This is a genomic window from uncultured Serinicoccus sp., from assembly GCF_947487915.1.
Classification (GTDB): domain Bacteria; phylum Actinomycetota; class Actinomycetes; order Actinomycetales; family Dermatophilaceae; genus Ornithinicoccus.
In genome coordinates this window covers 280972-338642 of record NZ_CANKYH010000002.1, presented here as the reverse complement: position 1 = coordinate 338642, position 57671 = coordinate 280972, and the positions used below count along the sequence as shown (strand labels likewise).

Annotated in this window: 45 protein-coding genes and 1 tRNA gene (2 of these 46 only partly in view); 37 read left to right on the top strand and 9 right to left on the bottom strand. The window is 70.4% G+C overall.

What is annotated here, in order from left to right; genetic code table 11:
• The 15 genes from Q0795_RS03435 to Q0795_RS03365 all read left to right on the top strand — a co-directional run.
• A protein-coding gene (locus Q0795_RS03435; protein ID WP_298886483.1) for an ABC transporter permease crosses the window boundary here: on the top strand, window positions 1-695 show its 3' end. It extends 841 nt beyond the left edge of the window; only the last 695 of its 1536 coding nucleotides appear in the window; its start codon lies beyond the left edge, outside the window; the stop codon is at window positions 693-695.
• A gap of 64 nt (window positions 696-759) precedes the next feature.
• Complete coding sequence (locus tag Q0795_RS03430; protein ID WP_298886481.1) at window positions 760-1755, top strand: ABC transporter permease; 996 nt, start codon at window positions 760-762, stop codon at window positions 1753-1755.
• On the top strand, window positions 1755-3602 hold the full coding sequence (locus Q0795_RS03425) for an ABC transporter ATP-binding protein (protein ID WP_298886479.1): 1848 nt from the start codon (window positions 1755-1757) through the stop codon (window positions 3600-3602). The genes Q0795_RS03430 and Q0795_RS03425 overlap by 1 nt, the downstream gene beginning before the upstream one ends.
• 6 nt (window positions 3603-3608) lie before the next feature.
• Window positions 3609-4550, top strand: coding sequence for a methionyl-tRNA formyltransferase (gene fmt, locus Q0795_RS03420; protein WP_298886477.1), 942 nt, complete (start codon window positions 3609-3611; stop codon window positions 4548-4550).
• On the top strand, window positions 4543-6069 hold the full coding sequence (locus Q0795_RS03415) for a transcription antitermination factor NusB (RefSeq protein ID WP_298886474.1): 1527 nt from the start codon (window positions 4543-4545) through the stop codon (window positions 6067-6069). The genes fmt and Q0795_RS03415 overlap by 8 nt, the downstream gene beginning before the upstream one ends.
• A gap of 4 nt (window positions 6070-6073) precedes the next feature.
• The gene (gene rpe / locus Q0795_RS03410; protein WP_298886471.1) at window positions 6074-6763 is read left to right on the top strand and encodes a ribulose-phosphate 3-epimerase; all 690 of its coding nucleotides are present in this window, start codon (window positions 6074-6076) and stop codon (window positions 6761-6763) included.
• A gap of 15 nt (window positions 6764-6778) precedes the next feature.
• A complete protein-coding gene (gene pnuC, locus Q0795_RS03405; RefSeq protein ID WP_298886468.1) occupies window positions 6779-7540 on the top strand; it encodes a nicotinamide riboside transporter PnuC in 762 nt (253 codons plus the stop codon).
• On the top strand, window positions 7537-7992 hold the full coding sequence (locus tag Q0795_RS03400) for a PH domain-containing protein (protein ID WP_298886466.1): 456 nt from the start codon (window positions 7537-7539) through the stop codon (window positions 7990-7992). The genes pnuC and Q0795_RS03400 overlap by 4 nt, the downstream gene beginning before the upstream one ends.
• Window positions 7993-8126: 134 nt before the next feature.
• Window positions 8127-8336, top strand: a complete 210-nt coding sequence (locus Q0795_RS03395; protein WP_298886463.1) for a thiomuracin/GE37468 family thiazolyl RiPP peptide — start codon at window positions 8127-8129, stop codon at window positions 8334-8336.
• A 227-nt stretch (window positions 8337-8563) separates the two neighbouring features.
• Window positions 8564-10585 carry a hypothetical protein gene (locus Q0795_RS03390; RefSeq protein WP_298886460.1) on the top strand — a complete coding sequence of 674 codons (2022 nt, stop codon included), beginning with the start codon at window positions 8564-8566 and terminating at the stop codon, window positions 10583-10585.
• Window positions 10506-11465 (top strand): lantibiotic dehydratase C-terminal domain-containing protein, encoded by a 960-nt coding sequence (locus Q0795_RS03385; protein WP_298886457.1) that lies wholly within the window; start codon window positions 10506-10508, stop codon window positions 11463-11465. Before Q0795_RS03390 ends, Q0795_RS03385 begins: the two co-directional genes overlap by 80 nt.
• A 315-nt stretch (window positions 11466-11780) precedes the next feature.
• Window positions 11781-12452 (top strand): hypothetical protein, encoded by a 672-nt coding sequence (locus Q0795_RS03380; RefSeq protein WP_298886454.1) that lies wholly within the window; start codon window positions 11781-11783, stop codon window positions 12450-12452.
• A 10-nt stretch (window positions 12453-12462) separates the two neighbouring features.
• Window positions 12463-13770, top strand: a complete 1308-nt coding sequence (locus Q0795_RS03375) for a SagB family peptide dehydrogenase (protein WP_298886451.1) — start codon at window positions 12463-12465, stop codon at window positions 13768-13770.
• Window positions 13771-15152: 1382 nt separating this feature from the next.
• Window positions 15153-15407 carry a hypothetical protein gene (locus Q0795_RS03370; protein WP_298886448.1) on the top strand — a complete coding sequence of 85 codons (255 nt, stop codon included), beginning with the start codon at window positions 15153-15155 and terminating at the stop codon, window positions 15405-15407.
• Entirely contained in the window at window positions 15404-17278 is a 1875-nt protein-coding gene (locus tag Q0795_RS03365; RefSeq protein ID WP_298886446.1) for a TOMM precursor leader peptide-binding protein, read from the top strand. Before Q0795_RS03370 ends, Q0795_RS03365 begins: the two co-directional genes overlap by 4 nt.
• A gap of 171 nt (window positions 17279-17449) precedes the next feature.
• On the opposite strand, the gene Q0795_RS03360 is transcribed toward Q0795_RS03365, so the two are convergent.
• Window positions 17450-18607 carry an FUSC family protein gene (locus tag Q0795_RS03360; RefSeq protein WP_298886445.1) on the bottom strand — a complete coding sequence of 386 codons (1158 nt, stop codon included), beginning with the start codon at window positions 18605-18607 and terminating at the stop codon, window positions 17450-17452.
• A 54-nt stretch (window positions 18608-18661) separates the two neighbouring features.
• The gene (locus tag Q0795_RS03355; RefSeq protein ID WP_298886444.1) at window positions 18662-19309 is read right to left on the bottom strand and encodes a TIGR03085 family metal-binding protein; all 648 of its coding nucleotides are present in this window, start codon (window positions 19307-19309) and stop codon (window positions 18662-18664) included.
• A 94-nt stretch (window positions 19310-19403) separates the two neighbouring features.
• Here Q0795_RS03355 and Q0795_RS03350 point away from each other — a divergent pair, with 94 nt between their 5' ends.
• The 12 genes from Q0795_RS03350 (at window position 19404) to Q0795_RS03295 (ending at window position 30559) form a co-directional block, all read left to right on the top strand.
• Entirely contained in the window at window positions 19404-21239 is a 1836-nt protein-coding gene (locus Q0795_RS03350; protein ID WP_298886442.1) for an ABC transporter ATP-binding protein, read from the top strand.
• On the top strand, window positions 21236-23041 hold the full coding sequence (locus Q0795_RS03345) for an ABC transporter ATP-binding protein (RefSeq protein ID WP_298886440.1): 1806 nt from the start codon (window positions 21236-21238) through the stop codon (window positions 23039-23041). The genes Q0795_RS03350 and Q0795_RS03345 overlap by 4 nt, the downstream gene beginning before the upstream one ends.
• 11 nt (window positions 23042-23052) lie before the next feature.
• Window positions 23053-23694 carry a hypothetical protein gene (locus tag Q0795_RS03340; RefSeq protein ID WP_298886437.1) on the top strand — a complete coding sequence of 214 codons (642 nt, stop codon included), beginning with the start codon at window positions 23053-23055 and terminating at the stop codon, window positions 23692-23694.
• A gap of 18 nt (window positions 23695-23712) precedes the next feature.
• Window positions 23713-23925 carry an HGxxPAAW family protein gene (locus Q0795_RS03335; RefSeq protein ID WP_298749582.1) on the top strand — a complete coding sequence of 71 codons (213 nt, stop codon included), beginning with the start codon at window positions 23713-23715 and terminating at the stop codon, window positions 23923-23925.
• A gap of 82 nt (window positions 23926-24007) precedes the next feature.
• Entirely contained in the window at window positions 24008-24841 is an 834-nt protein-coding gene (gene trpC, locus Q0795_RS03330; protein ID WP_298886434.1) for an indole-3-glycerol phosphate synthase TrpC, read from the top strand.
• A complete protein-coding gene (gene trpB / locus Q0795_RS03325; protein ID WP_298886431.1) occupies window positions 24838-26094 on the top strand; it encodes a tryptophan synthase subunit beta in 1257 nt (418 codons plus the stop codon). Before trpC ends, trpB begins: the two co-directional genes overlap by 4 nt.
• Window positions 26091-26876, top strand: coding sequence for a tryptophan synthase subunit alpha (gene trpA / locus Q0795_RS03320; RefSeq protein ID WP_298886427.1), 786 nt, complete (start codon window positions 26091-26093; stop codon window positions 26874-26876). Before trpB ends, trpA begins: the two co-directional genes overlap by 4 nt.
• Window positions 26873-27379 carry a MauE/DoxX family redox-associated membrane protein gene (locus Q0795_RS03315; RefSeq protein WP_298886424.1) on the top strand — a complete coding sequence of 169 codons (507 nt, stop codon included), beginning with the start codon at window positions 26873-26875 and terminating at the stop codon, window positions 27377-27379. The genes trpA and Q0795_RS03315 overlap by 4 nt, the downstream gene beginning before the upstream one ends.
• Before the next feature lie 55 nt (window positions 27380-27434).
• Complete coding sequence (locus Q0795_RS03310; protein ID WP_298886421.1) at window positions 27435-28112, top strand: thioredoxin domain-containing protein; 678 nt, start codon at window positions 27435-27437, stop codon at window positions 28110-28112.
• Window positions 28113-28165: 53 nt separating this feature from the next.
• A complete protein-coding gene (gene pyk / locus Q0795_RS03305; protein WP_298886419.1) occupies window positions 28166-29626 on the top strand; it encodes a pyruvate kinase in 1461 nt (486 codons plus the stop codon).
• A 68-nt stretch (window positions 29627-29694) separates the two neighbouring features.
• Window positions 29695-29780: transfer RNA gene (locus Q0795_RS03300), tRNA-Leu, on the top strand.
• A gap of 203 nt (window positions 29781-29983) precedes the next feature.
• Window positions 29984-30559, top strand: coding sequence for a response regulator (locus tag Q0795_RS03295; RefSeq protein ID WP_298886627.1), 576 nt, complete (start codon window positions 29984-29986; stop codon window positions 30557-30559).
• Between the two features lie 9 nt (window positions 30560-30568).
• On the opposite strand, the gene Q0795_RS03290 is transcribed toward Q0795_RS03295, so the two are convergent.
• Window positions 30569-31003, bottom strand: coding sequence for a hotdog fold thioesterase (locus Q0795_RS03290; protein WP_298886416.1), 435 nt, complete (start codon window positions 31001-31003; stop codon window positions 30569-30571).
• A gap of 18 nt (window positions 31004-31021) precedes the next feature.
• On the opposite strand from Q0795_RS03290, the gene polA reads away from it, so the two are divergent.
• The 5 genes from polA to Q0795_RS03265 all read left to right on the top strand — a co-directional run bounded on the left by polA (window position 31022) and on the right by Q0795_RS03265 (window position 37899).
• Complete coding sequence (gene polA / locus Q0795_RS03285) at window positions 31022-33742, top strand: DNA polymerase I (protein WP_298886413.1); 2721 nt, start codon at window positions 31022-31024, stop codon at window positions 33740-33742.
• Window positions 33743-33853: 111 nt separating this feature from the next.
• A complete protein-coding gene (locus Q0795_RS03280) occupies window positions 33854-35173 on the top strand; it encodes a branched-chain amino acid ABC transporter permease (RefSeq protein ID WP_298886411.1) in 1320 nt (439 codons plus the stop codon).
• Window positions 35174-35184: 11 nt separating this feature from the next.
• Window positions 35185-36174, top strand: coding sequence for a branched-chain amino acid ABC transporter permease (locus Q0795_RS03275; RefSeq protein ID WP_298886408.1), 990 nt, complete (start codon window positions 35185-35187; stop codon window positions 36172-36174).
• The gene (locus Q0795_RS03270) at window positions 36164-37093 is read left to right on the top strand and encodes an ABC transporter ATP-binding protein (protein WP_298886406.1); all 930 of its coding nucleotides are present in this window, start codon (window positions 36164-36166) and stop codon (window positions 37091-37093) included. The genes Q0795_RS03275 and Q0795_RS03270 overlap by 11 nt, the downstream gene beginning before the upstream one ends.
• Window positions 37094-37155: 62 nt before the next feature.
• A complete protein-coding gene (locus tag Q0795_RS03265) occupies window positions 37156-37899 on the top strand; it encodes an ABC transporter ATP-binding protein (protein ID WP_298886624.1) in 744 nt (247 codons plus the stop codon).
• Window positions 37900-37954: 55 nt separating this feature from the next.
• Here the strand turns inward: Q0795_RS03265 and Q0795_RS03260 are convergent, their stop codons facing one another.
• The gene (locus Q0795_RS03260; RefSeq protein ID WP_298886403.1) at window positions 37955-39304 is read right to left on the bottom strand and encodes an ABC transporter substrate-binding protein; all 1350 of its coding nucleotides are present in this window, start codon (window positions 39302-39304) and stop codon (window positions 37955-37957) included.
• Window positions 39305-39410: 106 nt separating this feature from the next.
• On the bottom strand, window positions 39411-40280 hold the full coding sequence (locus tag Q0795_RS03255) for a class I SAM-dependent methyltransferase (protein ID WP_298886400.1): 870 nt from the start codon (window positions 40278-40280) through the stop codon (window positions 39411-39413).
• 174 nt (window positions 40281-40454) lie between these two features.
• Between Q0795_RS03255 and rpsA the strand changes: the two genes are divergently transcribed.
• The 4 genes from rpsA (at window position 40455) to Q0795_RS03235 (ending at window position 47207) form a co-directional block, all read left to right on the top strand.
• Window positions 40455-41918: a 30S ribosomal protein S1 gene (rpsA, locus tag Q0795_RS03250; protein ID WP_298886398.1), complete on the top strand. Its 1464-nt coding sequence runs from the start codon at window positions 40455-40457 to the stop codon at window positions 41916-41918.
• 213 nt (window positions 41919-42131) lie between these two features.
• Entirely contained in the window at window positions 42132-43862 is a 1731-nt protein-coding gene (locus Q0795_RS03245; protein ID WP_298886395.1) for a BCCT family transporter, read from the top strand.
• Window positions 43863-43963: 101 nt separating this feature from the next.
• Window positions 43964-46075, top strand: a complete 2112-nt coding sequence (gene uvrB / locus Q0795_RS03240) for an excinuclease ABC subunit UvrB (RefSeq protein ID WP_298886392.1) — start codon at window positions 43964-43966, stop codon at window positions 46073-46075.
• Between the two features lie 85 nt (window positions 46076-46160).
• A complete protein-coding gene (locus tag Q0795_RS03235; protein ID WP_298886389.1) occupies window positions 46161-47207 on the top strand; it encodes a TerC family protein in 1047 nt (348 codons plus the stop codon).
• Here Q0795_RS03235 and Q0795_RS03230 read toward each other — a convergent pair.
• Genes Q0795_RS03230 through gltB form a run of 4 tightly spaced genes read right to left on the bottom strand, consistent with a single transcriptional unit; the run spans window position 47171 to window position 54813 of the window.
• Window positions 47171-48070, bottom strand: a complete 900-nt coding sequence (locus Q0795_RS03230; protein WP_298886621.1) for an EamA family transporter — start codon at window positions 48068-48070, stop codon at window positions 47171-47173. The two genes, Q0795_RS03235 and Q0795_RS03230, sit on opposite strands and share 37 nt — an antisense overlap.
• Entirely contained in the window at window positions 48064-48750 is a 687-nt protein-coding gene (locus tag Q0795_RS03225) for an MBL fold metallo-hydrolase (RefSeq protein WP_298886386.1), read from the bottom strand. Before Q0795_RS03225 ends, Q0795_RS03230 begins: the two co-directional genes overlap by 7 nt.
• Before the next feature lie 23 nt (window positions 48751-48773).
• Window positions 48774-50234: a glutamate synthase subunit beta gene (locus tag Q0795_RS03220; RefSeq protein ID WP_298886383.1), complete on the bottom strand. Its 1461-nt coding sequence runs from the start codon at window positions 50232-50234 to the stop codon at window positions 48774-48776.
• Entirely contained in the window at window positions 50227-54813 is a 4587-nt protein-coding gene (gltB, locus tag Q0795_RS03215; protein WP_298886380.1) for a glutamate synthase large subunit, read from the bottom strand. Before gltB ends, Q0795_RS03220 begins: the two co-directional genes overlap by 8 nt.
• Window positions 54814-55020: 207 nt before the next feature.
• Between gltB and uvrA the strand changes: the two genes are divergently transcribed.
• On the top strand, window positions 55021-57671 hold the 5' portion of the coding sequence (uvrA, locus tag Q0795_RS03210) for an excinuclease ABC subunit UvrA (RefSeq protein ID WP_298886377.1). The gene runs 301 nt beyond the window's last position; only the first 2651 of its 2952 coding nucleotides appear in the window; its start codon is at window positions 55021-55023; the stop codon falls past the right edge of the window.

Sequence of the window (57671 nt, the reverse complement as noted above, 5' to 3'; positions counted from 1 at the left end):
ACCCGGCCAACTGGTGGGTCATCTTCGCGCTCGCCGGCGCCACGGTGCTGGTGGGGCTGGCCGTCGGGTGGGTCATGGGTGGCTACGAGCGACGCACCGCGATGGTCGTCAGCGTGGGCACCGCCCTCGGGATGGCCTTCCTCGTCTTCATGGACCGCCTGCTCCGCGGGTGGGCCGGGTTCCTGGATATGGCGCCGGGAGGGCGCCCCATCGGCACGATCGGGGAGAACCGCATCATCCCGGAGCGGTTCACCGGCGACTTCTGGGAGGGCATCTTCAACTGGGGGGTCCAGCTCGTGCTGCCCACCATCGTGCTGACCCTCATCTCGATCGCGGCCTACAGCCGCTACACCCGTGGCTCGATGCTGGAGACGATCAACCAGGACTACATCCGCACCGCGCGGTCCAAGGGGCTGTCGGACCGGGTCGTCTTCACCAAGCACGCGCTGCGCAACGCCCTCATCCCCATCACGACGATCGTGGCCTTCGACTTCGCCTCGCTGCTGGGCGGCGCGGTCATCACCGAGACGATCTTCGGATGGCGCGGCCTCGGCGCGATGTTCCGTCAAGGTCTGGAGTTCGTCGACCCCAACCCGGTCATGGCCTACTACCTGGTCGCCGGTGGCGCCGCGGTGCTCATGAACATGCTCGCCGACATCGCCTACGCCTCCCTCGACCCGCGGATCCGCCGGTGAGCCGCGTCAGGCGGCCTGCGGCCGCGGCCCTCCCGACCCGTCCCACCGACCTGAGGATCGTTCGATGACCGACAACCACCGCCCGGACGAGCCGGACCCCACCCCGGTCGCGAGCCCGGTCGAGGAGGCCTACTCGGTCGAGAAGCCGATCGACCTGAGCCAGAAGTCCTACTCCCAGGGCCAGCTGGTCCGTCGCCGCTTCTTCCGGCACAAGGGGGCCATGGTGTCCCTCTTCGTGCTCGTCTTCATCACGGGCATGGCCTTCACCTCCATCGGCTACGGCATCATCCCCTCGTGGTGGGACAAGACCTTCTACGACGCCGGCGCCACCGTCGACGGTGGGCGGCCCACCCTGCAGCTGTGGCCCTTCCAGATCGGGGAGCACCCGTTCGGCCAGGACACTATCGGCAAGGACTACTTCGCCCTCACCATGCGCGGCACCCAGCGCTCACTCATCGTGGCCTTCACGGTGGGGCTGCTGTCCACCGTCCTCGGGACCATCGTCGGCGCGGCCGCCGGCTTCTACCGCGGCTGGGTCGAGGCCATCCTCATGCGGGTCACCGACCTGTTCATCATCATCCCGCTGCTGGTGCTGGCCGCAGTGCTCGGCAAGATGGCCGGTGGTGGGATCTGGTCACTCGCGCTCGTGCTGAGCCTGGTCTCCTGGACCGGCCTGGCCCGCCTCGTGCGGGGTGAGGTGCTCTCGTTGCGTGAGCGCGAGTTCGTCACCGCTGCCGAGGCCATCGGCACCGGGTCTGGTCGGGTCATCTTCAAGCACATCCTGCCCAACACCATCGGCACCATCATCGTCAGCGCCACCCTCACCATCGCCACGACGATCCTGCTGGAGTCTGCCCTGTCCTTCCTCAACTTCGGGGTCCGTCCCCCTGACACCTCGCTCGGACTTCTCATCTCCACTTACCAGAACGCCTTCCTCACCCGACCATGGCTCTTCTGGTGGCCAGGCCTCATGATCCTGGGGATCGCCCTGTCGGTGAACTTCCTCGGTGACGGTCTGCGCGATGCCTTCGACCCCCGCCAGAACAGGACGGCCGACTGATGACGACGACCACTCAGAGTGACTCCGGGCAGCCGGTCTACACCGGCTCCGGCACGCCGACCGGTGACGAGGAGGTCGTGCTCGGCTTCAGCGACGTCGACGTGCGGTTCAAGACCGAGTTCGGCAGCGTGCACGCCGTCAAGGGCGTCGACCTCAAGGTGCGCCCGGGTGAGGTCGTGGCCTTGGTCGGCGAGTCCGGCTCAGGCAAGTCGGTCACCTCGATGACCGCGATGCGGCTGCTGCCGCGCAACGCCACCATCGGTGGCCAGGTGGACGTCGCGGGGAAGGAGGTGGGCCGGCTCAAGGAGGCCAGCATGCGTCGCCTGCGCGGCAACGACGTGGCCATGGTCTTCCAGGAGCCGATGACCGCCCTCAACCCGGTGCTCACCGTCGGTACCCAGGTGGTGGAGTCGATGGAGCTGCACGGGGTGGCCCGCGGCGCCTCGGCCTGGAAGCGGGCCATCGAGCTGTTGGGGATGGTCGGCATCCCCGAGCCCGAGCGGCAGATGAAGAAGTACCCGCACGAGCTCTCCGGGGGCCAGCGCCAGCGGGTGGTCATCGCCATCGCCATCAGCTGCGATCCCAAGGTCATCATCGCCGACGAGCCGACCACGGCCCTGGACGTCACCGTGCAGGCTGACATCCTCGACCTGCTCCGCTCGCTCAAGGACAAGCTCAACACCGGCATCCTGCTCATCACCCACAACATGGGCGTGGTCGCCGACATGGCCGACCGGGTGGCCGTGATGTTCAAGGGTGAGATCGTCGAGCGGGGCACGGTGGAGGAGGTGCTGCTGCACCCGAACCACGACTACACCAAGATGCTGCTCGGCTCGGTGCCCCGGATGGGCCACGGCCGGGGCCAGATGGGCATCAGCGTCAAGGAGGAGGTCGACGCCGACGCGCCCCTGGCGATCGAGCTGAAGAACCTGGTCATCGAGTACCAACGGCTGGGCAAGGCACCGTTCCGCGCGGTCGACGACGTCAGCTTCGACGTGCGGCAGGGGGAGATCGTCGGCCTGGTCGGGGAGTCCGGCTCCGGCAAGAGCACCATCGGGCGATGTGCCCTGGGTCTCATCCCGGCGGCGTCGGGCGAGTTCCAGCTGCTGGGCCAGAACATCACCGGGATGAAGCGGGGCGACCTCAAGCCGCTGCGCAAGCGGATCGGGGTCATCTTCCAGGACCCGGCGGCCTCGCTGAACCCGCGGCTGCCGATCGGGGAGTGCATCGCCGAACCGCTGGTCGTGCACAAGGTCGGCGACCGCAAGTCCCGGCAGGACAAGGTCTACGAGCTGCTCGACGCCGTGCAGCTACCGCGCGAGGTCTACAACCGCTACCCGCACGAGGTGTCCGGCGGGCAGCGGCAGCGCATCTCCGTGGCCCGGGCCCTCACCCTGGACCCCGAGCTGCTGGTGGCCGACGAGCCCACCTCGGCGCTCGACGTGTCCGTCCAGGCCCGGGTGCTCAAGATCTTCTCGGACCTGCAGGAGCAGTTCGGCTTCGCCTGCCTGTTCATCAGCCACGACCTCGCGGTCATCGACCTGCTCGCGCACAAGGTGGTGGTGCTCCAGAACGGCCGGGTCGTCGAGGCCGGACCGCGGCAGCAGATCATGGAGAACCCGCAGGAGGACTACACCCAGCGGCTCATCGCCGCCGCTCCGGTGCCCGACCCCCTCGAGCAGGGCCGGCGCCGCCGTGAGCGGCACGAGCTGCTGCGCGAGCAGGGCGAGGAGATCGTCGAGCTCAAGGTCGACGGCGAGCAGTTCCACCAGTCGTCCCAGGCGGAGGTCGTCGACGTCGAGGACGTCGAGGACGTCGACGGCACCGACGGCCCGACGAGCCGCTGACCCCTGGTGCGCGTCGTCTTCGCCGGGACACCGGCGGCCGCCGTCCCGAGCCTGCGCGCCGTCCTGGCTTCCCGCCACGAGGTCGTCGGCGTCCTCACCCGGACGGACGCCCCTGCTGGCCGTGGGCGGGGGCTGCGGCCCTCCCCGGTGCGGGAGGTGGCCGACGAGGCAGGCATACCCGTCCTGGCCCCCCGATCGCTGCTCGGGCCCGAGGTCGAGGAGCAGCTGCGGCACTGGGCCCCGCAGGCGTGCCCGGTCGTGGCCTACGGCCTGCTCGTGCCGTCCGCCCTGCTGACGCTGCCCCAGCACGGCTGGGTCAACCTGCACTTCTCGCTGCTGCCCGCATGGCGGGGTGCGGCACCGGTCCAGCACGCGCTGCGCGCCGGTGACGACGTCAGCGGCGCGGTGACCTTCCGGCTGGAGGAGGGCCTGGACACCGGGCCGGTGCTCGGCCGGTTGACCGAGACCGTCCGCCCGAGGGACACCGCGGGGGAGCTGCTCGACCGGCTCGCCGAGGCGGGCGCGCACCTGCTCGTGTCCAGCCTGGACGCCCTGGAGGAGGGGGCTGTGCAGCCGGTGCCACAACCCGCCGAGGGGGTCAGCCTCGCCCCCAAGGTCGAGGTGGACGACGCCCGGGTGCCCTGGACGCTGCCGGCGTTCGCGGTCGACCGCCTCGTGCGCTCCTGCACCCCCGAGCCCGGCGCCTGGACGGTCCTGGGCGAAGACCGGGTCAAGCTCGGCCCGGTGACCCCCGTCGACGACGCCGAGCCGGCCGTGCCGATGCTGGAGCCGGGACAGGTCGACGTGCGGCGTCGCGACGTGCTGGTCGGCACCGGCAGCTCCCCGGTGCGCCTGGGCGACGTGCAGGCACCGGGCAAGCGGGCCATGCCGGCCACCGACTGGGCCCGCGGCGCGCGGTTGCAGCCGGGAGCGACCTTCGATGCCTGAGCCGCGCCGACGTCCGGACGGGGAGCGGCCCGGCCGCGGGGGCGCCGCTGACCGTGGCCAGGGGCAGCGTCGCGGGCCCCGCCGCCGGTCCGCGCAGACCCCTGCGCAGCGCGCGCGACAGGCGGACCCGGCGCGCGCCGTCGCATTCCGCGTGCTGCGCCAGGTCGACACCGAGGAGGCCTTCGCGAACCTCGTCCTGCCCGGGGCGCTGCGATCGGCCGGGCTGCGCGGCCGGGACGCGGCCTTCGCCACCGAGCTGAGCTACGGCAGCCTGCGGCTGCTCGGGCTCTACGACGCCGTCGTCGCCGCGGCGGCCGGCCGTCCGGTCGAGGAGATCGACGGCCCCGTGCGGATCGTCCTGCGGCTCGGGGTGCACCAGCTGCTCGGGATGCGGGTGCCCGACCACGCCGCGGTCAGCGCCACCGTGGCCCTCGCGCGTCAGGAGGTCGGCCAGGGCGCCGCGGGGTTCGTCAACGCCGTGCTGCGCCGGGTGAGCGAGCAGGACCGGCAGGCCTGGGTCGCCCGGCTCGTCGAGCCGGTGACCGACCCGCTGGCGCGGCTGGCCCTCGAGCACTCGCACCCCGAGTGGGTGGTCCGCGCCCTGCGGGCAGGGCTCGTCTCCGCACGGGGACCGGAGGCGGCGGAGGAGGAGCTGGCCCGGCTCCTGGCCGCCCACAACACCCCCGGCCCGCTCATGCTGGCGGCCCGCCCCGGTCTCGGTGCCGAGCAGGAGCTCGAGGACGCCGGCGCCACGCCGTCCCCGGTGGCCCCGACGGCCTGGACGCTGCCGCAGGGCGACCCAGGGGCTCTGGGGTCCGTCCGGGAGGGCCGGGCGGCGGTGCAGGACGCCGGCTCCCAGCTGCTCACCCTCGCCCTCGCGCAGGCACCGCTGGACGGCTCGGACGAGCAGTGGCTGGACCTGTGCGCCGGGCCAGGGGGCAAGGCGGGCCTGCTGGCGGCCCTCGCGGCGCCGCGCGGGGCGCTGCTGCGGGCCAACGAGGTGAGCGAGCACCGGGCCGAGCTGGTACGGCATACCCTCGTCGGACCGGTCCACGGCGGGGCCCGGGTGGACGTCACCGTCGGCGACGGCCGGGAGGTCGGGACGGTGCAGCCGCAGACCTACGACCGCGTCCTCGTCGACGCCCCGTGCACCGGGCTCGGAGCGCTGCGTCGCCGCCCGGAGGCGCGGTGGCGCCGCAGCCCGCAGGACCTCACCACCCTGGGGCCGCTGCAGCGCGCGCTCCTCGACTCCGCGCTGCGGGCCACCCGCCCCGGTGGCCTGGTCGCCTACGCCACCTGCTCGCCGCACCTGGCCGAGACCGAGCTCGTCGTGCGGGACGTCCTCAAGCGGCACCCCGGGGTGGAACCCTTCGACGTGCGACCCCTGCTGCGCGACCGGTCCGGCACGCCGCTCACCGACCTGGGCCCGGGCCCGTGGGCCCAGCTGTGGCCCCACCTGCACGGCACCGACGGGATGTTCGTGGCCCTGCTGCGCGTGCCGGGGCGCTCGTTAGGCTGACCCTGTGTCCTCGCCCTCCTCCGCACCCCTCACGCCCCGGATCAGCCCCTCGATCCTCGCCGCCGACTTCGCCCACCTCGCGACCGAGCTGGAGCGGATCGAGAGCGCCGACTGGGCGCACGTCGACGTCATGGACAACCACTTCGTGCCCAACCTCACCCTGGGCCTGCCGGTGGTCGAGGCGCTCGCGAAGGTGAGTCCGGTCCCGCTCGACTGCCACCTCATGATCGAGGACCCCGACCGCTGGGCGGCGGACTACGCCGAGGCCGGCGCGGGGTCGGTCACCTTCCACGTGGAGGCGGCCCGGGACCCCGTGGCGACCGCGCGGTCCATCCGCGCCGCGGGCGCGCGGGCCGCCGTCGCGATCAAGCCCGACACCCCGTTCGCGCCCTACGAGGACCTGCTGGACGAGGTGGACATGGTGCTCGTCATGACCGTGGAGCCCGGCTTCGGCGGGCAGTCCTTCATGGACGACCAGCTCGCCAAGGTCAGCGCCGTGCGGGAGGCCGTCCGGGGCCGGGGGAGCGAGATCTGGGTGCAGGTCGACGGGGGCGTGTCCGCCGACACCATCGGGCGCTGCGCCGAGGCGGGCGCCGACGTCTTCGTGGCCGGCTCGGCCGTCTACGGCGCCGACGACGTGCCTGCGGCGATCGCCGACCTGCGGGACCGCGCCCGGAGCCACCTCTGTGGTTGACGGGGGCCGCTGACCGTGGACATCTGGAACGACCTCTTCTACGCCGAGCTCACGGTCTTCGGCCAGAGCGTCGCCTGGCGCGAGGTGGTCGGCAACGGCTTCGGCTTCGCCTCGGCCATCCTCGGGATGCGCCGCACCGTCTGGGCCTGGCCGGTCGGCATCATCGGCAACCTGCTGCTCTTCACCGTGTTCATGGGCGTCTGGTTCGCCAACCCCCAGGAGCACAGCCTCTTCGGCCAGGCCGCGCGCCAGGTCTTCTTCATCGCGACCAGCGTCTACGGGTGGTGGCGCTGGCAGCGCTCCCGCCGGGGCCGCGCCAAGGGTGCCCCGGCCATCACCCCGCGCTGGGCCACGCGGGGCGAGCGGACGGCATACCTCGTGGCGGCGGTGCTGCTCGTCGTCCTGGCCCAGGGGGTCTTCGCGCAGGTGGGTGCGGGCTGGCCGGCGCCCCGCTGGTACTACTGGACCGACGCCTGGATCTTCGTCGGCTCGATGCTGGCGACCTATGCCATGGCGCGCGGCTGGGTCGACTTCTGGCTGGTCTGGATCGCGGTCGACCTCGTCGGCGTGCCCCTGCTGTGGCACTCGGGCTACTACCCCTCCGCGGTCATGTACGCCGTCTACGGCGGCCTCGTCCTCTGGGGGTTCTTCGTCTGGCGGGCGGCGGCGGGGGACGAGGCGCCGCAGGAGGCCGTGACCGGTGGTGCGCCTCCGCAGGACGCGGACGACGCGGACGACCCGCGCGACTCCCGCGGTGCGCACGAGGTGCGCCCGTGAGCGGGCAGCGGGACCCCTACGCCCCCTTCCGTCCGGTCACCGGCGCGCGGGTCGCCCGGGTGGCCGCGCTCGCCTCCCTGCTCGTCTTCGGCGGGATCGCGCTCCTCGGGCCGTCGTACACCGACTCGGCCACGGCGATGTCGCTGCTCAACCGCGTCGCCATCGCCGGCTTCGGGCTGGCCATGGCCGCGTTCCTGTGGAGGTATGCCCGGATCCGGGCGGTGCCGAGCCGCACCGGCCTGCTCGTCGTCAACATCGTGCAGCGGCGCGAGCTGGACTGGGCACAGGTGGTCAATGTCGGGTTCTCCGGTGGCTCTCCGTGGGTCGTGCTCGAGCTGGACGACACCGAGGAGGTGGCCGTCATGGCGATCCAGCGCGCGGACGGCAGGCGGGCGCAGCGGGAGGCAGCCCGCCTGGCCGCCCTCGTCGAGCACCATCAACAAGCTTCCTAGCTACGAGGGGGACGGTCATCCGGCTGTTGACTTTCTGCAGGATGCCCCATACCACTCTCGAGTTGCGGGCACCTAAGGCTCCTACTACCTTCGAAGTTGTCCGATCTAGTCAAGCGCCGATCTAGGAGGCGACCATGACACGTAACGAGTCTGGCAGCGACCAAGTGACTGACGAGATCTTCGAGGTGATTTCCAGCGGGGCTTCGGTGGAATCATTGACGCCGGGCCATGGGATGGCTGAGAATGGCGCCTCCGTCACCTCCTCGCAGATTGCGAACTGCAGTTGCGGCTCCTGCTCCTCGTCGAACGAAGTGACAGGTGTGCCCGTTTCGGAGACTCTCTGAACACTCGCCCGACAGGCGCACCAGTACCAGTGGCTCACTCGCCGCAGGTGCTGGTGCGTTTTTCGCTCCGCAGCTCCAGTTGGGGTTGCCTCGGCACGGGCGAACAGTTGAGCGACCTGGCCAAGGAACTCAGGGCGGAGAACGGACGGTTGGCAAGCCGTTCAAGAAGGTTCGCCCAACGAATAGGCCACTACGTCCCTGACCTGAGCGACAGAAGTATACGCCGGGTGGCTCTCAAGGCGCGGCGAGATTTGTACAATTCGCGGCCAAAATCCGAAGATTCCTTGGTCGAGCTCTTGCCAGTGCTCGACGGTGCCGACGAGCGGGAGGCGCGATCACTGCTGACGGCGCGTCAGCAGCTTCAGCATGAGGAAGAGGCGTTTGCCAGCAGATACCACGAGATCTGGGACGCATCAGCGACCCGCTTGTACGAGCGGCTGCGCACGATATGCGAGGAGGATCTCCCGGGCACGATTCCTACCCCGGTTGCCTTGTCCCTGAGGGAGTTAGCTGACGGGGGCCGGTCAGGATCAGTTTCTCCACGTCTCTTGAGAACCGCCTACCACTACTTGGTCACCAGCGTTCTGAAAACGACGCCTGGCAAAGCCACAGTCACGCAGCGGGCGAAAATTCTCGTCGGTGATTACCCAAACCCGTGGCTCGTGTGCGAGGGAGCACCTCGTGAACCGGTCACGAGCGTGCAAACCGGTACATCAACCGTAGCGCCAGACGCACCTCGAACTAGTATGCGGCTGGGTGCCACCGTCTCGACGTGGGGCGGCAGACTGTATGCGCTGAGCCCGGAGAAGAGGGCCATCGTCCGTTGCCCAAAGAATGTGGAGGACAAGATCGGTCCCGCCGCCCTCGGTCGGCGTCGGGATCTTTCCTTCGAAGAAGGCACCATTTCTCCGCCCGAACTTGAAGCTTCGATGGTGCGGAACGGCTTCTTGGATAGGGTGCAAGCGAGGCATGAGAAACATCAGCTCGAAAGCAGCCCTGTCGGATCAGCGGGCGCGGCAACCGTGAAGGTAGACGTCGGTTGGTGGAGCAGAGTAGAACGTGACCTGCTCGAGCTGAAAACATTCATGTATGCCTTCAGTTCCGGACCCGAGCTCTCCGCCGCGCTCAACGATCTTCTCAGCGGTCACGCCAGCATCCGCATGCCCGTGCTGCAGCTCTATGCCATGATCCTCGACGCCATCGCCGCGGGCAGTCCGGTCGGGAACGCCATCAGGGCCATCCTGCTCCGTGGAACTCCCCAGCCCACAGATCCCAGTCAGCTCCCGCATCTGTGCGGCGTGCTGAGACAGCGGGCTCAAGCGCTCTCGGAGGTACGCACTCATGAGACCAGATCGGGGATCAGGCTTGACCTCGACGGTCTCGCACCGTCCCCTAGCAAATACCTTGCTGGCTCCCACGAGGCCCACGTGCAGCTGTCCGTGCCGGAGCGGTGCTTGGTGATCAACAACATCTACTCGGGTTTCGGCTCCATGAGTCGTCGGCTTGCTTATGAGTGGGGTGAGGAAATTCGTCACGGAGCTGAGGACGGTGGCGCCTGGTCTGACCTTGCGGGAGTGCCTGCGCCCGAGTCCATCGGCCAGTTCGGCAGGTCTGCCCCTCTCCGGCGGAGGCTGGCCTGGGAACGCGCGTCCTCCTCGCCGGTGGCCACCCATGTAGGGCAGATCGACTTCGTGAAGTCAGCGGGTGGTGTGCAGGTTCTTCACGGGCGCGACGGACAGAGTCTCGTGCCGGTGAACGAGAGTCGCACCGCCCCCGAGATCTTCCCCGAGCTCCCGAGACTCCTCATGCACCTGGGCGGTCAACTGCCCGGCCAACAGCCTTCGTGGATCTTCCGAAGCATCGGAGCAGAGCACCAGGCGGGCCGCACACTCTTGCCCAGGCTCTATGTGGGTCAGGTGATGGTCAGACGAAAGGGTGTTCTCGTCCCCACGGGGGACTTCGGGGATCGCCACGACTCCAAGCCCGCGCGGTATCGGCGAGCCGTCTCGCTCCATGCGGAACTCGGCCTCCCTCGGCTCATGATGTACAAGATCGCCCGACAGTTTGTCGATGGCGAGGGCCCACCCAAAGATCGCAAACCTCTGCTGTGGGATGTGTCATGCCCGGTGTCGACGGAGGTCCTTCTCGGGAATCTCGACGCGACGACGGGTGGCGAGGTCCTCCTGGAGGAGATGTTGCCGCGGCCTGAGAGCGACGCTGCTGTCATGGAGGCCATCCTTGACTTCTGAGTGCCCAACCCCGGGATGGGAAGAGCATCGGCTCTACTATTCCGGTTCTGGTACCGACGCCATCGCCTGGCTCGCCTCCCAGGTGGGCAGCCCGGCCAAGAGCTATGAACGCCCCGTCTCGTGGTGGTTCATCCGGCACTGGGACGGCGGGCCGCACATCCGTCTACGCACACGGCCGCAGGGAGCTCTGAACGTCGATGGAATGGAGACGTCCTTCCGGCAGTACTGCTCCCGACAGGAGAGTGACCCGGACCGTCCGAAGCTCGACGAGTACCTGGCGGCGGCAGGAGCGATGGCAGCGAGAGAGGGAACGTCGAGCTATCTCAGCGGTCTCGTGGAGCCCGGAAGCATCAGAGCAGTGACCTTCGTGCCCGACAGAGGCGCTTTCGGTGCCCACGCCGATTCCTGGCACCTCATGCAGTCGTTCGGTTTCTCGAGCGCGCTGGCCGTGGATGCTCGACAGAGTTCGAGCTCCGTTCAACGCGAAGTCCTGTACGCCGTGTCGTGTGCTGTGGGAATCACGTTCTGTGCCGGCAGTCCGGTGGCCATGACGGACCCCAGCCCGGCAGCAGGCCAGTATGCCCCTCTGCCAAGACTTGAAGAATCGTGGTGCACGCCGAGGGCGCTCGACCGCATCCGTGGGCTGGCCAGGAACATCGTCGACAGAGCTTCTGTCGAACTGCCAGGTGACGCTGGTAGCGATTGGATCGTCTGCTGGGCACGAGCATCGCTCATCGTTGCTCACATGATGTCTTCAGGCCAGCAGCCAGTGTTCTGGGGCCGCGCGGTACATCTCATGGCAAACCGGCTTGGGGTTCCTAGCTCCGCCCAGCACAGCCTGTACTGTTTGCTCGACAAGCACCTTGATGGCAGGAAGTGACTGATGGTCTCGCGGCACACAGAGGCGTCATCTGCAGAGCCCACTGAGGCAGAAGCCTCCGTCCAGACAATCTTCGCAGACTTTCCGGCTCTGACCGGCGCCGCGTACTTTGACCGAAGCGGTTCAGATGCCACTCGGTTGAGCCTGGTTGTTCCGGCGTGGCATCGACGTCGCGCCGAAACCTTGGTCACGGCCCGACGCGCCCTTCACGGCGGCTTGCCATGCGACAACGTGGATGTGTACGAGGGGGCGGGACAGTCACGCCTGGCTCGACACTCATCGCGAGAGCATGCAGAGTTGTTCGAGTCCTGTCTCATGGCGACCAACGGCGCAGTGCTGGACAGTGTTGGGCCGCGCTGTTCCTATGCACAGCGGGTGCGGTCCTCCCTTGTGTGGATGCTCGACTTCGCCAAGGCGCTGAGCGCACGGGGACTCGAGGATGTATTCCCAACGTTTGAGTCCCACGCCGAGGGCTTCTTGTCCCGTGCGTCGGTGCCGGCCGTCGGCGCGGAACCATTGCGCATGAGGAACGATTGGGGCGAGGATTACCAACGTCTTCGACCGGCGCTTCACGCTCTGCTCGAGCGATCGCGGAATGAAGGGTTCAGCCAGTATGGCAGCTTGCTCGACGGGCAATTGTCCTCTATTGTGAAAGTGATAGGAGCAGAAGGAGGGGACTACCCTCCAGGTCTTGGCGCCACGACCATCGAGCCAGGAAAGAACATGAGTCAATTTCATCGTGACCTGTTAGGGGACACCCGCTGGCGACACGTCGTTCCAGGTAGTTTGCACTTCGAAACGCTCCGCTTTGCGGTAAATGTGTTGTACTATGATATTACACGCTCAGGGGTGCGATTCTGGCATCGGTATTGGATGGCCTTCATGTTGGCCCGGCTGGGCGAGGAGATCACGGGACAGTCAGCGCTGGATCGCATTCGTTCTATCGATTCCTGGGCCTGGCCCGACGGTTTGGCCAGGTTGACGTAGAGGCTGCCTGGTGAAGCAGTTGCAGATTCGGTACCGCGCCAGGTCTGGCGTCCTCAAGGTCCATAGTCCAGACGGCGTCATTCTTTTCTCGGGTGCGCATGCTGTACGTGTCCCGGCGCTCGACGATAATGGCATGGACCGGCTCCGAGAGGGCCTTTCCAGAGCGGATCTGGTCCGTCAACTCGGGACGACGGGCGGGGAGCTGGCGGACCGTTGGTGGCTGGACAAGTGTGTAGAGCTCGAGGGTGGCGACCTCGGCTACGAGGTTCACCCGGCGACGGTCAGAACGGTTGGACCGGAGCCGCCTGGAAGTGCCCCGGACCCGTTTCGTCTGAACGTGTCGGCCTACCTCCGGCCTGGACCGGGGTTCTGGTGGACCGTGTCGTCGCCGGAGGCGTCGGGCAGCCTCGTTGTCTCTCCCGCATGCCTGGCGATCCTGGTGGGCCTGCCGCACCCGGCACGCGAGGACCCAGGGGATGACTTGATACACGAACTGTTGAGTGACGCGCGGACTCTTGGTCTTGCGAGTGGTGGCCAGGACGGTGTCGGTCCCCCGAGGTTTGAGGGATGGGCCTTCGAAGACGCACTAGTCCATGAACGCTGGCGGTACAGCTCTGGCGGGCGGCTGCCGGTCGGCTTCAACGGGGACCTGGGCCGCCTTGCCACCCGCCGACACCCGTCTGGCGAGGAACTGGGCTGGGAACGTGCACGAGACCCTATGCCAGATCTTCCGCCTGGCTGCGTCTCGGACATATCATCCGTCTTTCTCTCACGACGTTCGCGTACACCGGAAGGCGGACGAGGGCTGCGGAGTTCAGATTTCCTCAGCATGCTTCGGTTGTCATGCAGGAAGTCACTCACATGTGCAGGCGAGGAAGAGGTGAAGCCTCGCGGCTCGTACGCCAGTGGTGGCGCACTGTACGGAATCGAGATATTTATTGTGGTCCGAAACGTCGAAGGGCTAGCTCCTGGTGTGTATTTCTACGATGCCTTCCGGGACAACCTGTGGCAGGTCGGGCCCTTGAGCGCCTTGGCCAAGTCTGTTCTACGTATGGCGGAAGAAAGACTGGAGAGCGACCCTCCAGCTGCACTGCTCTCCATGTTTGCAGACTATCGAATGTATGGGTCCAAGTACGACGGGATAGCCTATTCTCTGCTGCTCCGAGAGGCAGGTGGTCTAGCGCAGTCCATCCATCTTGCCTGCACAGCATTCGGTCTGAGCGTCACCCCGATCGGGATGATGGACAATCGATTACTGAAGAGTTTGCTACCTGAGGCGTTGAACCATCTGGAGCCCATCCATGAGATGGTGTTCTGATGACGTCCTGCGGTCGCTACGTGATGTCCGAGGAGTGTCACCTTTCGCCAGGCCCCAACGGTGCTGTACTCCTCCACGCGGGGGGTGTCACGTATGTGCACGGGCGCGCGTTCAGCAGGGCGCTTGCGGAAATCCTCAGGTATGGGCGAGTGGACGAGGGGCAGGGTCATGGCTTCTCGTGGGACGATCTTGTCCAGCTCTTCGGGAGTGGTTCGGGGCGCGAGAACGGACTGGACCTTCTGCTCGGCCTGGGGCTGATCAAGCCGTGCCGAGCTCATGAAGGCGCAGCCCGCGCGAAACCGAAGGCCGGACCCGTCTTATTCGACCGACACTGGAGGGGGCGGCTGGAGCAGGAAGGAGCGCCGATGCCTGGCTCGTGCGACCTTCGCGACGTGCTCGCCATCGCCTCGAGTCAGCTGACGGACCGAGAATGGTCAGGTGACCGGCCGCGTGCCACCGTGCATGGGCGTGGTCCGGGTGCGGAGCTCGTGGGGCGGGGCGCGAACCGGCACTCGGGAAGCCGCGGGGAGCACGGGCGCGCCGTGACCCTGCAGTGCGTGGACGAGAGAGAGGGCTCGGCGTACTGGCAGGGAGATGTCGTCGTGCCCTGCACCGATCTGGATGTCACGTCCCGGGCACACCTTCGTGCGTTGGAGGTGGTTGCCGCTCTTGCGCCCAGGTATGTCGGGCTGGACGAACCGCATGCGCCCCACCCTTGGTTAAGCACAACGCTCGTGGGGGCCGACGGGGTGGAGAAGGCTCTGCGTCTGGACCCCCGCTGCGCCAGTCCGCAGGAGTGGGCATGGGTGCCTCGCTCGGACGCCCCTCGAGCACAGGAAGATCATGGAGATCCGGTCAAGGTGGACGGGCTCCTTGCAAGGATTGCTCGCGGACTTCAGGGTCTGGTCCAGCTCTCAGACGGTGACACGAGGATCCAGGCTCCGATTCGTGTCGCCCATGTGTCGGGTGAAAGGGGTACTGGCGCTGTGTGCGCCGGGTGGCTGTACGCGGAGACTCGAATGCGCGCCATGCTCATGGGGGCTGGAAAGGTGATGTTGGGTTCGGCGGGCCTAGGGATGCAGTCAGACTGTCCCTCCCGGCCGGTAGGTTACGGGTACCGCACGAGTGCACTTCTCGCTGAACGAGATGCAGTGGTCGCAGCGATCTCGTCCGCTGCGACGGCGGGTCTGCTGCTGGAGGCGGAGACAGTATCGAGGTCTGTCGACGACTGGGAGAGTCAGCTGTCGAGCCGAGCCAAGAAGGCCATGAGGTTATTCCGACTCGCGCGCGGCTCGACTGGGACGGTCTGTGACGTGGTGCCCGCTGGCCCAGGGTTTCTTGGCCGTTCGGCGCCGTCTGAGCCATGGTGTTACGGGAGGTCTGTGTCAGAGGTTGCGGAAAGGCTCGCGCTACCGGAGCTCGCGGCCAGGCAGTTGTCACTGACGGGGACGGCGGTGAGAAGCATCAGTATCTGCCCGTCCAGCGACATGACGGATCGTGCCGAACCGGAGGAGTTGCAGGACTGGGTCGAGGAGAGTGTGCAGCACTTCAATCTGGAGGTCAGCCTTCTGGGGCACCATGAGGATGTGGTAGCCATGCCTTATGTGGCGCAAGCCGTCTGGACATCGAAGAAATGAGCGAAATTCGGGTTCTTGGCGATTCTCCGCTTGCGACGGCCATCGAGGCGGAAGTCTCCAATGGTTCCTTTCTTTCCAGTGGCCCGACCAAAGTTTTCCTTCATGTCTCCACGACATGGTCATGGCTCGGTGATGTCGTTCCCAAGACGATTCGCGAGGGAGAGATGCACGTAGCGGTCGTGCCACGGCTTGATGGCGTGACCGTAGGCCCTCCGACGGAGAGTGGGTATTTCGGATGTGGCAGATGCGCCGACACGAGAGAGATCTGGAACGCCTATTCTCAACGCGGGTTCAAGCGCGCGCGCGAAGAGTTGATGGCGCAGAAGCGCATCAATGCTTTTCCGGACCTGGCGCTGGCCAGGGCGGTCTTGCGCGGATTGGACAAGGTCTTGACCGAACTTCCGTCCGCCCGCTCAGAGGGCACGTCGCGCGTGGCGACCATCGAGTCGGACAGTCTTACGGTGCGCCTCAAGACGCTGATTCCTGTTGCTGGGTGTGAAGGCTGTAGGTGCCATGTCGCTCGCGACTCCGTCACGGCCCTGCGGAAAGAAGGCGTTCTCTCGTACTCCACGTCCGCTCCGCGGGGTGAAGAGCTCGCCCCAAGAGTGGATCAGCTGCGCGGCGTCCTGGTAGACCCTGAGTACGGAGTGGTGCGTTCGCTGGAGCGGCGAGAAGTTCCCGACACGATCGCATGTGCTGCTGAACTTCAGATGAGGGGCCTTTCGTTAGCGGTGGGATACGGACGTTCTCAGCGGCCTGACCTCAGCCAGGGAATTGCCTTGCTGGAGGCTCTGGAGAGGCTGGGAGCGACTCCCGGGTCTGACACCGGCGCGGTTGGGGCCAGCTACGAGGAACTCCAAGGTCGGCGGCTCGATCCACGACGTCTGGGGATGCACGCTGCGGAGTCCTACGGTTCGCCGGACTTTCGATTTCCTCGGTTCGATCCGCAGAGGCGCCTGAACTGGGTTCGGGGTGTGTCGGTCGGCCCGAACCTTCCCATCTGGGTGCCAGAGGGCCTGGCCTACTATGGCGTCGGGCAACAGGGCGACCCGCGCGAGGCTGTTCTCTACGAAGTGTCCAATGGATGTGCGCTGGGTTGGTCTCTCGAGGAAGCGGCGCTGTTCGGCGTACTGGAGGTCATCGAGCGGGATGCCTTTCTGCGGCACTGGGTTCTCGGCGAGTCGCCGCGTGCCATAGATCCGGATTCCATCACGGACCCGGAAGCCCTTGCGTTGATCTCCGCTATCGAGGACGAGTTCGACATGACGGTGTCGCTCATGGACACCAGCCAAGGCTTCGGCGTTCCAAGTATCTGGTCGTTGGCTCTGGGGTCTCCGCCCCGCCCGGGAGTGGTGTGTGCGGGTGCGAGCGGGCTGAACGGCCAGCAGGCGATACGTAGCGCGTTGCTGGAGTTGGCCACCTGTGTCGTGGCTCTCGTGCAGCGGTGGGATGATCCGTCCGAGCGTGCGCGTGGGCAAGCGATGGCGAGCGATCCGCGTCTGGTCGTGGAGCTGGAAGACCACGCACTCGCCTTTGGGGATGAGTCCGCCCAGGGTCGTCTGGGATTTCTCGATCACACTCCTCGCGTGAGCGCGGACGAGCTACCTGCGGTGGGGTTCGACGGGGATATTGCGCAAGCGTTGGCCACGGTGGTGTCCGGTTTAGAGCACCAAGGATTCGATACCGTCGTGATCGATCAGTCAGATTATGAACACCGTGTTCTTGGGTTGTCGTGCGTCAAAGTTCTGGTCCCTGGTCTCGTCCCCATGACCTTTGGTCACAGCAACCGCCGCTTGAGTCACCTGACCCGCATCGGGACGGATTCTCGTCCCGAGTCCTCGGTGAATACGTGGCCGCATCCCTTTCTCTGAGCTTGATCCGGCATTCGCGATGGTGGGGGTCGGACTGGCGAGGGCGCCCCTCACGCGTGAATCAGGGCCGCGTCCTCGGCGATCGGTCGGCCGGTGATGAAGCTGGTTCGGCGGCACCAGTGGGAGGGTGCCGAGGATGAGGTCGGGTTCCTGCGGCGGTGAGCGCTGGCGTCAGCCGGCCGGGTCCATCTCGTCGCGGGTGGGCGGCACCCGGCGTCGCGCCTCCTGCAGCGTCATGCCGGACAGGACCAGCAGGTCCACGACGGTCGAGCGCACCTGCGCGCGGAGGACCTCCGCGGACAGCCCTGCCCGCGAGTGCCCCCAGGTGGACTGCCGGGCCAGGTGCACCAGGTCCTCCTGGGCCGCACCCAGGGGTTCGCGGCGGGTGAGCTGCTCCTGCAGCACGGCAGCGGCCTCGGCGAGCCCCTCGACCATGTCGGTGTAGGAGTCCGGGACGAACTCGTGGTTGCCGACGGCGGACTCCGCGCGCCGCGCGAGCACCCGCACGTTGCGGATGGCCAGGTCCAGCGGCTGCAGCAGCGCCTTGATCTCCAGCACCTCGGCGCGGTGCACCCCGGAGAGCAGCGGTGCCAGCCGGGCGGCCGCGGCCGCCTCCGCGGTCGTGTCCTGCAGGGCCACCAGCTCGGCGGACAGCCCGCGGGCGGTCGCCAGGGCCCGGGTGGCCCGGCCCTCGTCCCGATTGCGCAGGGCCTGGGTGGTGTCGGTGAGCACCTCGGCGAGGTGCCCCACGAGCGCGATGATCCGCTCCCGCGGTCGCTTGGTCGTCGAGCGCATAGGCGCCAGCATGGCGATGACGAGCGCCACCGACCCGCCCACCGCCGCGTCCAGCCACCGGCTGAACGCCTCGCCGTCGCTGGCCACCAGGGTGGTGATGATGACCCCCTGGATGCCGGCCTGCATCATGAGCAGCTGGCCCGCGCCGGCGAGGACCGCGAGGCCCATGGCCACCACGCAGACCGCGAAGATCTGCCACAGCCCGGTGCCGAAGGCGTGCACGAAGACGTCGCCGATGGCCACCCCGATGGCGACCCCCACGGTGAGCTCGGCGATCCGCCGCACCCGGTCGCCGTAGGTCAGGCCCAGGCAGATCATGGCGGTGATGGGGGCGAAGAAGGGCAGGGCGTGGCCCAGCAGGTCGTGCGCGATGAACCACGCCAGGACGGCGCCGGTCGCCGCCTGCAGGATGAGCCACGCGCGGGCGCGCAAGCGGCGCAGCCTGGTCCGGGTGGCGCTGGTGCTGATCTCCTCCCGCAGCGGGTCCCACACGACGTGGCCGGCCGCGCGGGCGTGCTCACGGGCGCTGGTCATGGGTCCAGTGTGACCGAACCCGCGCCCTCGTGCCGGGCCGGCACGACGGCGCGGTCAGGCGCTGCGTCGGTGCGCGGCCAGTGCCTCCACGTCGCGGTCCTCGCCCTCGGTCTGGACCCGGGCGACCCGCTCGCGGCCGAAGGCGTGCAGCAGCAGCTCCAGCGGTGCGCCGGTGAGCACGACGGTGCCGCTGCCCTCAGGGGGCCGGCGCAGGGCCACCCGCCCGTGCCCGGGCGAGACGGCGACCACGCCGCACGGTGCGGAGCGGTAGAGCATCCGACCGGTGGTGCGCAGGGCGCCCCACAGCTGCTCGGCCGCGCCCTCGGGCAGCTCGGTGGGCTCCCAACCGGGCTGGGCGCGGGCCATGTCCTCGAGGTGGATGCACAGCTCGGCCACGTTGACCGCGCGGTCCAGGACGGGCAGGCGGGTCGGCCACCACGGCGCCGGCCCGCCTCGCACGGTGTCCACGAGCTCCTCGAACGGTCGGCGCGCGGCCCGGTCCTGCACCTTCTCGGTATGCCGCTGCAGCGCCGGGACGGGCAGTCCGACGCCGGGGAGGGCGTCGACCCGGGACTCGCGGACCACGAGGTGGGCGAGCAGGTCCCGGACGGTCCACGGGTCGCACAGCGTGGGGGCGTCCGGTCCGAGCCGGAGGGCGGTGGTCGCGATGCGCTCGCGCAGCAGGTCAGGGGTGTGCGGCATACCGTCATCGAACCACGGGAAGGTCTGTCAGGCACGCGTGGTTGGATAGGTCACCGGCCCCACCCACCCACCTCTTCCAGGAGGCCCCTTCTCCATGTCCGCGACTGCCTCGAGCGCGCCGGTGCCGCGTCCCGTTGCCGACCGAGCCGTGCTGCGCCGGGGGTTGCGGGTCATCTGGGGCGGCATGCGCGCCCAGAAGCGGCCCGTCGTCGTCGCGGTGGTGGGCTCCGTGCTGTGGGCCGGGGCCACGGTGGCCACCGCCGGGGCGATCGGCTGGCTGACCTCCGAGGTGGTCGAGCCGGCCGTCGGCGCCCGGCAGATCGAGGCGGCCGGCCTGTGGACCATCTTCGGGGTGCTCGTGGCGGTGCTCGTGGTCAACGTCACCGGGGTCATCCTGCGCCGGGTCTACGCCACCGTCGCCGGGTTCAACCTGCAGGCCGACTACCGGCAGCGGGTGACCCGCCAGTACCTCCGGCTCCCGCTGTCGTGGCACCACGCCCACCCCTCCGGGCAGCTGCTGTCCAACGCGCACGCCGACGTGGAGGCCACCTGGCAGGTGTTCAACCCGCTGCCGATGGCCATCGGTGTCATCGTCATGCTCGTCATCGCGGGCACGATGATGGTGCTCGTCGACCCGTTGCTGGCGATCCTGGGACTGCTCGTCTTCCCGGGCCTGTTCGCCGCCAACCTCGTCTTCCAGCGGGTCATGTCGCCGCGGATCACCCGGGCCCAGCAGCTGCGCGCCGAGGTCGCCGAGGTGGCCCACGAGTCCTTCGAGGCCGGCCTGATCGTCAAGGCCATGGGCCGGGAGGACCAGGAGACCGAGCGCTTCCGGGCCAAGACCCACGAGCTGCGCGACGCCCTCATCCTCGTCGGCCGCACCCGCGGGGTGTTCGAGCCGGTCATCGAGGCGATCCCCACGCTGGGCACGCTCGCCGTGCTGGGGGTCGGCACCTGGCAGGTCTCCCGGGGCGAGCTGGACGCGGCGGAGGTCGTACAGATGGCCTACCTCTTCTCCATCCTCGCCTTCCCGGTGCGTGCCCTGGGCTGGGTCCTCGCGGAGATCCCGCGCTCGGTCGTGGGGCACGACCGGGTGCAGCACGTCCTGCAGGCGCAGGGGGGTATGGCGTACGGCAGCTCCGCGCTGCCCCGGCGCAGCCCCGCCTCCTCCCGCCTCGCCGGGGTCACCTACGCCCACGCGGGTGAGGAGCGCCCGACGATCCGCGGCGTCACCCTCGACATACCGTCGGGCGGCACGGTGGCCCTGGTCGGGCCGACCGGGTCGGGCAAGAGCACCCTCGCCAACCTCACCCTGCGGCTCGTCGACGCCGACTCCGGCTCGGTCCGCCTCGACGGCGTCGAGGCCCGGGACCTGGCCCGGGGGCAGCTGCCGGCCAGCGCCGCGCTGGTCGCCCAGCAGACCTTCATGTTCGACGACACGGTCCGCGGCAACATCACGCTGGGCGCGGACTCCGACGACGCCGAGGTGTGGGAGTCCCTGCGGATCGCCCAGGCCGACGACTTCGTGCGTGCCCTCCCCGCCGGTCTGGACACCGTCATCGGTGAGCGTGGGGGCAGCCTGTCCGGCGGGCAGCGGCAGCGCATCGCGCTCGCCCGGGCCATCTGGCGCCGGCCACGGCTGCTGGTGCTGGACGACGCCACGAGCGCCGTCGACCCGTCCGTGGAGCAGGCGATCCTGGCCGGGCTGCGCGAGGCCCGGGGAGGCATGACCGTCCTGGTCGTCGCCTACCGGCTGGCCACCATCCTGCTGGCCGACGAGGTGGTCTACGTCGAGCACGGCGCCGTCGTGGACCAGGGGTCGCACGAGCAGCTGCTGGGCCGGTGCCGGGGCTACGTCGACCTGGTCCAGGCGTACTCGCGGGAGGCGGCCGAGCGGGCCGCCGTGACACGGCAGGAGGAGCCGTCATGAGCACCGCGGCGGCGAGGGAGTCCAGCCGGATCGACGCGCAGTCCGAGCTCGGCGTCGGCGCGACGCTGCGCCGCGGCCTGCAGCTGTCGCCGGAGCTCAGGGTCGGCCTGTGGCTCACCGTCGGACTGGCCCTGGTCGCGACCGTGGGGCGGGTGGTCATCCCCTTCGTCGTGCAGCAGGCCACCGACAACGGCATCCAGGCCGAGGGCGGGCCGGACGTCGGCTTCGTCCTCACCGCGATCGCCATCGCCGCCGGCGTCGTGCTGGTCACCTCGCTGGCGCAGTACGCCGTCAACGTCCGGCTCTTCCGGTCGGCCGAGTCGGGGCTGGCCACGCTGCGGCTCAAGGCGTTCCGCCACATCCACGACCTGTCGGTGCTGACCCAGAGCACCGAGCGCCGGGGCGCGCTGGTCTCCCGCGTCACCAGCGACGTCGACACCATCTCGATGTTCGTGCAGTTCGGCGGGCTCATGCTGCTCGTCAGCTCGGCGCAGATCGTGCTGGCCACGATCCTCATGGTCGTCTACAGCCCGGTCCTGGCGGGGGTCGTCTACCTCTGCCTGGTCCCGCTCGTGCTGCTGGTCCGCCGGCTGCAACCGGTGCTGGGGCGTGCCTACGGCACCGTCCGGGAACGGGTCGGGGACCTGCTGGGCGCCATCAGCGAGGCGATCGTCGGCGCCACGACCATCCGGGCCTACGGGGTCGAGGACCGCACGGCGACCCGCATCGACGGGGCGATCGAGGCGCACCGCCGGTCGGCGATCAGTGCCCAGGTGCGCTCGGTCCTGGCCTTCGTCTCGGGGCAGACCTTCGCCGGCGTGACGACCGCGGTCGTGCTCGTCGTGGGGACCGTGCTGGCGGCCCGGGGCGACATGACGCTCGGCGAGCTGCTCGCCTTCCTCTTCCTCGTCAACCTCTTCACCCAGCCGGTGCTCATGGCCACCGAGATCTTCACCGAGATGCAGAACGCCGTGGCCGGCTGGCGGCGGGTCATCGGGGTCATCGACACCCCGGCCGACGTGTCCGACCCGGGCGCCGACGGGGTGGTCCTCGACCGGGGGCCGATCACCATCGACTTCGAGGGTGTCTGGTTCGCCTACCCCGGCGGCGAGCCCGTCCTGCGCGACGTCGACCTGCGCATCGAGCCGCACACCCGGGTGGCCGTGGTCGGTCAGACCGGGTCCGGCAAGACCACCCTGGCCAAGTTGCTGACCCGGCTCATGGACCCCAGCGAGGGCGCGGTCCGGCTCGACGGCACCGACCTGCGCGAGGTGAGCTTCGCGAGCCTGCGCCAGCGGGTCGTGCTCGTGCCCCAGGAGGGCTTCCTCTTCGACGCCGACCTCGCCGACAACATCCGGTTCGCGTCTCCTGAGGCCACCGACGAGGAGCTCGCCCTGGCCATCACCGAGCTCGGGCTCGACTCCTGGGTCGACGGTCTCCCGCACGGCCTGGCCACGCAGGTGGGTCAGCGCGGCGAGTCGCTGTCGGCGGGGGAGCGGCAGCTGGTGGCCATCGCCCGGGCCTACCTCGCCGACCCCGACCTGCTCGTGCTCGACGAGGCGACCAGCGCCGTCGACCCCGCCACCGAGGTGCGGGTGCAGCGAGCCCTGGAGGGGCTGACCACCGGCCGGACCTCGGTGGCCATCGCCCACCGCCTCTCGACCGCGGAGGCGGCCGACCTCGTCGTGGTCGTGGATGCCGGGCGGATCGTGGAGCTGGGCCCGCACCGCGAGCTGGTGGGCCAGGGCGGGGTGTATGCCGGCATGCACCGTTCCTGGGCGGCGCAGCAGAGCAGCGGGTGAGGGGGGCCGCCGTGGGCACGGAGGCACCGGGGCGCCCGGTCCGGGACGCGCGCTCCCGGGCGCGGGCGAGCGTGCTCGCGCTCCTCGCCGCGAGCACCGGCCTCGTGGCCACCGGCCAGCCGTGGGTCGTCCGGCAGGGGGTGGACGCGGCGGGGGTGAGCACCCAGGAGTCCTGGACGGGGCGGGAGCTGGCGGCCCCCGTGGTGGCGGTGCTCCTGGTGGTGGCCGCGGCCGCGCTCGCCGGGCTGGCGTGGCGTGGCCGCCCCGGTCTGGGCGCCCGGGTGCTGGCCCTGGTCGCGGCCGTGGCCGCGCTGGGCTTGGTCGCGGGTGCCCGGCCGCAGGACCCGGCCCCCTGGTGGTGGGTCGGCCTGGGCGCCGCGGCGGTGGCGGTCCTCGGGACCCTGCTGGCGGTCCGGCCGGTCCCGCGCGCGGGGCGCGCAGGGGGAGCAGCCCGGACCGCGGGCGCCCGGGTGGCGACCGGCCCGAGCGGCGAGGACCACGAGCGGGCCCGCCGGTCCGACGAGGCGTCCTGGGCGGCGCTCTCGAGAGGGGAGGACCCGACGCTCGCACCTGCTCGGTCCGAGGAGGGGGCGGCTGGCACAATGTCCGACGAGGGCACCGACGCGAGTCGGACCGACCCGTCCAGCCGTTGAGTCGAGGAGCACAGCCACATGCACGAGGACAGCCACGGTCACAGCGTCGCCGCCTGGGTGGGCGTCGGCATCATGCTCGTCGCCAGCGTCATCGGGAGCTGGGGTGTCGTGTTCTCCCCGGACTGGCTGCTCTACGTCGGTCTCGCCCTCGGTGTGGTCGGGGCACTCGCCTGGTACCTCCTGGACAAGGCCGGGATGGGCGACCCCCATCAGCAGGCCGCCGAGCACTGATCTCCCGGCCGGCTCGAGGCCCCGCCCCGGCCGGTCCGGCCCCGCGACCGCGGCCCCCGGGAGCGGCGACTACGCTGGGGGCGTGTCCACCGTGCTCGAGCAGATCGTCAGCGGGGTCCGTGAGGACCTCGACCAACGCCGGCTGTCGACCCCCCTGGACGAGATCCAGGAGCGCGCCCGGCGCGCCCCCTCCTGCCGCGACGCCTGGGCGGCGCTGAGCGCACCGGGAACCCACGTCATCGCGGAGGTCAAGCGCAGCAGTCCGTCCAAGGGCGCGCTGGCGGCCATCGCCGAGCCCGCCTCGCTCGCCGCCGACTACGAGGCCGGCGGGGCGACCGTGGTGAGCGTCCTCACCGAGGGCCGCCGCTTCGGGGGCTCGCTCGCCGACCTCGACGCCGTCCGCGCCGCCGTCGACATCCCCGTGCTGCGCAAGGACTTCGTCGTCGACCCCTACCAGGTCTGGGAGGCCCGTGCGCACGGCGCCGACCTGGTCCTGCTCATCGTCGCCGCGCTGCCGCAGGAGGTCCTCGTCGGCCTCCTCGAGCGGACCGAGGCGCTGGGCATGCAGGCGCTCGTCGAGGTGCACGACGAGACCGAGCTGGAGCGCGCTCTGGCGGCAGGCGCCCGGGTCATCGGCGTCAACAACCGCAACCTCAAGACCCTCGAGGTCGACCGCGGCACCTTCGCCCGGCTGGCGCCCGGCATACCCGCTGACCGGGTGGCGGTCGCCGAGTCGGGGGTCCGGGGACCCCTCGACCTCGTCGAGCTCGCCGAGGCCGGCGCCCAGGCCGTGCTCGTGGGAGAGGCGCTGGTGACCCACGGGATGCCCCGCGAGGCCGTCGCGCGCATGGTGGCCGCAGGGTCCCACCCGGCGGTCCACGCCGGCGCCGAGGCCCGGGCAGGGGGACGGCGATGACCACGACCCAGCAGGTCGGCGACCGCTTCGGCGAGTTCGGCGGTCGCTACGTGCCCGAGGCGCTGGTGGCCGCGCTCGACGAGCTCGACGCCGCCCGGACCGAGGCCATGGCCGACCCCGACTTCCTCGCCGAGCTGGACCGGCTGCACCGCGACTACACCGGACGCCCCAGCCCGCTGACGGAGGTGCCGCGCTTCGCCGCGCACGCCGGCGGACCGCGCATCTTCCTCAAGCGCGAGGACCTCAACCACACGGGCTCGCACAAGATCAACAACGTGCTCGGCCAGGCCCTGCTGGCGGTGCGGATGGGCAAGCGCCGGGTCATCGCCGAGACCGGCGCCGGCCAGCACGGCGTGGCGACGGCCACCGCGGCCGCGCTCATGGGCCTGGAGTGCACGGTCTACATGGGTCAGGTCGACACCGAGCGGCAGGCGCTCAACGTCGCCCGGATGCGGCTGCTGGGAGCGGAGGTGGTCGCCGTCCCGACGGGCAGCGCCACTCTCAAGGACGCCATCAACGAGGCCATGCGTGACTGGGTCACCCACGTCGGCCACACCCACTACCTGCTCGGCACGGTGACCGGGCCGCACCCCTTCCCGACCATGGTGCGCGACTTCCACGCGGTCATCGGCCAGGAGGCCCGCAAGCAGCTGGACGACGTGGTGGGCGGGCTGCCGGACGCCGTGTGCGCCTGCGTGGGCGGCGGCTCCAACGCCATCGGCATCTTCCACGCCTTCCGCGACGAGCCGTCGGTGGCCCTGTGGGGCTTCGAGGCGGGCGGGGACGGCATCGAGACCGGTCGGCACGCCGCTCGGTTCTCCGGTGGCGAGCCGGGGGTCCTGCACGGCGCCTCGACCTACGTCCTGCAGGACGCAGACGGGCAGACGCTGGAGACGCACTCCGTCTCGGCCGGCCTCGACTATCCCTCGATCGGTCCCGAGCACGCCTTCCTGCACGACAGCGGGCTCGCGCACTACGCGCCGGTGACGGACCGCGAGGCGATGGACGCCTTCTCCCTGCTGTGCCGCACCGAGGGCATCATCCCGGCCATCGAGAGCGCGCACGCGCTGGCCGGGGCGCTGCGGATCGGCCCCGAGCTGGGCGAGGGGTCGGTCGTGCTCATCAACCTGTCCGGCCGCGGCGACAAGGACGTCGACACCGCCGCCCGCTGGTTCGGGCTGGTCGACGACGAGGGCCAGGCCCACGTGGACGGCGAGACCGGACCGGGCGGCGACCAGGGCGGGGGCGCATGAGCGTCCTGGACGACCTCTTCACCGGCTGCCGCGAGGAGGGGCGATCGGCCCTGGTCGGCTACCTCCCGGCCGGCTACCCCGACCTGTCGACGTCGCTGGAGGCGATCCGTACCCTCGCGGACGCCGGCGCGGACGTCATCGAGGTGGGGGTGCCCTACACCGACCCGCTGATGGACGGCCCGGTCGTCGAGCGGGCGGCCAGCACCGCCCTGCGGTCCGGCTTCCGGCTCAAGGACGTCTTCACGGTGGTGGCGGCCGCCAAGGACGCCGGCGCGGTGCCGGTCGTCATGACCTACTGGAACCCCGTGCTGAGGTATGGCGTGGACCGGTTCGCGCAGGACCTCGCGGACGCGGGTGGCGCCGGGCTCATCACCCCCGACCTCATCCCGGACGAGGCGGGCGCCTGGCGGGCGGCCGCCGAGGAGCGGGGTCTGGCGCCGGTCTTCCTCGTCGCTCCGAGCTCCACCGACGTCCGCCTGCGGTCCACGACCCAGGCCTGCCGCGGTTTCGTCTACGTCGCCTCCACCATGGGGGTCACGGGGGTGCGCGAGGCGGTCGGCTCGGACGCCGAACACCTCGTCGAGCGCACCCGCGCCGTGACCGACCTCCCGTTGTGCGTCGGGCTGGGGGTGAGCACGGGCGACCAGGCCGCCCAGGTCGCCGGCTTCGCCGACGGCGTCATCGTCGGATCGGCCCTCGTCCGCGCGCTGGGCGGGCCCGACGGGCTGGGGGCGCTGCGCCACCTCACCGAGGAGCTGGCCGCCGGGGTCCGCCGGGCATGACGACGGTGCGGCGCCAGCCGCCGCCCGGGGGGCGGTCCGGGTCGCGCCTGCTGGACGCCGTCGGCCTCGTGCTCCGTCTCGGGCTCGCGGGGGTCCTCGGCTACGCCGGGTGGACCAAGGTCGTCGACCTCACCGGGTCGGTCCAGAACGTCCTGGCCTACGAGCTGTTCGGCTACGAGCTCGCCCGGGCCGTCGGGGTCCTGCTGCCCGTCCTGGAGCTGGCGCTGGCCGTGCTCCTCCTCCTGGGGCTGCTGACCCGTGGCGCCGCCGCGGCCACCGCCGTGCTCATGGTGGTCTTCGTCGCCGGGATCGCCTCCGCTTGGGCCCGAGGCCTGTCCATCGACTGCGGCTGCTTCGGCACCGGGGGGCGCGTCGCTCCCGAGGAGACGAGGTACCTCGCCGAGATGCTGCGCGACGTGGGCTTCCTCGCGATGGCGGGATGGCTGGTCCTCCGGCCGCGCACGCCGCTCTCCCTCGACCACCACCTGCTGAGAAGGACCTGACATGCCCCGTCCGCCCGCACCCGCCGTGAAGCCCGTCAGCGCCAGGGGGCCCTCGGTGCCCCTCGTCAGCGGGGTCGTCCTGCTGGTGGTCGCGCTCGTCGGAGGTCTGGTGCTGTGGGCCGTGTCCCGCGGGGGCGGGCTGGAGGCGGAGGGCAGCGCCAACGCGCTACCCGAGGGCGGTGGCGTCCGTCTCGGCGCGGCGCCGTCGCAGGACGTCCCGCAGGTGCACCTCTACGAGGACTTCCAGTGCCCGTTCTGCGGCGTCCTGGAGGAGTCGGTCGGGGCCGAGCTGGCCCAGCGCGCGGAGGCCGGCGAGATCGGGCTGACGGTCACCATGATGTCCTTCCTCGACGGTTCCCTGGGCAACGACTCCTCGCACCGGGCGGCCAACGCCGCGCTCTGCGCGGACGACGAGGGAGCGTTCCTGGACTACCACGCCGCGGTCTTCGCCGGGCAGCCCGAGCAGGAGGGCGCCGGCTGGACCGACGAGGAGCTGCTCGGGTTCGCCTCCGAGGCCGGGCTCACCGGGAGCGCGCTCGAGTCCTTCACGGCGTGCGCTCAGGGGGACGCCTACGGCGACTACGTCGAGGCCATGCAGGAGCGCGCCAACCGTGACGGGGTCACGGGCACGCCCCGCCTGCTCGTCGCCGGCGAGCCGGTCGGCGACGACCAGATGCGGGCCCTCATGGCCGGACCGGAGACGCTCGACGAGGTGCTCGGCTCGGCCCCCTGACGCCGGGGCAGGCGATGCGGGGATCGCCGGCCGGGAGGACTAGGGTGGAGGTCATGCGTCGCGCCAAGATCGTCTGCACCCTCGGCCCCGCCACCGACTCCTACGAGCAGATCGAAGCGCTCGTCACCGCCGGTATGGACGTGGCCCGGCTCAACCTCTCGCACGGCTCCTACGAGGAGCACCACGAGCGCTACCTGAGGGTTCGGGAGGCCAGTGACGCCACCGGTCACGCCGTGGCCGTGCTCGCCGACCTGCAGGGCCCCAAGATCCGCACCGGCACCTTCGCCGACGGCCCGGTGACCCTGGCGACCGGCGACACCTTCACCATCACCACGAGGAGCGTGACCGGGGACCGGGAGGTCGTCGGCACGACCTACCCGGGCCTGGCCGGTGACGTCCGGCCCGGCGACGACCTGCTCGTCGACGACGGCAAGGTGCTGCTGCAGGCCACCGAGGTGACCGACACCGACGTCGTCTGCGAGGTGCTCGTGGGTGGAGTCGTGTCCAACAACAAGGGGATCAACCTGCCCGGCACCGCGGTGAGCGTCCCCGCGATGTCGGACAAGGACGAGGAGGACCTGCGCTGGGCCCTGCGCAGCGGGGTGGACTTCATCGCGCTGTCCTTCGTCCGCTCCGGGCGCGACGTCGAGGGCGTGCACCGGATCATGGACGAGGAGGGCCGGCGGCTGCCGGTCATCGCCAAGATCGAGAAGCCGCAGGCGGTCGACAACCTGGCCGGCATCGTCGACGCCTTCGACGGCATCATGGTCGCCCGGGGCGACCTGGGCGTCGAGCTGCCCCTCGAGCAGGTGCCGCTGGTGCAGAAGGACGCCATCCAGCTGTGCCGGGAGAAGGCGAAGCCGGTCATCGTGGCGACCCAGGTCCTGGAGTCGATGATCGACACCCCGCGACCCACCCGCGCGGAGGCGAGCGACTGCGCCAACGCCGTGCTCGACGGGGCGGACGCCATCATGCTCTCCGGCGAGACCTCCGTGGGCGCCTGGCCGGTCCGCGCCGTGGAGACGATGGCCAGCATCATCTCCAGCACCGAGGAGCACGGTCTGCACCGCATCCCCCCGATCGTGCGCAAGCCCAAGACCCCGGGCGGTGCCGTCACGCGGGCGGCGATCTCCCTGGCGGACGCCCTGGGCGACCAGGTCAAGTTCCTCGTGACCTTCACCCAGAGCGGGGACACCACGACCCGGATGGCCCGGGTGCGGCCGGGGACCCCGATGCTCGCCTTCACGACCGAGCAGGCGACCCGGTCCCGGCTGGCGCTGACCTGGGGCGTCGAGACCTTCCTCGTGCCCTTCGTGTGGCACACCGACCAGATGGTCAAGCAGGTGGAGGAGACGCTGCTGCGCGAGCAGCGGTGCCAGGAGGGCGACGTGGTCGTCATCGTGGCGGGGTCGCCCCCCGGCGTGTCCGGCACCACCAACGCGCTGCGGATGCACCGGGTCGGTGACGCCATCCTGGGCCAGGCGCCGGCCTACACCCATGACCCCGAGGTCTGAGGTGACCGGGAGCCGGTAGACTCACTGCCGACGTCCCCGGTGCGGCCACACCCAGCACCGGCACGCCCGCCGGGGTGGTGGAACGGCAGACACGGAGCACTCAAAATGCTCTGCCCGCAAGGGCGTGCGGGTTCGAGTCCCGCTCCCGGCACCAGTCCCGCGCCGGTGAGGTGCCGATGCGGGTGGATGCGACGAGAGGCAGTGAGCGTGAGCGAGACGACACCGCAGGAGCCGGGGGCCGCCCCCTCCGCGACGACCGGGCCGGCGCCCGAGACCCCGGACGGTGGCGGTGCGACCTCGACCGCCGCGGGTCCGGAGGCGGAGGCGACGCCGGTCGACCCAGGTCCCGAGAGCGGTCTGCGCATCCTGCTGGCCGAGGACGAGGCCCTCATCCGGATGGACCTCGCCGAGATGCTGACCGAGGCCGGGCACACCATCGTCGGTCAGGCCGCCGACGGGGAGCAGGCGGTGGCGCAGGCCCAGGAGACCACCCCGGACCTGGTCGTCATGGACATCAAGATGCCCGGCATGGACGGCATCACCGCGGCCGAGCAGATCGGTCGTGAGGGCCTCGCCCCGGTGGTCATGCTCACCGCCTTCAGCGACAAGAACCTCGTGGAGCGGGCCCGCGACGCCGGGGTGATGTCCTACGTCGTCAAGCCGTTCAGCGCCGCCGACGTCCTGCCCGCCATCGACATCGCGCGGGCCCGCTGGGCCGAGCGCAAGGCGCTCGAGGCCGAGGTCGCCGACCTGGGGGAGCGCTTCGAGACCCGCAAGCAGGTCGACCGGGCCAAGGGGCTGCTCATGGCCCAGCTCAAGCTGAGCGAGGCGGACGCCTTCCGGTGGATCCAGAAGGCCGCGATGGACCGTCGGCTGTCGATGCGTGAGGTCGCCGAGGCGGTCATCTCCGGTATGCCCGCCAAGAAGGGCTGACCCTCCTCCTCACCGCGGGTCCGGCCGGTCGCGCAGCGCGCACGTCAGCCGGGCGGTGCAGACCCGGCGCCCGCGGTCGTCGGTGATCGTGATGTCGTAGCTCGCGACCGTGCGGCCGAGGGAGAGCGGGGTCGCGACGGCGGTCACCTCGCCCTCCCGAACGGGCCGGTGGTGCGTCGCGCTGAGATCGACGCCCACGGCGATGCGCCGCTCTCCTGCGTGCAACGCCGCCGCGACCGACCCGACGGTCTCGGCCAGCGCCGCCGACGCGCCCCCGTGCAGCAGGCCGTACGGCTGGGTGTTCCCCTCCACCGGCATCGTCGCGACGGTCCGCTCGGCGGAGAGCTCTTGCAGGTGGATCCCCATGCGGCTGGCCAGGGCGCCCCGCTCGCGGTCGTCGCTCGGGGTCGGGGTCGGGGGGCTCGGGGTGGTGTTGTCGGTCATGGGACATAGGCTGCCACCGTGAGTCGTTTGCTGCTGCTGGATGGACATTCCCTGGCCTACCGCGCCTTCTTCGCCCTGCCCGTGGAGAACTTCTCCACCACGACGGGGCAGAGCACCAACGCGGTCTACGGCTTCACCTCGATGCTCATCAACGTGCTGCGCGACGAGGCGCCGACCCATCTCGCCGTCGCCTTCGACGTGTCCCGGCAGACTTTCCGGACGCAGGAGTACGCCGAGTACAAGGCGGGACGCTCGGCGACCCCGAGCGAGTTCGTCGGGCAGGTCGACCTCATCAAGCAGGTGCTCGACGCCCTGCGCATCACCCACGTCGAGGTCGACGGCTACGAGGCCGACGACATCATCGCCACCCTCACCGGGCAGGCCCGCTCCCAGGGCATGGAGGTGCTCATCCTCTCGGGCGACCGCGACGCCTTCCAGCTCGTCGATGACCGGACGCTGCTGCTCTACCCGGTCCGAGGGGTCTCCGAGACCTGGCGGATGACCCCCGAGAAGGTCGAGGAGAAGTACGGCGTGCGCCCCGAGCGCTACAGCGACCTCGCCGCCATGGTGGGGGAGAGCTCGGACAACCTGCCCGGCGTCCCGGGGGTGGGGCCCAAGACCGCGGCGAAGTGGCTGGCCGCGCACGGCGACCTGTCCGGCGTCGTCAGCGCCGCCGACCAGCTGAAGGGCAAGGCCGGGCAGGCGCTGCGCGACCACCTGGACCAGGTGCTGCGCAACCGCCGGCTCAACCAGCTCGTGGGCGACGTGCCGCTCGAGGTCGGCGTCGAGGACCTCGAGGCCAGGGGGTGGGACCGCGAAGAGGTGCACCGCGTCTTCGACGGGCTCGAGTTCCGTGTCCTGAGGGACCGGCTCTTCAGCACCCTGGAGTCGGCCGAGACCGAGGCCGAGGATGGCATCGAGGTCGCCGGGACCCTCCTGGCGCCCGGTGCCGTCGCCGCCTGGCTCGAGGAGCACGCCACGCAGGGACGGGTGGCCCTGGTCGTCGACGCCGAGCCACGGACCGCCGCGGGCCCCGGGGAGGCCACCGGGCTGGCCCTCGCCGGCGCCGAGGACGCGGCATACCTCCGCCTCGTCGAGCTGGAGCCGGAGGACGAGGGCGCGCTGGTGGCGTGGCTGGCGGACGGGTCCCGACCCAAGGCGCTGCACGGGGCCAAGGAGCAGGTCGCCTCGCTGGAGGCCGTCGGCCTGCCCGTCGAGGGGATCGTGAGCGACACCGCCCTCGCGGCCTACCTCGCCCGCCCGGACCAGCGCTCCTACGACCTGGCCGACCTCGCCCTGCGCTACCTGCGTCGCGAGCTGCGGCTCGACGGTGGCGACGCCGCCGACGCGGTCTCGCAGGGCGAGCTGGACCTCGGGTTCGACGACGGGCAGCAGGACGCCCGCTCGGCCGCGGCGCGCTCGGCCATGGTGCACGCGCGCGCCGTGCACGACCTCGCCGATGCGCTCGACACCGAGCTCGCGGACGAGGAGGAGCAGCACCTGCTCCGCGAGGTGGAGCTCCCGCTCGTGGGGGTGCTGCGCCGGATGGAGCGTGCGGGTATCGCGGTCGACCTCGACGCCCTGAAGACCCTGGAGCGGGAGTTCGCCGACGGCGTCGCCCAGGCAGAGCAGGACGCCTGGACGGCGATCGAGGACGACACCGTGAACCTCGGGTCCCCCAAGCAGCTGCAGACCGTGCTCTTCGACCGGCTCGCGTTGCCCAAGACGCGTCGGACGAAGACCGGCTACACGACCGACGCCGACGCCCTCGCGGGGCTCTACGCCCAGACCGAGCACCCCTTCCTCGAGGCCCTGCTCCGACACCGGGACGTCACCCGGCTGCGGGTCACCACCGAGGGCCTCATCAAGGCGGTCGCCGACGACGGCCGGATCCACACGACCTTCCAGCAGACCATCGCCGCCACGGGACGTCTGAGCTCGACGGAGCCGAACCTCCAGAACATCCCCATCCGGACGGCTGCCGGCCGGCGGATCCGCGAGATGTTCGTGGTCGGCTCCGACCTCTCCTCCGGGACCCGCTACGCCACGCTCATGTCCGCCGACTACAGCCAGATCGAGATGCGCATCATGGCGCACCTGTCCGGCGACGACGGGCTCATCGAGGCCTTCCGGGCCGGCGAGGACCTCCACCGCTTCGTCGGCTCCCGGGTCTTCGGGGTCGACCAGGCCGACGTGACGCCCGAGATGCGCTCCAAGGTCAAGGCGATGAGCTACGGCCTCGCCTACGGGCTGTCCGCCTTCGGCCTGTCCAAGCAGCTGGGCATCTCCACCGCCGAGGCGAAGGAGCTCATGGAGGAGTACTTCGAGCGGTTCGGGGGCGTGCGCGACTACCTGCGCGACGTCGTCTCCGAGGCACGGCGGACCGGCTTCACCGAGACCATCCTGGGCCGCCGTCGCCACCTGCACGACCTCACCAGCGACAACCGGCAGCGGCGTGAGATGGCCGAGCGGATGGCCCTCAACGCCCCCATCCAGGGGTCGGCCGCCGACATCATCAAGGTCGCGATGCTGCGGACCGAGGCTGCGCTGCGGGAGGCCGGTCTGGCCACCCGGATGCTGCTGCAGGTCCACGACGAGCTGGTCCTCGAGGTCGCCGCCGGAGAGGAGACGCGGGTCGAGACGCTCGTGCGGGAGCAGATGGGCGCCGCCGCCGAGCTGTCGGTGCCCCTGGACGTCAGCGTGGGGCTCGGGCACAGCTGGCACGAGGCGGCCCACTGAGGTGACCTGCGGCGGGGGCCCGCGGCCACCTGCGCCGACCCGCACCAGGCCCTGCTAGGCAGGGGGCCTGACGTGTGCTTTACTCCCGGTGTCCGCATCGAAGGAGATCCCGTGACCGCCCGCCTGTGGGCAGCGATCGCTGCCGTTCTGCTGGGGATGCTGCTGCTGGTGGCCCCGGCCGGCGCCGCCACGCCCACCGTGTCGCCCCCGACGTCCGCGGGGGCCTCGGAGGAGGCCGCCGAGACGGTCCAGGGCACCCTGCGGGACCCTGACCGCGAGCCGCTCGAGGGCATCACCATCACGGTCACCCAGGACGGTCAGGAGATCGGCTCGGCCGTGACCGACGCCGAGGGCTCCTGGGCCGTCCCGCTGCCCGGACCCGGCACCTACACCGTGACCCTGGACGTGTCCGGGCTGCCCGAGGGCGTGGCCCCGCAGGCCGAGGGCGGCGAGGTCCTGGACGGCGTGACCGTCCGCCCCGGGGCCGCCCAGGGCGTCATCTTCCAGCTGGGGACCGGCGAGGTCGAGGAGGGCGGCGCGGCCATCCCGGTGGCCCGGGTGCTGCAGCTCGTCGTGGACGGCATCAAGTTCGGGGCGATCATCGCGATCACCGCGGTGGGGCTGTCCCTGGTCTTCGGCACCACCAAGCTCATCAACTTCGCGCACGGCGAGTTCGTCACCATCGGTGCCGTCACGGCATACTTCCTCAGCACCGCCCCGGGCAACCTGCCCATCGTGCTGGCGGCGGTGCTGGCCATGGCGGTCGGGGGAGCGGTCGCCGGCGGCGTCGAGGTGGGGCTCTGGCGCCCGCTGCGTCGCCGTGGAGCCGGGCTGATCCAGATGTTCATCGTGGCCATCGGGCTCTCGCTGCTGCTGCGCCACCTCATCCTCATCGTCTTCGGCTCCCGACGCCAGCAGTACGACGAGTTCTCGCTGCAGGCCTCGTGGACCCTCGGACCGGTGCGGATCACCCCTCGCGACCTCGTCATCACCGTGCTGGCGTTCGCCATCATGATCGGTGTGGCCGTCATGCTGCAGCGGACCAGGATCGGGACGGCGATGCGGGCCGTCAACGACAACAAGGACCTGGCCGAGGCGTCCGGCATCGACGTCCAGCGGGTCATCCTGGTGGTCTGGTTGCTCGGGGGTGCCCTGGCGGCCATCGGGGGCGTCTTCTTCGGCCTCACCCAGGCGATCTACAGCGAGATGGGCTTCGAGCTGCTGCTGCTGATGTTCGCCGGGGTCATCCTGGGCGGGCTGGGCAGCGCCTACGGAGCCATGTTGGGCTCGCTCATCATCGGCCTGGTCTCGCAGCTGTCCACCCTCTGGTTCCCGGCTTCGCTGGCCTACATGTGGGCGCTGCTCGTCATGATCATCGTCCTCCTCGTCCGGCCGCAGGGCATCCTGGGCCGTCGCGAGCGGGTCGGCTGAGGAGAGGAACGATGGACGTCCTGGCAGTGCTCTCCGTCGCGGTCCGCGGCGCACTCGGCCCCGAGGCCGCGATCTACGCCCTGGCCGCGATCGGGCTCAACATCCACTTCGGCTACACCGGCCTGCTCAACTTCGGCCAGGTCGGCTTCATGCTGGTCGGTGCCTACGGCACGGCCATCTCGGTGCTGTCCTTCGACGCGCCCCTGTGGGTCGGGGTCCTCGTCGGCATGGCCTGCGCCGTCGTCCTGGCGCTCATCCTCGGGATCCCCACGCTGCGGCTGCGGGGCGACTACCTGGCCATCGCCACCATCGCCGCGGCCGAGGTCCTGCGCTACCTCTACCGCTCCTCCTTCGCCGAGCCCGTCACCGGCGGCGTCTTCGGGCTCGTGCAGTTCGCCGGCGAGTTCTACGCCGTCAACCCCTACACGGCTCCGCTGGAGCTGGGGCCGTTGCGCTTCAGCGAGCGAGCCCTGTGGCTCATGACCGTGGCCTGGGGCATCACCTTCCTCGCGGCCGGGCTGGTCTGGCTGCTCGTCCACAGCCCGTGGGGCCGGGTGCTGCGCGCGGTCCGGGAGGACGAGGACGCCGCCCGAAGCCTGGGCAAGAACGTCTTCGCCTACAAGATGCAGGCCCTCGTCCTCGGCGGCGTGCTCGGGGCGCTGGCGGGGTCGTTGCTGGCGATCAACAGCCAGGCCATCACGCCCGACGCCTTCATCCCCATCATCACGTTCTACCTGTGGACCATCATGATCCTGGGCGGGGCGAGCCGGGTCCTCGGCCCGATCCTGGGCTCGATCGTCTTCTGGTTCCTGCTCACCTTCCTCGACGCCTTCCTCCGCGGCGCCATGTCGGCCGGCTGGATCCCGGGCGGCCTGCTCGCCCCCAGCGACATCGGTGCCGTCCGTTTCGCCGCGGTCGGCCTGGGGCTCATGCTCCTCATGGTGTTCCGGCCCGCCGGGCTCATCGGCAACCAGAAGGAGCTGCGTCTCGATGTCCGATGACCGCCACGAGGATCTCCTCGCCCAGCGCGAGTCAGTCCGCGAGCAGGAGCAGGAGCGCGAGGACACCCCCTCGGTGGGCGCCCGGCGCGCGGCCGCGGCGCTCGCGGGGGTCGCCAACGTCCCAGGCGTCGCGAAGCCGGACGCCATCCTGGTGGCGGACGACATGTCCCGGCATTTCGGCGGTGTCCGGGCGGTCGAGGTGGAGCACCTGGAGATCCAGCGCGGCACCATCACCGCGCTCATCGGTCCCAACGGTGCCGGCAAGTCCACCTTCTTCAACCTCATCACCGGGTTCGACAGGCCGAACTCGGGCCGCTGGTCCTTCGACGGCAGGGACATCAGCGGGGCCCCGTCCTTCCGCATCGCCCGCCACGGCATGGTGCGGACCTTCCAGCTGACGAAGGCCCTGACCCGGCTGACCAGCCTGGAGAACCTCATGCTGGGGGCCACGGGGCAGCGCGGCGAGCGTCTGCTGGCCTCGCTGCTGCGCCCGGCCTGGGCCGCTCAGGAGGCCGGGATCCGCCACCGGGCCGAGGAGCTGCTGGCCCGGTTCAACCTCAGCCACATGCGGGACGAGTTCGCCGGGACCATGTCGGGGGGGCAGCGCAAGCTCCTCGAGATGGCGCGGGCCCTCATGGTGCAGCCGGACATGATCCTGCTCGACGAGCCCATGGCCGGGGTCAACCCCGCCCTCACCCAGTCGCTCCTGGGCCACATCGAGACCTTGCGGGACGAGGGGATGACCATCGTCCTCGTCGAGCACGACATGGACGTCATCATGTCGATCAGCGACTGGGTGGTCTGCTTCGCCCAGGGCAAGGTCATCGCCGAGGGCCGGCCGGACGACATCCGCAGGGACACGGCCGTCATCGACGCCTACCTCGGTAGCCAACGCTCTCTCCAGGAGGACCAGACGTGAGTGAGGACGTGCGACCTGAGCACCAGGAGGATCCCGCGCACAGGCAGCGTCCGGAGGGGGACGTGCCCACGGAGCGTCGGGAGCGGGTCCTGTGGACCGAGCAGCTCGTCGCCGGGTACACCCCCGACGTCGACATCCTGCGGGGATGCACCGTCGAGGTCCGGACCGGGGAGCTGGTCGGCATCATCGGCCCCAACGGGGCCGGGAAGTCCACCCTCATCAAGGCGATGTTCGGACTCGTCCCGGTCCGCTCGGGCCAGGTCCTGCTCCAGGGCACGGACATCACCGGTCGGCCGGCCCACAAGCTGGTCGCCGACGGCCTGGGCTACGTGCCGCAGAACAACAACGTCTTCCCCTCCCTCACCGTGGAGGAGAACCTGCAGATGGGTCTCTACCTGAGGCCCAAGGAGTATGCCGAGCGCTTCCGGGAGGTGAGCGACCTGTACCCCCTGCTCGCCGACCGCCGGGCCCAGCGGGCCGGGTCGCTCTCCGGTGGAGAGCGTCAGGTGGTCGCCATGGGTCGGGCCCTCATGACCGGCCCGCACGTCCTCTTCCTCGACGAGCCGTCGGCCGGGCTGTCCCCCCTGATGCAGGACTCGGTGTTCGAGGCCGTCTCGCGCATCAACGAGGCGGGGGTGTCGGTGCTCATGGTGGAGCAGAACGCCCGCCAGTGCCTGGACATCTCCGACCGCGCCTACGTGCTCGACCAGGGGCAGGACGCCTACACGGGGACGGGTGCCGAGCTGGCCCGCGACCCCAAGGTCATCGAGCTCTATCTCGGCACCCTGGCCCGCGTCGACGGCTGAGACCGCCGACGCAGGCCGGTGGTGGCCGGGTGCGTGCACCCGGCCACCACGGTGCTCACTCGGCCGGGTTGGCCTCGACCGTCTCGAGCGACTGCAGCTCACCCGCGTCGTCGAACTCGTAGACCTCGATGGTGGCGGTACCAGGCTCACCGGCGTCGGTGAAGTTCAGCGGACCGCTGGCACCGTTGTAGTCGATGTCCTCGCCGTCCTCGAGCAGGCCCAGGCACTCCTCGTAGGAGGTGCACTCGGTGCCCTCGCTCGTCACCCCGTTGACCTCCGCCTTGAAGTCGGCGGCGTTGACCGACCCGGCGACCTCGGCCGCCAGCGCCATGGTGACGGCGCAGTCGTAGACCTGCGGCGCGAACTGGGTCTCCTCCAGGTCGGGGGCGAACTCCTGCAGCCGGGAGATGAAGTCCGGGTTGTCGGCCGAGGCCGGTGCCGTGCCCTTCATCCCGGCGATGACGCTCGGGTCGGACTCGTTGACGATGCTGCCGAGGTCGGCGGAGCGCAGACCGTCGGCGCCGTAGACCCCGACCGCGTCCGGCGTCAGGCCGGCCTCGAACATGCCCTGGAGGATCTGGCCGCCCTCCTCGAAGGCGATGACGACCACGGCATCCGGCTGGGCCGCCTCCACCGAGGACACCACCGCGTTGAACTCACGGGCCAACGGGTCGTAGGTCTCGTTGAGCGCCACGGTCGCTCCCGCGTTCTCCAGCGCGGTGGCGGTGGCCTCGGCCAGGCCCGAGCCGTAGTCGTCCGCCCGGGCGACGATCGCGATGTTGCTGTAGCCGTCGTTGACGATGGTGTTGGCGAGCACCGGCCCCTGCAGCGCGTCCGACGGAGCGGTACGGATGTAGAGCCCGTCGTCCTCGTAGTCGGTGAACGTCGGGGCGGTGTTGGAGCCGGAGCACTGCATGACGTTGGCGCCGGTGACCCGGTCGATGATGGCCAGGGACATGCCGGACGCGGCGGCGCCGACGATGGCGCTGGGCTGCTCGGACAGGATGCGGTCCGCAGCCTGCTGCGCGGCAGCCTCCTGCCCCGCCTCGTCACCGGCCACCGGGGCCGGCACCTCCTGGCCGAGGACGCCACCGGCGGCGTTGATGTCCTCGATGGCGAGACCCAGGGCCTCGATCTGGGGCGGGCCGAGGAAGGCCAGCTGGCCGGTCTCGGGGAGCACGTAGCCGAAGGTGAAGGTGTCGGAGGTGTTCCCGTCGCCGCCGGCGGCCTCCTCCTCGGTCTCCATCGACTCGTCGGAGGATCCGTCCCCCTCGTCCTCCGCGGCGGTGTCCTCCGCAGCGGTCTCCTCGGTCGCGGTCTCGTCGGCGGTGTCGCCACCGCAGGCTGCGAGCATCGCCAGCGCCGACAGGGCGGCCACGCTCCTCAGGTGCGTCTTCACACGCATGTGTCACCTCTCTGGTGTTCGGGGGGCATCGTTGCCCCGTCCACGGGATCTCACCCTAGGCCGCGCCACCCTCCGACGTGCCCATCGTCACCAAACTGTGACCTGGTCAGCGCGGGTCCGTGCCGGTCGAAGGGCGAGCGGGGACGTCCGCGCGGGGTCGGTGGGCCACGACGATCGCGGTCCCGGGCAGGATCCGCCCCCGGACCGGTCCCCACCCGCCCCACTCCCGCGCCAGCCCCGGCGGCCAACCGGGCTCGACGAGATCCACCAGGACGAGGCCGGCGCCGTGCACCGCGCGGACCAGGTCACCCACCGTGCGGTGGTGCTCGGTGTAGGTCGCCCTCCCGTCCTCGGTCTCCTCGACGTAGGCCTCGTGGGTGTCGTAGGGGTACCGGGCCACGAGACCCTCGGGGCCCGGGAGGTCGGGGCAGACCCACCGGAACGGGTGCGGGAGCGAGAAGACCACCCGTCCACCGGGGCGGACCACCCGCGCCCACTCCCGCAGGACCGCGTCGGCGTCCGGGACGAAGGCGAGCACCCCGTGGGCCGTGACCACGAGGTCGACGCACGCGTCGGCGAAGGGCAGGCTCGCCCCGTCGCACTGGGCATACCCCAGCGGTGCCGCACCCGCAGACCTCCCGTCGATCGCGCGGGCGACCCGCAGCATGCCCGCGCTGAGGTCGGTGCTGACCACCCGGGCCCCCTGGGCCGCGCACCAGCGCCCGCCCTGCGCCGCGCCCGCCCCGACCTCGAGGACGTCCCGCCCGCGCAGCCCGCCCAGGAGGCCCAGCTCCCGCTCGGTCCAGCCCTCCGGGCCCCAGGTGAGCTCGGCGTCCCCCAGGGCCGCCCCGTGCTCCTCGTAGTAGCGCTCGGCCTCGGCGTCCCACCAGGACCGGCCCGCCCGGGCGGACTCCTGGTGCGTGGCCCGCCGTCGCAGGGCGCGGTCGGGGGAGGGCGGGGGCACCGGGTGGTCCATCGCCCTATGATGCGCGCTTTGACCTGTCTGAGGTGCGCCGATACGCTGTCAGGGTTCGTCATGCGTCCTCGTGGTGCCCCGAAGCTCCTGGAGCTCTCGGATTTCCGCGGCCGAGGCGCGGCGGGCGCTGCACATCCATCCATACATCGTGTCCACAATCGGAGTCCCTACTACATGACTGCCACCACGGCCGAGAAGGCCACCTCCCAGATCGCCGTCAACGACATCGGCTCTGAGGAGGAACTGCTCGCGGCCATCGACGCCACGATCAAGAACTTCAACGACGGCGACATCGTCGAGGGAGTGATCGTCAAGGTCGACCGCGACGAGGTCCTGCTCGACATCGGCTACAAGACCGAGGGGGTCATCCCCTCCCGTGAGCTCGCCATCAAGCACGACGTCGACCCTTCCGAGGTCGTCAGCGTCGGTGACGAGGTCGAGGCCCTGGTCCTCCAGAAGGAGGACAAGGAGGGTCGCCTGATCCTGTCCAAGAAGCGTGCTCAGTACGAGCGCGCCTGGGGCTCGATCGAGCAGATCAAGGAGGAGGACGGCGTCGTCACCGGCACCGTCATCGAGGTCGTCAAGGGCGGCCTCATCCTCGACATCGGTCTGCGTGGCTTCCTGCCGGCCTCGCTCGTCGAGATGCGTCGCGTGCGCGACCTCCAGCCCTACGTCGGCAAGGAGATCGAGGCCAAGATCATCGAGCTGGACAAGAACCGCAACAACGTGGTCCTGTCCCGCCGCGCCTGGCTGGAGCAGACCCAGTCCGAGGTGCGCACCACCTTCCTCAAGGAGCTGGCCAAGGGTCAGGTCCGCTCCGGGGTCGTCAGCAGCATCGTGAACTTCGGCGCGTTCGTCGACCTGGGTGGCGGGGTCGACGGCCTCGTCCACGTCTCCGAGCTCTCCTGGAAGCACATCGACCACCCGGGCGAGGTCGTGGAGGTCGGTGACGAGGTCACCGTCGAGGTCCTGGACGTCGACATGGACCGCGAGCGGGTCTCTCTCTCGCTGAAGGCGACCCTCGAGGACCCGTGGCAGACCTTCGCGCGGACGCACGCGATCGGTCAGGTCGTGCCCGGCAAGGTCACCAAGCTGGTGCCCTTCGGCGCCTTCGTCCGCGTCGAGGACGGCATCGAGGGCCTCGTCCACATCTCCGAGCTGGCCGAGCGCCACGTCGAGCTGCCCGAGCAGATCGTCACCGTCGGCGCCGAGGTGTTCGTCAAGGTCATCGACATCGACCTGGAGCGCCGCCGCATCTCGCTGTCGCTCAAGCAGGCCAACGACGCCGTCGCCAACGAGTTCGACCCGACGTTGTACGGCATGGCCGCCGAGTACGACGACCAGGGCAACTACAAGTACCCCGAGGGCTTCGACCCCGAGACCAACGAGTGGCTCGAGGGGCACGAGGAGCAGCGGGAGAAGTGGGAGAAGGAGTACGCCGACGCCCACGCCCGCTGGGAGGCGCACAAGGCGCAGGTCGAGTCCGCGTCCGAGGCCGACTCCTCGGCCGGGGTCGAGGTCGCCCCGGCGTCCACGTCATACTCCTCGGACAACACCACCGGCTCCGACGACGGTGCGGGCACCCTCGCCTCGGACGAGGCGCTGGCCGCGCTGCGGGAGAAGCTCACCGGGAACTGACCCCTCGGTCCCCGGGTCGACGGTCCGCCCTGCCGAACGGCAGGGCGGACCGTCGCTGTCTACCCCTGGGTGTCGGGAGGCGGATGATACGGTTCCGTGGCCGAGATCGCGCACTGACACGACACCAGTCCGACGTCAACGAAACCGGAGATCATGGACGACAACGCAGCACGCACGGACCAGGGCCCACCGGCCGGTCCTGAGACCTCGTCCGTGGAGCAGCAGCTGCTGCGCCACGGCGTGAAGCTGGGCCCCGGAGGGGTGGCCCCGAGGGTCTTCTGGCCCGCGTTGGCGCTCGTGGCGCTCGTCGCGGTGTTCTCCGCGGTCTTCACCGACACCGCCGGCGACCTCTGGAACAGCATCCAGAGCGGGATCGTCACCCACTTCGGCTGGTTCTACACCCTCGCCATCGCCGGCTTCGTGGTGTTCGCCCTGTTCCTGGCCTTCAGCCGGTTCGGCGACATCACGCTGGGTCGGGACGGGGAAGAGCCCGAGTTCGGGCTGAAGTCGTGGTTCGCCATGCTCTTCGCCGCCGGCATGGGCATCGGGCTGGTCTTCTACGGGGTGGCCGAGCCCCTGACGTTCTTCACCTCACCCCCGCCCGGGGTCTCCCCTGACGCCTCGAACGCCGAGCTGGCCGAGCGCGCCATGGCCCAGACCTTCATGCACTGGGGGTTCCACCCCTGGTCGGTCTACGTCATCATCGGCCTGTCCTTGGCCTACGCGATCCACCGCAAGGGTCGCCCGGTCTCGATCCGGTGGGCGCTCGAGCCCCTGTTCGGGGACCGGGTGAAGGGGACCCTGGGCGACGTCGTCGACATCCTGGCGATCGTCGGCACGGTCTTCGGGGTCGCGACCTCCTTGGGGCTCGGCGTCACCCAGGTCGCCACCGGGCTGCGCGAGCTCGGCATCGTCGAGGAGAGCACCAACACCCTGCTGGTCGTCCTCATCGTCGTGATCACGCTGGTCGCCATCGTCTCCGTGGTGAGCGGGGTGGGCAAGGGCATCAGGTACCTCTCCAACGCCAACCTCGTGCTGGCCGGGATCTTCCTGCTGGCCGTCCTGCTGCTGGGCCCGACCCTGTTCCTGGCTCGCGACTTCGTGCAGTCCCTGGGGGCCTACGCGGCCAGCATCGTCCCGATCACCTTCGAGGGCTTCGCCTTCAGCGGCGAGGAGGGCATCAGCTGGGCCAGCGGGTGGACCATCTTCTACTGGGGCTGGTGGATCTCCTGGGCGCCCTTCGTCGGAGTCTTCATCGCCCGCATCTCCCGCGGCCGCACGGTCCGCGAGTTCGTCGCCGGGGCCCTGCTCGTCCCGACGCTGGCCAGCTTCGTGTGGTTCACCGTCATGGGCGGGACCGCCATCATGCGGCAGATCGAGGTCGGGGATCTCGTGGGGGAGGACGGCGTCACGGCCGAGGTGGCGCTCTTCGACACCCTCAACACGCTCCCCTTCGGGACGGTGCTGTCCGGGATCGCGATCATCCTGGTCGTCATCTTCTTCGTCACCTCCTCCGACTCCGGCTCGCTCGTCGTCGACATGCTGGCCTCGGGCGGTCATCCGGACCCGCCCACGTGGAGCCGCGTCCTGTGGGCAGGGCTGGAGGGGCTGGTGGCCATCGGGCTGCTGCTCGCCGGTGGCTCGGCGGGGTTGAGCGCCCTCCAGGCGGGCTCGGTAGCGACCGGTTTCCCGTTCGCCGTCGTCATGGTGCTCATCTCCATCTCGCTCTACAAGGCGCTGGCCACGGAGCACCGCAAGATCACCCAGGCGGAGCTGCGGCTGCGCACCCGGGAGCTCACCGGGGAGATCCACGAGAACTTCGACGACGTCTTCGGGCCCAAGGTCGACGACCGCATCGACTACGCGCTGTCCCGCAACCAGACCTTGAGCAAGAGGTCCGGGTGGCGCAGGAAGGGTGCGCCCACGGACGGCGAGCACGGATAGGTCCGACCTCGGCGGGGCCGCTGACGGCCTCGCCCTGGACAAGGGTGGCCCGGTCGACCGACCGGGCCACCCTTGTCGGTGGGGCGGGATACCGTAGAGCCATGCGTCCGACCACCGATCTCCAGCGCACGGTCAACCCGTTCCGCGTCGTCTCCGAGTTCAGCCCCAGCGGGGACCAGCCCAAGGCGATCGCGGAGCTGGCCCGCAGGGTGCAGGCGGGGGAGGAGGACATCGTCCTGCTGGGCGCCACCGGCACCGGGAAGTCGGCGACGACCGCGTGGATGATCGAGCAGGTGCAGCGCCCGACGCTGGTGATGGCGCCCAACAAGACGCTCGCCGCGCAGCTGGCCAACGAGTTCAAGGAGCTGCTGCCGCACAACGCGGTGGAGTACTTCGTGAGCTACTACGACTACTACCAGCCCGAGGCCTACGTCCCGCAGACGGACACCTACATCGAGAAGGACTCCTCCGTCAACGACGAGGTGGAGCGGCTGCGCCACTCGGCCACCAACTCCCTGCTCACCCGCCGGGACGTCGTCGTGGTCGCGTCGGTGTCCTGCATCTACGGCCTCGGCACACCGCAGGAGTACGTCGACCGCATGGAGCGCCTGCGGGTGGGGGAGACGGTGGAACGCGACGAGCTGCTGCGCCGGTTCGTCACCATGCAGTACACCCGCAACGACATGGCGTTCTCGCGGGGCACGTTCCGGGTGCGCGGGGATACCGTGGAGATCATCCCGCAGTACGAGGAGCTGGCGGTGCGCATCGAGTTCTTCGGGGACGAGATCGACCGCCTCTACACCCTCAACCCGCTGACCGGGGAGGTGGTGCGCGAGGAGCAGGAGATGTACGTCTTCCCGGCCTCCCACTACGTCGCCGGGCCCGAGCGGATGGAGCGGGCGATCGGCAGCATCGAGGCCGAGCTCGCCGCCCAGCTGGAGACCTTCGAGAAGCAGGGCAAGCTGCTGGAGGCGCAGCGGCTGCGGATGCGGACCACCTACGACATCGAGATGATGCGCCAGGTGGGGTCGTGCTCGGGCATCGAGAACTACTCCCGGCACATCGATGGACGGTCCTCGGGGTCGGCCCCGAACTGCCTGCTCGACTACTTCCCGGAGGACTTCCTGCTGGTCCTGGACGAGTCCCACGTCACCGTCCCGCAGATCGGTGCGATGTACGAGGGGGACATGTCGCGCAAACGCACCCTGGTCGACCACGGGTTCCGGCTGCCCAGCGCCATGGACAACCGCCCGCTGAAGTGGGAGGAGTTCCTGGAGCGGATCGGCCAGACGGTCTACCTCTCCGCCACTCCCGGGGACTACGAGATGGCCAAGGGCGAGGGTTATGTCGAGCAGATCATCCGTCCGACCGGTCTCGTCGACCCGCAGGTCGTCCTCAAGCCGACCAAGGGCCAGATCGACGACCTGCTGCACGAGGTCGGGGAGCGCACGGCACGGGACGAGAGAGTCCTGGTGACGACCCTGACCAAGAAGATGGCCGAGGACCTCACCGACTACCTGCTCGACAAGGGTGTCCGGGTGCGCTACCTGCACTCCGAGGTGGACACCCTGCGCCGCGTCGAGCTGCTGCGCGAGCTGCGGCTCGGCGAGTACGACGTGCTGGTGGGCATCAACCTGCTCCGCGAGGGCCTCGACCTGCCCGAGGTGTCCCTGGTGAGCATCCTGGACGCCGACAAGGAGGGCTTCCTGCGCTCCGCGCGGTCGCTCATCCAGACCATCGGTCGTGCGGCCCGCAACGTCTCGGGTCAGGTGCACATGTATGCCGACACCATCACCCCGTCGATGGAGCAGGCCATCGAGGAGACCAACCGGCGCCGGGACAAGCAGCTGGCCTACAACGCCGCGCAGGGTATCGACCCGACCCCCCTGCGCAAGCGGATCGCCGACATCACCGACATGCTCGAGCGCGAGGACGCCGACACCGAGACGCTCATGGGCAGCGGACGCAGCCAGTCCCGCGGCAAGAGCGGCGGCCGGGGCCGCGCGGCCGGGTCCGTCGTCGGTACCGGCGCGGTGGAGCGCCGGGCGGGGGAGCAGCTGCCGGCGACGGAGCTGGCCGATCTCATCCACGAGCTCACCGAGCAGATGCACCAGGCCGCCACCGATCTGCACTTCGAGCTGGCGGCCCGCCTACGGGACGAGATCGGCGACCTCAAGAAGGAGCTGCGCCAGATGCGCGAGGCCACCGGCTGACGTGAGAGCATCACCCCGTCCCTGGACTCGCGGGCGGCCCGTCGGGCTGCCACCCTGTCCGCCCCTCCTGAGAAGGTCGTGACCCATGAACGTGCCCGGCTGGGTGTGGCTGACCACGCTGCTCGTCATCGGGGTCGTCTTCGCCTTCGACCTCCTGGTCCTGGGGCGACGCCCGCACGAACCCTCGCGCCGGGAGGTCGGGGTCGCGCTGTCGATCTACGTCGGGCTGGCTGTGCTCTTCGGCCTGGGGGTCCTCGTGCTGGCGGGGGGCCAGCTCGCGGCGGAGTTCTACGCAGGGTGGCTGATGGAGTACTCGCTGTCCATCGACAACCTGTTCATCTTCCTCATCATCATGGCCAAGTTCGGCGTCCCGCGGAAGTACCAGCAGTTCGCCCTCATGGTCGGTATCGTCATGGCGCTCGCCATGCGGGCGGTCTTCATCCTGGTCGGCGCTGCTGCCATCGAGCGCTGGTCCTGGGTCTTCTACGTCTTCGGTGCGTTCCTCATCTACACCGCGTTCCGACTGGCCACGGAGAACCTCGGCCACGACGAGCAGGAGGACGACTTCCAGGAGAACGCCCTGCTGCGCTGGGTGGAGAAGCGGTTCCCGGTCACCCAGTCCTGGGACGGCGGGACCAGGCTGCGGGTGCTCGAGAGCGGTAAGCGCGTCCTGACGCCCATGGCCGTCGTCGTCCTCGCCCTGGGGACCACCGACCTCCTGTTCGCCCTGGACTCCATCCCGGCCATCTTCGGGCTGACCCAGGAGCCGTACCTCGTGCTCATGGCCAACGTCTTCGCGCTCATGGGGCTGCGGCAGCTGTACTTCCTGCTCGGCGACCTGCTCACACGGCTGGTCTACCTCGGTCTGGGGTTGTCCGTGCTGCTGGCGTTCATCGGGGTCAAGCTCATCCTGCACGCGATGCACGAGAACGAGCTGCCCTTCGTCAACGGGGGTGAGCACTTCGGGGTGCCGGAGGTCCCGATCTGGTTCTCGCTCACCGCCATCGTCCTGATCCTCGGGGTCACCGCCGTGGCCAGCCTGACGAAGTCGCGCCGGGACGCCGCGCGGCTCGCCACCGAGCCCGAGGAAGAGACTCAGGTGAGCTCGCCCGAGGTCCGAGACGACCGGTGACCCCGGACCGGGCGGCCGAGCACGACGATGCTCGCCGCCACCACGAGCACCATGCCGGCCAGCTGGGACGCGGACAGCACCTGGCCGAGCACCAGCAGCCCCGCCAGGGCGGCCGCAGCGGGCTCCAGGCTGAGCAGGACACCGAAGGTGCCCGAGCGCAGACGGCGCAGCGCCAGCAGTTCCAGGCTGTAGGGCACGGCTGAGGAGAGCAGGGCGATCCCGAGCCCGCGGAGGAGGACGTCGGCTGACCACAGGTCAGTCCCTGCCGTGAGCAGACCGAACGGCAGCATCACCACCGCGCCGAGAGCCATGCAGATGGCGATCCCGTCGAGCCCGGCGAACCGGGCGCCGGTGCGACGGCTCAGCACGATGTAGGCGGCCCAGCAGGCGCCGGCGGACGCGGCCATCAGGATGCCCACGAGGTCCAGCTCGGCCCACGGGGTGGTCAACGCCCCGGAGATGAGCGTCACGCCGATGAGGGCCGCCAGCACGGCCGCGCCGTCGCGCAGTCGGCGCGAGAGCACGGCTGCGAGGGCCAACGGCCCCAGGAACTCGATGGTCACGGCCACCCCGATCGGGAGCCTGGCCAGCGAGCCGTAGAACGCGAGGTTCATGGTGGTGAGGGCGAGGGCGAACAACCCGACCACCGACCAGTCAGCGGCGCTGCGACCGCGGACCCGGGGCCGCACGAACAGCCACAGGACGGCGGTCGCCAGGACGAGGCGCAGCGCCACTGAGCCGACCACCCCGACGATCGGCAGCAGCGTGGCTGCCAGGGCCCCGCCGAACTGGACGGAGACGACCGCGAGGAGGACGAGGGCGACCGGATGCCCGGTCAGGGAACGACCGGGGAGCGTCACCACCCGCGTTCGCGCCACCGCGGCAACGAGCCGCGCTCGGCGCCCAGGGTCGTGTTGTCCCCGTGGCCCGGGAGGACGAGGGCGTCGTCGTCGAAGACCGCGAAGATGCGGGCCTCGAGGTCGTCCATGAGGACGGTGAAGTCGTGCGCCGAGGTGGTCCTGCCCGGCCCGCCGGGGAAGAGGCTGTCCCCGGTGAAGAGGAGGGTCGTGGTGCGGTCCGCCGCGGTGCTCAGCGCGAGGGCGACCGACCCGGGGGTGTGTCCCCGCAGGTGCACGACGTCCAGGACCAGGTGCCCGACGCGCAGCGTGTCCCCGTCCCGGAGGCGGTGGTCGACCGGCACCGGAAGGTCGTCGGCGTCGACCGCCCCGGCCAGGGTCGCCGCTCCCGTGCGACGGACGACCTCGGGGAGCGCCCGGTGGTGGTCCCAGTGCCGGTGCGTCGTCAGCACCTGTCCGAGCTCGTGGCCCTCTCGTCTGCCGTCCTCCTCGAGCAGGCGCACGATCCGGTCGGCGTCGTCGGCGGCGTCCACCAGCAGTCGCTCGCCGGTGGCGGTGCAGGTGATGAGGTAGACGTTGTTGTCCATCTCGCTCACGCTGCACTTGCGCACCACGACCGAGCCGAGGTCGTAGATCCAGCTCGCGCCGCCGGGGGTGACATGTCCGTGCAGGTCTTCGGGCTTCACGCGGCGAGTCTAGGCGGGCCCGCTCACACGGTCAGCGGCCGGTCCGTGGCCTTGATCGGGGACGGCAGCGTGGTGGTCCCGGAGAGGTACCGGTCGACCGTGGCCGCACAGGCGCGGCCCTCGGCGATGGCCCAGACGATGAGCGACTGTCCGCGGCCGCAGTCGCCGGCCGCGAAGACCCCCGGCAGCGGGGTCGCGAAGGCGTCGTCGCGCTCGTAGGTGTTGCGCGCGGACCGGGGCAGCACCTCCTGGGGTGCCGCCTCCTCGTCCGGGCCGACGAAGCCCATCGCGAGGAGCACGAGCTCGGCGGGGATCTCCCGCTCGCTGCCCTCGGTCGGCACGAACCGGCCGTCGGCGAACCGGCCGTCCACCATGACCAGACCGCGCACCCGCCCCTGGTCGTCACCGAGGACCTCGACGGTGGACGCGCCGTAGGTGCGGTCGCCGCCCTCCTCGTGCGCCTCGCTCACCTTGTAGAGCATGGGGTAGGTGGGCCAGGGCTGGTTCTCGGGCCGCTCGTGCGGGGGTGTCGGCATGATCTCCAGCTGCAGGACCGACGCCGCCCCGTGGCGGTGCGCGGTCCCGAGGCAGTCGGCGCCGGTGTCGCCGCCGCCGATGATGACCACGTGCTTGCCGCTGGCGTCGATGCCGCGCGGCCCGCCCAGCGCCTCCTTGTTGGCAGGCACCAGGAAGTCCATCGCCGGATGGACCCCGTCCAGCTCGGCCCCCGGCACCTGCAGCATCCGGGGCACGGTCGACCCGGTCGCGAGGACCACGGCGTCGAAGCGCTCCCGGAGCTGGTCCAGCGACTCGTCCTTCGGCCCGTCGCCACCGATCGTGACGCCGGTGACGAACCGGATGCCCTCGGCGCGCAGCTGCACGAGGCGCCGGTCCAGGACGGACTTCTCCATCTTGAACTCCGGTATGCCGTAGCGCAGCAGCCCGCCGACCGCGTCGGAGCGCTCGTAGACGACGACCGTGTGCCCGGCCCGGCCGAGTTGCTGCGCGGCCGCCAGCCCGGCCGGCCCGGACCCGACCACGGCGACGGTCTTGCCGCTGAGCCACTCCGGCTCCTGGGGCGTGACGCGGCCGTTGGAGAACGCCCGGTCGATGATCGAGACCTCGATCTGCTTGATGGTCACCGGCGGCTGGTTGATGCCCAGCACACAGGCCGTCTCGCACGGGGCTGGGCAGAGCCGACCGGTGAACTCCGGGAAGTTGTTGGTGGCGTGCAGGCTCTCGATGGCCTCGGCGAAGTTGGCGCGCCGGGTCTGGTCGTTCCACTCCGGGATGAGGTTGCCGAGCGGGCAACCGGTGTGGCAGAAGGGGATGCCGCAGTCCATGCACCGGCTGGCCTGCCGCTGCAGGACCGAGGTCTCCTGCTCGCCGTGCACCTCCTTCCAGTCCATGATCCGCACGGGGACCGGGCGCGAGGGCCGGTTCTCCCGCTCGCGGTGGGTCAGGAAGCCTTTGGGGTCAGCCATGGGAGTCCTCCAGGATGAGCTGCCAAGCGTGGGGGCCGTTGGGGTCGTCCCCGCGTTCCTCCGCCTCCCGGCGGATGCGCAGCACGCTGGCGTACTGGCGCGGGGTGACGACGGTGAGCCGGAGAGCCCAGTCGGGATCGTCGAGCAACGCCCGGGCGACCGTGCTCCCGGTGAGCTCCGCATGCTCCTCGAGCAGCGCTCGCACGTGGTCGGCGTGCCCGGTCTCGGCCAGGGGGGCGAGGAGCAGGTCACCGTTGGCCACGGCCAGCGGGTTGAGCGTGCCGCGGTCCAGGTCCAGGACCACGCCGGTGCCGCCCGACATGCCCGCACCGAGGTTGCGGCCGGTCCGGCCCAGGATGAGCGCCAGCCCGCCCGTCATGTACTCCAGGGCGTGGTCGCCCACACCCTCGACGACCGCAGTGGCCCCGGAGTTGCGTACGCAGAACCGCTCGCCGACGACACCGCGCAGGTTGACCTGCCCGGACGTCGCGCCGTAGCAGATGACGTTGCCCGCGACGACCTGGTCGGTGGCGACGAAGGCCGACCCCGCCTCGGGCCGGACCACGATCCGACCGCCCGACAGTCCCTTGCCGACGAAGTCGTTGGCGTCCCCGACGAGGCGCAGGGTGATCCCCCGGGGCAGGAACGCCCCGAGGGACTGCCCGGCGGACCCGGTGAGCGTGAGGTCGATGGTGCCGTCCGGCAGCCCGTCCGGACCGGCGGCGACCGTGACGTGGTGGCCCAGGAGGGTGCCCACCGTGCGGTTGACGTTGGTGATCGGGAACGAGCCCACCACGGGGGTGCCGTCGTCGAGAGCGGGGGCGGCCAGCTCCACGAGCTGGTTGTCCAGCGCCGCGTCCAGGCCGTGCTCCTGCGTCGTGGTGCAGTGGCGGGAGGCGCCCTCGGGCAGGTCGGTCAGGTGCAGCACGGGGGAGAGGTCCAGCCCGTCGGCCTTCCAGTGCTCGACGGCACGGGAGGTGTCCAGGAGGTCGGAGCGCCCGATGACCTCGTCCATCGAGCGGTACCCCAGGCTTGCGAGCAGCTCACGCACCTGCTGGGCGATGAACTCGAAGAAGGTGACCACGAACTCGGCCTTGCCGGTGTAGCGCTCGCGCAGCTCGGGGTTCTGCGTGGCGATGCCCACGGGGCAGGTGTCGAGGTGGCAGACCCGCATCATGATGCAGCCGGAGACCACGAGGGGAGCGGTGGCGAAACCGTACTCCTCCGCTCCCAGGAGGGCGGCGACGATGACGTCGCGCCCGGTCTTGAGCTGCCCGTCGCACTGGACGACGATGCGGTCGCGCAGCCCGTTGAGCAGCAGCGTCTGCTGGGTCTCCGCGAGCCCGAGCTCCCAGGGCGTGCCGGCGTGCTTGAGCGAGGTGAGCGGGCTGGCGCCGGTCCCCCCGTCGTGCCCCGAGATGAGCACGACGTCGGACTTGGCCTTCGAGACGCCGGCGGCGACCGTCCCCACGCCGATCTGGCTCACCAGCTTGACGTGGATGCGCGCGCGGGGGTTGGCGTTCTTGAGGTCGTGGATGAGCTGCTTGATGTCCTCGATGGAGTAGATGTCGTGGTGCGGCGGCGGTGAGATGAGGCCCACGCCGGGGGTGGAGTGCCGGGTGCTCGCCACCCAGGGGTAGACCTTGCCCGGCGGCAGCTGTCCGCCCTCGCCGGGCTTGGCGCCCTGCGCCATCTTGATCTGGATGTCGTCGGCGTGCACGAGGTAGGGCGAGGTGACGCCGAAGCGCCCCGAGGCCACCTGCTTGATCGCCGAGCGGCGCTCGGGGTCGAGCAGCCGCTCCACGTCCTCGCCGCCCTCACCGGTGTTGGACTTGCCGCCCAGCCGGTTCATGGCGACGGCCAGCGTCTCGTGCGCCTCCTGGGAGATCGAGCCGTAGCTCATGGCCCCCGTGGCGAACCGCCGGACGATGGCGCTGACCGGTTCCACCTCTTCGACGTCGATCGGGTCCCGGTCCGGCTGCAGACGGAACAGCCCCCGCAGGGTCATGAGGCTCGCGGACTGCTCGTCGACGAGGTCGGTGTACCTGGTGAAGACGTCGTAGCGACCCTCGCGGGTGGCGTGCTGCAGCCGGAAGACCGCCTCCGGGCTGAAGAGGTGCGGGGGTCCCTCGCGGCGCCACTGGTACTCACCGCCGATGTCGAGGGCGCGGTGGTAGGGCGGGATGCCGGACAGGGGGTAGGCCACGGCGTGGCGGCGGGCCACCTCCTCGGCGATGACCGCGAGACCCACCCCGTCGATCTGGCTGGTCGTGCCGGTGAACCATCGGGTGACGACGTCGTGCGACAGGCCGACGGCCTCGAACGTCTGGGCACCACGGTAGGAGGCGATCGTGGAGATCCCCATCTTGGACATGACCTTGAGGACACCCTTGCCCAGCGCCTTGATGAGGTTCCTGATGGCGACGTCCGGGTCGAGACCGTCCAGCAGCTGGCCGGCCGAGCACAGGTTCTCGACCGTCTCCATGGCCAGGTACGGGTTGACGGCCGCCGCGCCGTAGGCGACCAGCAGCGCCACGTGGTGGGTCTCGCGCACGTCCCCGGCCTCGACGAGGAGCCCGACCCGGGTCCGGGTGTTGTTGCGCACCAGGTGGTGGTGCACCGCGCTGGTGAGCAGCAGCGAGGGGATCGGTGCCCGCTCGCGGTCGGCGTGCCGGTCCGAGAGCACCACGAAGAAGGCTCCCCTGGCGATGGCCTCGTCGACCTCGGCGCAGATCTCCTCGAGCCGCTCCTCGAGTGCCGCCGCGCCGCCGTCGACGCGGTAGAGCCCGCGGACGACCACCGCGTCCAGCCCGGGGTGCTCGCCGTCGGCGTTGATCCGGCGCAGCTTGGCCAGCTGGTCGTTGTCGATGACGGGAAAGGGCAGGACGACCTGCCGCGCGTGCGCCGACGTCTCGTCCAGCAGGTTGGGTTCGGGACCGCTCGACGCCTCGAGCGAGGTGACGATCTCCTCGCGGATCGCGTCCAGCGGTGGGTTGGTCACCTGCGCGAAGGCCTCGACGAAGTAGTCGAAGAGCAGGCGCGGCCGGTCGGACAGCACCGCGATCGGGGTGTCGGTCCCCATGGCGCCCAGCGGCTCGGCCCCGGCCTGGGCCATCGGGGCCAGGATGATCCGCAGCTCCTCCTCGGTGTAGCCGAAGATCTGCTGGCGCCGGGTGACGGACGCATGGGTATGCCGCACGTGGACCTGCGTGGGCAGGGAGTCCATGTGCACCAGCTCCGCGTCGAGCCACTCGCGGTAGGGCTGGCGGGCGGCCAGGTCCCGCTTCACCTCGGTGTCGTCGAGGATCTCCCCGCGTTCGAGGTCCACCAGGAACATCCGGCCCGGGGCGACCCGCCCCTTGCGCACCACCCGCTCGGGCGGGAGCGGCAGCAGGCCGGACTCGGACCCGAGCACGACGAGGCCGTCGTCGGTGACCCAGTACCGGGAGGGGCGCAGCCCGTTGCGGTCGAGCACGGCCCCGACCTGGGTGCCGTCGGTGAACACCAGGTTGGCCGGGCCGTCCCACGGCTCCATGAGCATGGAGTGGAACTCGTAGAAGGCCCGGACGTCGGGGTCCATCGTCTCGTCGTTCTCCCAGGACTCCGGGATCATCATGAGGACGGCGTGGGGGAGGGACCGTCCGCCGAGGCTGAGCAGCTCCAGCACCTCGTCGAAGGTCGCGGAGTCGCTGGCGTCGGGGGTGCAGATCGGCAACGCGTCCGCCAGGTCGCCGGGGAAGAGCTCGCTGCGCAGCTCGGACTGACGGGCCCGCATCCAGTTGCGGTTGCCCTTGACCGTGTTGATCTCCCCGTTGTGGGCGATGACCCGGTAGGGGTGAGCCAGCGGCCAGGAGGGGAAGGTGTTGGTCGAGAAGCGCGAGTGGACGACCGCCAGCGCGCTGGTGAACCGCTCGTCGGTGAGGTCCGGGAAGTAGGCCGGGAGTTGGTCGGTGGTGAGCATGCCCTTGTAGGTCATGGTCCGCGTGGAGAGGGACACGGGGTAGGCGGGCGTGCGCCGCTCGATGCGCTTGCGGGCCAGCCACACGCGGCGTTCCAGCTCCAGACCGGACTCCTGCGGGGCCTCGTCGCCGGCGGCGACGACGAGCTGGCGCATGACCGGCATGACCGAGAGCGCGGTCGGACCGATGAGACCGGGGTCGACCGGGACCTCGCGCCAGCCGAGCACCCGCAGGCCCGAGCCCTCGACGATCTCCTCCACCTGCGCCGCGACCTCGTCGGTCTGCCCCTGCCCCGGCAGGAACACGATGCCCGCGGCGTAGCGGCCGGGCTCCGGGAGCTCGAAGGGCAGCACCTCGCGCAGGAACGCGTCGGGCAGCTGGGTGAGGATGCCGGCTCCGTCACCGGTGTTCTCCTCGCTGCCCACCGCGCCGCGGTGGTCCAGGTTGTGCAGCGCGGTGAGCGCCTGGGCGACGATGTCGTGGCGGGGGACCCCGTCGAGGGTGGCCACGAAGGCCACACCGCAGCTGTCGTGCTCGTGGGCACCGTCGTACAGACCCTGGGGCGCAGCCCCCGGGACGGGACGCAGGGCAGAGGAGGTCTGGTCGATCGACTCTGTCATGGGATCACCGGATTTCAGGACGGGGCGCGCAACCACGGGGGCGGCGGGCCGGGAGAACACGATCGGGGCGACGACGACCCGGCGACGGTTTCATGCAGGGTTCAGCATACCTATGCAGTTGCCCTGGCGGAAAAGCCGTCGAGGAAGAGGTGTGTCGGTGGCGGGACCTACAGTGGTGGGGTGCCATCTTCCTCCCCTGCTCCCGCCGTGTCACGCGCCCGTCACGACCGCCTGGTCGTCCAGGGTGCGCGCGAGCACAACCTGCGCGACGTCTCGGTCGAGATCCCGCGCGACTCTCTCGTGGTGTTCACCGGGCTGTCGGGCTCGGGCAAGTCCTCACTCGCCTTCGACACCATCTTCGCCGAGGGTCAGCGCCGCTACGTCGAGTCCCTGTCCGCCTACGCCCGGATGTTCCTCGGCCAGATGGACAAGCCCGACGTGGACTTCATCGAGGGGCTGTCACCGGCGGTCTCCATCGACCAGAAGTCGACCAACCGCAACCCGCGGTCCACGGTCGGCACCATCACCGAGGTCTACGACTACCTCCGGCTCCTGTTCGCGCGGGTGGGTCGGCCGCACTGCCCGGTATGCGGGGAGCCGGTGGAGCGGCAGACCCCGCAGCAGGTGGTGGACCGCCTCCTGCAGCTGCCGACGGGGGTCCGCTACCAGCTCCTGGCCCCGGTGGTCCGGGGGCGCAAGGGCGAGTTCGTCGACCTGTTCGCCGAGCTGCAGTCCAAGGGCTTCGCCCGCGCCCGCGTCGACGGGCAGCTCGTGACCCTCACCGACCCGCCAACCCTGGAGAAGCAGAAGAAGCACAGCATCGACGTGGTCGTCGACCGCCTCGTCAGCAAGACCGGTGACGGACCGGAGCCCGGCGCTCCCGACCGGGCCTACGCGCGCCGGCTCACCGACTCGGTGGAGACGGCCCTGTCGTTGGCCGGCGGCATCATGGTCGCGGAGTTCGTCGACGTCGCGGCGGACGGCGCCGACGCCGGGAGCCGCCCGGCACCGCTGGACCAGGACGGCGAGGCCCTGCCCCGGGAGCGGCGGTTCTCCGAGCGGATGGCCTGCCCCAACGACCACCCGCTGTCGATCGACGAGGTGGAGCCGCGCTCCTTCTCCTTCAACAGTCCCTTCGGCGCCTGCCCGGACTGCACCGGTATCGGGGTCGAGCTGGAGGTGGACCCCGAGCTGGTCGTGCGCGAGGACCTCAGCATCCTCGGCGGTGCGCTGGTGCCGTGGTCGACGGCCTCCGGGCTGAGCGACTACTTCCTGCGCGTCCTCGGTGGGCTCTCCGACGACCTGGACTTCCGCCTGGACGTGCCCTGGAAGGAGCTGCCGGGGAGGGCCCGCGACGCCATCCTCGAGGGTTACCAGCACAAGGTGCACGTGCGCTACCGCAACCGGTTCGGCCGGGAGCGCAGCTACTCCACCGGGTTCGAGGGGGTGCTGCCCTACGTCAAGCGCAAGCACGCCGAGACCGAGTCGGAGAGCAGTCGGGAGCGCTACGAGGGCTACATGCGTGAGGTCCCCTGCCCCACCTGCCGGGGCGCTCGACTCAAGCCGGAGATCCTCGCCATCCTCGTCGGGGGGCGCAGCATCGCCGAGGTCTGCGCCATGCCGCTCGACCAGTGCGCGGACTTCCTCTCCACGGTGGACTACACCGCCCGCGAGGCGGCCATCGCCGGCCAGGTCAGCCGGGAGATCGACGCCCGGCTCGGGTTCCTGCTCGACGTGGGCCTGGACTATCTCTCCCTCGACCGCCCGGCCGGGACGCTCTCCGGCGGCGAGGCCCAGCGGATCCGGCTGGCCACCCAGATCGGCTCCGGCCTGGTCGGGGTGCTCTACGTCCTGGACGAGCCGAGCATCGGGCTGCACCAGCGGGACAACCACCGGCTGATCGAGACGCTGACGCGTCTGCGCGACCTCGGCAACACCCTCATCGTGGTGGAGCACGACGAGGACACCATCGCCACGGCCGACTGGGTGGTCGACATCGGTCCGGGGGCGGGTGAGCACGGGGGGCACGTCGTGCACAGCGGGTCCGTGGACGGCCTGCTCAGCCACCCGACCTCGTTGACCGGCCAGTACCTCTCCGGCCGCAAGGCCATCGAGACGCCCTCGGACCGCCGTCCGCAGGACGGACGACGCGTGGTGGTGCGTGGTGCCCGCGAGCACAACCTGCAGCAGGTCGACGTGGGCTTCCCGCTGGGCAACATGGTCGCCGTGACCGGGGTCAGCGGGTCGGGCAAGTCCACCCTGGTCAACGACATCCTCTACCGCGTGCTCGCCAACCAGCTCAACGGCGCACGGCACGTTCCCGGTCGGCACCGCAAGGTGGAGGGCCTGGACCACCTCGACAAGGTGGTCCACGTCGACCAGAGCCCGATCGGGCGGACCCCCCGCAGCAACCCCGCCACCTACACCGGGTTGTTCGACCACATCCGCAAGCTCTTCGCGACGACCACCGAGGCCAAGGTGCGCGGCTACCAGCCGGGGCGCTTCTCGTTCAACGTCAAGGGGGGCCGCTGCGAGGCGTGCTCGGGCGACGGCACGCTGAAGATCGAGATGAACTTCCTGCCCGACGTCTACGTGCCCTGCGAGGTCTGCCAGGGCAAGCGCTACAACCGGGAGACGCTGGAGGTGCACTTCAAGGGGCGCACCATCTCCGACGTGCTGGAGATGCCCATCGAGGAGGCCGCGGACTTCTTCTCGGCGGTGCCGGTGCTGGCCCGCCACCTCACGACGCTGGTCAAGGTGGGTCTGGGCTACGTGCGCCTGGGACAGCCCGCCACGACGTTGTCCGGGGGAGAGGCGCAACGGGTCAAGCTCGCCGCCGAGCTGCAGAAGCGGTCGAC

Excerpts from the sequence above, each read along its gene's own strand:
- Q0795_RS03350 (WP_298886442.1), top strand. The coding sequence starts at position 19,404 with ATGTCCGCGACTGCCTCGAGCGCGCCGGTGCCGCGTCCCGTTGCCGAC.
- Q0795_RS03415 (WP_298886474.1), top strand. The coding sequence starts at position 4,543 with ATGCCTGAGCCGCGCCGACGTCCGGACGGGGAGCGGCCCGGCCGCGGG.
- Q0795_RS03270 (WP_298886406.1), top strand. The coding sequence starts at position 36,164 with ATGTCCGATGACCGCCACGAGGATCTCCTCGCCCAGCGCGAGTCAGTC.
- Q0795_RS03235 (WP_298886389.1), top strand. The coding sequence starts at position 46,161 with ATGAACGTGCCCGGCTGGGTGTGGCTGACCACGCTGCTCGTCATCGGG.
- Q0795_RS03355 (WP_298886444.1), bottom strand. The coding sequence starts at position 19,309 with ATGCCGCACACCCCTGACCTGCTGCGCGAGCGCATCGCGACCACCGCC.
- Q0795_RS03425 (WP_298886479.1), top strand. The coding sequence starts at position 1,755 with ATGACGACGACCACTCAGAGTGACTCCGGGCAGCCGGTCTACACCGGC.
- Q0795_RS03220 (WP_298886383.1), bottom strand. The coding sequence starts at position 50,234 with ATGGCTGACCCCAAAGGCTTCCTGACCCACCGCGAGCGGGAGAACCGG.
- Q0795_RS03395 (WP_298886463.1), top strand. The coding sequence starts at position 8,127 with ATGACACGTAACGAGTCTGGCAGCGACCAAGTGACTGACGAGATCTTC.
- Q0795_RS03430 (WP_298886481.1), top strand. The coding sequence starts at position 760 with ATGACCGACAACCACCGCCCGGACGAGCCGGACCCCACCCCGGTCGCG.
- Q0795_RS03260 (WP_298886403.1), bottom strand. The coding sequence starts at position 39,304 with ATGCGTGTGAAGACGCACCTGAGGAGCGTGGCCGCCCTGTCGGCGCTG.
- Q0795_RS03335 (WP_298749582.1), top strand. The coding sequence starts at position 23,713 with ATGCACGAGGACAGCCACGGTCACAGCGTCGCCGCCTGGGTGGGCGTC.
- Q0795_RS03290 (WP_298886416.1), bottom strand. The coding sequence starts at position 31,003 with ATGACCGACAACACCACCCCGAGCCCCCCGACCCCGACCCCGAGCGAC.
- Q0795_RS03345 (WP_298886440.1), top strand. The coding sequence starts at position 21,236 with ATGAGCACCGCGGCGGCGAGGGAGTCCAGCCGGATCGACGCGCAGTCC.
- Q0795_RS03275 (WP_298886408.1), top strand. The coding sequence starts at position 35,185 with ATGGACGTCCTGGCAGTGCTCTCCGTCGCGGTCCGCGGCGCACTCGGC.
- uvrB (WP_298886392.1), top strand. The coding sequence starts at position 43,964 with ATGCGTCCGACCACCGATCTCCAGCGCACGGTCAACCCGTTCCGCGTC.
- gltB (WP_298886380.1), bottom strand. The coding sequence starts at position 54,813 with ATGACAGAGTCGATCGACCAGACCTCCTCTGCCCTGCGTCCCGTCCCG.
- Q0795_RS03315 (WP_298886424.1), top strand. The coding sequence starts at position 26,873 with ATGACGACGGTGCGGCGCCAGCCGCCGCCCGGGGGGCGGTCCGGGTCG.
- Q0795_RS03360 (WP_298886445.1), bottom strand. The coding sequence starts at position 18,607 with ATGACCAGCGCCCGTGAGCACGCCCGCGCGGCCGGCCACGTCGTGTGG.
- rpsA (WP_298886398.1), top strand. The coding sequence starts at position 40,455 with ATGACTGCCACCACGGCCGAGAAGGCCACCTCCCAGATCGCCGTCAAC.
- pyk (WP_298886419.1), top strand. The coding sequence starts at position 28,166 with ATGCGTCGCGCCAAGATCGTCTGCACCCTCGGCCCCGCCACCGACTCC.
- Q0795_RS03255 (WP_298886400.1), bottom strand. The coding sequence starts at position 40,280 with ATGGACCACCCGGTGCCCCCGCCCTCCCCCGACCGCGCCCTGCGACGG.
- Q0795_RS03365 (WP_298886446.1), top strand. The coding sequence starts at position 15,404 with ATGAGCGAAATTCGGGTTCTTGGCGATTCTCCGCTTGCGACGGCCATC.
- Q0795_RS03380 (WP_298886454.1), top strand. The coding sequence starts at position 11,781 with ATGGCGACCAACGGCGCAGTGCTGGACAGTGTTGGGCCGCGCTGTTCC.
- trpB (WP_298886431.1), top strand. The coding sequence starts at position 24,838 with ATGACCACGACCCAGCAGGTCGGCGACCGCTTCGGCGAGTTCGGCGGT.
- trpA (WP_298886427.1), top strand. The coding sequence starts at position 26,091 with ATGAGCGTCCTGGACGACCTCTTCACCGGCTGCCGCGAGGAGGGGCGA.